At 40.2% G+C, this 49,122-nt stretch carries 46 protein-coding genes; 4 read left to right on the forward strand and 42 right to left on the reverse strand.

The genetic code is table 11. The annotated features are described in order from the left end of the window. Positions 1-167 precede the first annotated feature (167 nt). Together FC24_RS03745 and FC24_RS03750 are read right to left on the reverse strand one after the other, a co-directional pair. A complete protein-coding gene (locus tag FC24_RS03745) occupies positions 168-356 on the reverse strand; it encodes a leucocin A/sakacin P family class II bacteriocin (protein WP_057873540.1) in 189 nt (62 codons plus the stop codon). Positions 357-785: 429 nt separating this feature from the next. Continuing rightward, on the reverse strand, positions 786-1,043 hold the full coding sequence (locus FC24_RS03750; RefSeq protein WP_057873541.1) for a transposase: 258 nt from the start codon (positions 1,041-1,043) through the stop codon (positions 786-788). A gap of 117 nt (positions 1,044-1,160) precedes the next feature. Here FC24_RS03750 and FC24_RS03755 point away from each other — a divergent pair, with 117 nt between their 5' ends. Further along, the gene (locus FC24_RS03755; protein WP_057873542.1) at positions 1,161-1,493 is read left to right on the forward strand and encodes an HTH domain-containing protein; all 333 of its coding nucleotides are present in this window, start codon (positions 1,161-1,163) and stop codon (positions 1,491-1,493) included. Between the two features lie 75 nt (positions 1,494-1,568). Here the strand turns inward: FC24_RS03755 and FC24_RS03760 are convergent, their stop codons facing one another. Next, positions 1,569-2,417 carry an SDR family oxidoreductase gene (locus tag FC24_RS03760; protein WP_083485620.1) on the reverse strand — a complete coding sequence of 283 codons (849 nt, stop codon included), beginning with the start codon at positions 2,415-2,417 and terminating at the stop codon, positions 1,569-1,571. A 262-nt stretch (positions 2,418-2,679) separates the two neighbouring features. Between FC24_RS03760 and clpP the strand changes: the two genes are divergently transcribed. Together clpP and FC24_RS03770 are read left to right on the forward strand one after the other, a co-directional pair. Then, positions 2,680-3,264, forward strand: a complete 585-nt coding sequence (gene clpP / locus FC24_RS03765; RefSeq protein WP_057873544.1) for an ATP-dependent Clp endopeptidase proteolytic subunit ClpP — start codon at positions 2,680-2,682, stop codon at positions 3,262-3,264. Between the two features lie 106 nt (positions 3,265-3,370). Further along, positions 3,371-3,892: a thioredoxin domain-containing protein gene (locus FC24_RS03770; protein WP_057873545.1), complete on the forward strand. Its 522-nt coding sequence runs from the start codon at positions 3,371-3,373 to the stop codon at positions 3,890-3,892. Between the two features lie 53 nt (positions 3,893-3,945). Here FC24_RS03770 and whiA read toward each other — a convergent pair whose 3' ends face one another. The 31 genes from whiA to FC24_RS03925 all read right to left on the reverse strand — a co-directional run bounded on the left by whiA (position 3,946) and on the right by FC24_RS03925 (position 38,510). Then, complete coding sequence (gene whiA / locus FC24_RS03775; protein WP_057873546.1) at positions 3,946-4,893, reverse strand: DNA-binding protein WhiA; 948 nt, start codon at positions 4,891-4,893, stop codon at positions 3,946-3,948. Positions 4,894-4,933: 40 nt separating this feature from the next. Beyond that, a complete protein-coding gene (locus tag FC24_RS03780) occupies positions 4,934-5,938 on the reverse strand; it encodes a gluconeogenesis factor YvcK family protein (RefSeq protein WP_057873547.1) in 1,005 nt (334 codons plus the stop codon). After that, positions 5,935-6,819, reverse strand: coding sequence for an RNase adapter RapZ (gene rapZ, locus FC24_RS03785; protein WP_057873548.1), 885 nt, complete (start codon positions 6,817-6,819; stop codon positions 5,935-5,937). The genes FC24_RS03780 and rapZ overlap by 4 nt, the downstream gene beginning before the upstream one ends. 199 nt (positions 6,820-7,018) lie before the next feature. Continuing rightward, complete coding sequence (locus FC24_RS03790) at positions 7,019-7,405, reverse strand: hypothetical protein (protein WP_057873549.1); 387 nt, start codon at positions 7,403-7,405, stop codon at positions 7,019-7,021. 162 nt (positions 7,406-7,567) lie between these two features. Further along, positions 7,568-10,432: an excinuclease ABC subunit UvrA gene (gene uvrA, locus FC24_RS03795; RefSeq protein ID WP_057873550.1), complete on the reverse strand. Its 2,865-nt coding sequence runs from the start codon at positions 10,430-10,432 to the stop codon at positions 7,568-7,570. A 153-nt stretch (positions 10,433-10,585) separates the two neighbouring features. Then, positions 10,586-12,592, reverse strand: coding sequence for an excinuclease ABC subunit UvrB (gene uvrB / locus FC24_RS03800; protein WP_057873551.1), 2,007 nt, complete (start codon positions 12,590-12,592; stop codon positions 10,586-10,588). A gap of 214 nt (positions 12,593-12,806) precedes the next feature. Then, positions 12,807-13,442 carry a YfbR-like 5'-deoxynucleotidase gene (locus tag FC24_RS03805; protein ID WP_057873552.1) on the reverse strand — a complete coding sequence of 212 codons (636 nt, stop codon included), beginning with the start codon at positions 13,440-13,442 and terminating at the stop codon, positions 12,807-12,809. Between the two features lie 141 nt (positions 13,443-13,583). Then, positions 13,584-15,308 carry a phospho-sugar mutase gene (locus tag FC24_RS03810; protein ID WP_057873553.1) on the reverse strand — a complete coding sequence of 575 codons (1,725 nt, stop codon included), beginning with the start codon at positions 15,306-15,308 and terminating at the stop codon, positions 13,584-13,586. A gap of 218 nt (positions 15,309-15,526) precedes the next feature. Then, positions 15,527-16,477: a thioredoxin-disulfide reductase gene (gene trxB / locus FC24_RS03815; RefSeq protein WP_057873554.1), complete on the reverse strand. Its 951-nt coding sequence runs from the start codon at positions 16,475-16,477 to the stop codon at positions 15,527-15,529. 90 nt (positions 16,478-16,567) lie between these two features. Then, positions 16,568-16,963, reverse strand: a complete 396-nt coding sequence (locus FC24_RS03820; RefSeq protein ID WP_057873555.1) for a tetratricopeptide repeat protein — start codon at positions 16,961-16,963, stop codon at positions 16,568-16,570. A 93-nt stretch (positions 16,964-17,056) separates the two neighbouring features. Continuing rightward, on the reverse strand, positions 17,057-18,070 hold the full coding sequence (locus FC24_RS03825) for an NAD(P)H-dependent glycerol-3-phosphate dehydrogenase (RefSeq protein WP_057873556.1): 1,014 nt from the start codon (positions 18,068-18,070) through the stop codon (positions 17,057-17,059). A gap of 31 nt (positions 18,071-18,101) precedes the next feature. Further along, a complete protein-coding gene (gene lgt, locus FC24_RS03830) occupies positions 18,102-18,914 on the reverse strand; it encodes a prolipoprotein diacylglyceryl transferase (protein WP_057873557.1) in 813 nt (270 codons plus the stop codon). Then, positions 18,914-19,912, reverse strand: coding sequence for an HPr(Ser) kinase/phosphatase (gene hprK / locus FC24_RS03835; protein WP_057873558.1), 999 nt, complete (start codon positions 19,910-19,912; stop codon positions 18,914-18,916). The genes lgt and hprK overlap by 1 nt, the downstream gene beginning before the upstream one ends. 224 nt (positions 19,913-20,136) lie before the next feature. Then, entirely contained in the window at positions 20,137-20,484 is a 348-nt protein-coding gene (locus FC24_RS03840; protein WP_057873559.1) for a phage holin family protein, read from the reverse strand. Continuing rightward, positions 20,484-20,759 (reverse strand): hypothetical protein, encoded by a 276-nt coding sequence (locus tag FC24_RS03845; protein WP_057873560.1) that lies wholly within the window; start codon positions 20,757-20,759, stop codon positions 20,484-20,486. The genes FC24_RS03840 and FC24_RS03845 overlap by 1 nt, the downstream gene beginning before the upstream one ends. Next, positions 20,759-21,016 (reverse strand): PspC domain-containing protein, encoded by a 258-nt coding sequence (locus FC24_RS03850; RefSeq protein WP_057873561.1) that lies wholly within the window; start codon positions 21,014-21,016, stop codon positions 20,759-20,761. Before FC24_RS03850 ends, FC24_RS03845 begins: the two co-directional genes overlap by 1 nt. Before the next feature lie 57 nt (positions 21,017-21,073). After that, positions 21,074-22,531 (reverse strand): daptomycin-sensing surface protein LiaX, encoded by a 1,458-nt coding sequence (liaX, locus tag FC24_RS03855; RefSeq protein ID WP_057873562.1) that lies wholly within the window; start codon positions 22,529-22,531, stop codon positions 21,074-21,076. Positions 22,532-22,934: 403 nt separating this feature from the next. Beyond that, positions 22,935-23,609 carry a phosphate signaling complex protein PhoU gene (gene phoU / locus FC24_RS03860; RefSeq protein WP_057873563.1) on the reverse strand — a complete coding sequence of 225 codons (675 nt, stop codon included), beginning with the start codon at positions 23,607-23,609 and terminating at the stop codon, positions 22,935-22,937. 39 nt (positions 23,610-23,648) lie between these two features. Continuing rightward, positions 23,649-24,410, reverse strand: coding sequence for a phosphate ABC transporter ATP-binding protein PstB (pstB, locus tag FC24_RS03865; RefSeq protein ID WP_057873564.1), 762 nt, complete (start codon positions 24,408-24,410; stop codon positions 23,649-23,651). Positions 24,411-24,423: 13 nt separating this feature from the next. Continuing rightward, a complete protein-coding gene (gene pstB, locus FC24_RS03870) occupies positions 24,424-25,233 on the reverse strand; it encodes a phosphate ABC transporter ATP-binding protein PstB (RefSeq protein WP_057873565.1) in 810 nt (269 codons plus the stop codon). Between the two features lie 12 nt (positions 25,234-25,245). Next, positions 25,246-26,130 (reverse strand): phosphate ABC transporter permease PstA, encoded by an 885-nt coding sequence (gene pstA / locus FC24_RS03875; RefSeq protein WP_057873566.1) that lies wholly within the window; start codon positions 26,128-26,130, stop codon positions 25,246-25,248. Beyond that, positions 26,127-27,050 (reverse strand): phosphate ABC transporter permease subunit PstC, encoded by a 924-nt coding sequence (pstC, locus tag FC24_RS03880; protein ID WP_057873567.1) that lies wholly within the window; start codon positions 27,048-27,050, stop codon positions 26,127-26,129. Before pstC ends, pstA begins: the two co-directional genes overlap by 4 nt. Positions 27,051-27,085: 35 nt before the next feature. Then, complete coding sequence (locus FC24_RS03885) at positions 27,086-27,952, reverse strand: phosphate ABC transporter substrate-binding protein PstS family protein (RefSeq protein WP_057873568.1); 867 nt, start codon at positions 27,950-27,952, stop codon at positions 27,086-27,088. A 156-nt stretch (positions 27,953-28,108) separates the two neighbouring features. Further along, positions 28,109-29,830 carry a two-component system histidine kinase PnpS gene (gene pnpS / locus FC24_RS03890; protein ID WP_057873569.1) on the reverse strand — a complete coding sequence of 574 codons (1,722 nt, stop codon included), beginning with the start codon at positions 29,828-29,830 and terminating at the stop codon, positions 28,109-28,111. Beyond that, entirely contained in the window at positions 29,817-30,521 is a 705-nt protein-coding gene (locus FC24_RS03895) for a response regulator transcription factor (protein ID WP_057873570.1), read from the reverse strand. Before FC24_RS03895 ends, pnpS begins: the two co-directional genes overlap by 14 nt. Positions 30,522-30,536: 15 nt before the next feature. Beyond that, positions 30,537-31,700, reverse strand: a complete 1,164-nt coding sequence (locus tag FC24_RS03900; RefSeq protein WP_057873571.1) for a PDZ domain-containing protein — start codon at positions 31,698-31,700, stop codon at positions 30,537-30,539. A 217-nt stretch (positions 31,701-31,917) separates the two neighbouring features. Next, a protein-coding gene (prfB, locus tag FC24_RS03905; protein ID WP_157059077.1) for a peptide chain release factor 2 occupies positions 31,918-33,037 on the reverse strand; the annotation gives its coding sequence in 2 pieces (ribosomal slippage) (positions 31,918-32,964 and positions 32,966-33,037; 1,119 coding nt in all). Between the two features lie 59 nt (positions 33,038-33,096). After that, positions 33,097-35,463 carry a preprotein translocase subunit SecA gene (secA, locus tag FC24_RS03910; RefSeq protein ID WP_057873573.1) on the reverse strand — a complete coding sequence of 789 codons (2,367 nt, stop codon included), beginning with the start codon at positions 35,461-35,463 and terminating at the stop codon, positions 33,097-33,099. 342 nt (positions 35,464-35,805) lie between these two features. Beyond that, a complete protein-coding gene (gene hpf, locus FC24_RS03915) occupies positions 35,806-36,363 on the reverse strand; it encodes a ribosome hibernation-promoting factor, HPF/YfiA family (RefSeq protein WP_057873574.1) in 558 nt (185 codons plus the stop codon). A gap of 198 nt (positions 36,364-36,561) precedes the next feature. Continuing rightward, positions 36,562-37,239, reverse strand: coding sequence for a ComF family protein (locus FC24_RS03920; protein WP_057873575.1), 678 nt, complete (start codon positions 37,237-37,239; stop codon positions 36,562-36,564). Continuing rightward, positions 37,239-38,510, reverse strand: coding sequence for an ATP-dependent helicase ComFA (locus FC24_RS03925; protein ID WP_057873585.1), 1,272 nt, complete (start codon positions 38,508-38,510; stop codon positions 37,239-37,241). The genes FC24_RS03920 and FC24_RS03925 overlap by 1 nt, the downstream gene beginning before the upstream one ends. Positions 38,511-38,624: 114 nt before the next feature. Between FC24_RS03925 and FC24_RS03930 the strand changes: the two genes are divergently transcribed. Continuing rightward, entirely contained in the window at positions 38,625-39,269 is a 645-nt protein-coding gene (locus FC24_RS03930; protein WP_057873576.1) for a YigZ family protein, read from the forward strand. Between the two features lie 4 nt (positions 39,270-39,273). Here FC24_RS03930 and FC24_RS03935 read toward each other — a convergent pair whose 3' ends face one another. The 8 genes from FC24_RS03935 to yfmH form a co-directional block, all read right to left on the reverse strand. Then, the gene (locus tag FC24_RS03935) at positions 39,274-40,344 is read right to left on the reverse strand and encodes a glycosyltransferase family 4 protein (RefSeq protein ID WP_057873577.1); all 1,071 of its coding nucleotides are present in this window, start codon (positions 40,342-40,344) and stop codon (positions 39,274-39,276) included. A gap of 155 nt (positions 40,345-40,499) precedes the next feature. Beyond that, a complete protein-coding gene (gene rny / locus FC24_RS03940) occupies positions 40,500-42,062 on the reverse strand; it encodes a ribonuclease Y (RefSeq protein ID WP_057873578.1) in 1,563 nt (520 codons plus the stop codon). A gap of 546 nt (positions 42,063-42,608) precedes the next feature. Further along, entirely contained in the window at positions 42,609-43,688 is a 1,080-nt protein-coding gene (recA, locus tag FC24_RS03945; RefSeq protein WP_057873579.1) for a recombinase RecA, read from the reverse strand. Between the two features lie 132 nt (positions 43,689-43,820). After that, complete coding sequence (locus FC24_RS03950) at positions 43,821-45,071, reverse strand: competence/damage-inducible protein A (RefSeq protein ID WP_057873580.1); 1,251 nt, start codon at positions 45,069-45,071, stop codon at positions 43,821-43,823. A gap of 178 nt (positions 45,072-45,249) precedes the next feature. Then, positions 45,250-45,837 carry a CDP-diacylglycerol--glycerol-3-phosphate 3-phosphatidyltransferase gene (gene pgsA, locus FC24_RS03955; protein WP_057873581.1) on the reverse strand — a complete coding sequence of 196 codons (588 nt, stop codon included), beginning with the start codon at positions 45,835-45,837 and terminating at the stop codon, positions 45,250-45,252. 95 nt (positions 45,838-45,932) lie between these two features. Continuing rightward, positions 45,933-46,859 carry a helix-turn-helix domain-containing protein gene (locus FC24_RS03960; RefSeq protein WP_057873582.1) on the reverse strand — a complete coding sequence of 309 codons (927 nt, stop codon included), beginning with the start codon at positions 46,857-46,859 and terminating at the stop codon, positions 45,933-45,935. A 114-nt stretch (positions 46,860-46,973) separates the two neighbouring features. Next, complete coding sequence (gene ymfI, locus FC24_RS03965) at positions 46,974-47,702, reverse strand: elongation factor P 5-aminopentanone reductase (RefSeq protein ID WP_057873583.1); 729 nt, start codon at positions 47,700-47,702, stop codon at positions 46,974-46,976. 1 nt (position 47,703) lies between these two features. Then, positions 47,704-49,011 carry an EF-P 5-aminopentanol modification-associated protein YfmH gene (gene yfmH / locus FC24_RS03970; protein WP_057873584.1) on the reverse strand — a complete coding sequence of 436 codons (1,308 nt, stop codon included), beginning with the start codon at positions 49,009-49,011 and terminating at the stop codon, positions 47,704-47,706. Between the last annotated feature and the right edge of the window lie 111 nt (positions 49,012-49,122).

The raw sequence follows: 49,122 nt of genomic DNA on the forward strand, positions 1-49,122 counted from the left end.
CTATACAATTCAGAAATCTTTTATGCATTTACACAAAATATTTTACGCTCTCAAATTAAGTGCTTGTTTTTTAATCTGTTGTTGACCAGGTTTACTCATCATCACACTCCCTTCTTTTTTGTATTTGTTGAAAATAAGAAAAGGGCCTTGATGCCCTTTTCTTAAATTTAGCATTTATGATTTCCTTGGTGACCACTTGTGGCCCAAGCCATTGCACTATTATTAATGGTACAAGTTGTAGCTTTACCCCAGTCAACTGAACAAGAATGTTTACCACATGAAACACCATTGCCATAATATTTCCCACCATTCACCTGGGTCAGTTCCTCTTTACTTAACATCTTGAATTCTTTCATAATTCAACATTCCTTCCTAAAATTTCTCATTATTACGCTGGGAATATAAAAAGTGAGCTCAACTTTCACTCCTCACTGACAAGTATAGTTAGGTTAACCTTGCTCAACATGTTTTATATATTAACGTCTACGAATCAAATATAAACGTTAAAATTATTACTTATCATCTTTAATAAAGCACCATTATCCTGAATTATTCATACCGTAAAAACTGAATGCTTTTTAAAGCTAAAAAGGTCTTTTTAACTAGTTCCCTGGTAAAATGACCGGCCAAGAAATTCAACTGGCGCTTTAGCCGGTTTTTGGGCGCACGTAGCCCCTGAGATCCAATTTAAACCTTAAATTTTACGAGCCCCCACCTAGTGGGGCCATTTGATGGCTTAAATCTTGGCCAACATTTGATAAAACAGCACTTGTTTGACCTGATAACTACTTAGTTTCAGACGCAGACTGGTGGCCGCTGATCAGTTGGAAGATAGTTTGTTCTAGCAAGGTCACATTACTGTGCTGAAAGTAGTGGCGGTCTTCTTGAAAATGGACCAATTTTTTTGCTAAGACGGTAAAATCAAACCCCGCCATTAATTCTTTAACCAAGACTAGCCCAGCATCAGTAGTTAATTCACCACCAATGTGATCGACCCATAATTGGGCGTTGAAATTAAACCGCTTTTCTAGTAAAGTTGCCATAGGAAGAACCCCTCTCTGTGGTTATGTTTAGCAATTTAACTATAACAGAAATGGGGTTCTTTTAATGCATTTAAAAGATTTGCCAATAGTATTGCAACTTTTAAGAAGAATCAACAGTTGTTTCAAACGACCCAATTGCAACAAACTAAAATCGATCATGTCTTTCATTCAACACCAGAAAGCACTGATCTAAAGGTGAATTTAACCAAGGGATTAAGTCAAATTACACTAAAACTAATTTGTACCAAAATTAAAGAACAGAAAAAGCCGTTTACAGCAGAATCACTTGCTAAACAACTTAATTTATCCCATGTCATTGTTCGTAAATACATTGCATTTTTGGAAAAGCATCACGTGTTAACCAGTAAAACTGTTTACCTAAAAGTTGGCCGCCCGTATCAAATTTACCAACTCAACCCAGACTCCCCCTTTACTGTTGGCCAGCTCTGAATTAAATAAGTGCCCTAGCAGCTTGCTATTGAATAGCGATAACTGCTAAGGCACATTTATTTCATTTATTGATGTTTAACTCGTATAATCGCCACCATTAACGTGAATGGTTTGGCCAGTGATAAAACTGCTATCGACAGCTGCCAAGAAAACATAGCTCGGTGCCACTTCATAGGCTTTACCAGCTCTGCCTAAAGGTGTCTCGCCCCAACTTTCTAATTTTTCTTTGGGAAACGTTGCTGGAATTAGCGGTGTCCAGATAGGACCGGGGGCAACTGCATTCACCCGAATATGCCGTTCTAAAATTTCCGTGTTTTGTGATAAGGCACGGGTCCAAGCAATAATTGCCCCTTTAGTTGCTGAATAATCCATTAAAAGTGGATTTCCTTGGAAAGCAGTAATCGAGGCCGTGTTAATGATCGTGCCATACTCGCTTAAATGCGGTACAACCGCTTTGGTTAGATAAAACTGGCCAAATAAATTAGTTTGAAAGGTACGCCCAAATTGTTGGTCACTGATGTCGCCAATTTTTTCTTGCACGTGCTGTTCACCGGCATTATTGACTAAAATATCAATTTGACCAAACTGCTGCAATGTTTTTTGCACAACATCTGCTGCAAATTCAGGATTGCCGACATCGCCTTGGCAGACTAATGCTTGTTGGCCAAGTGCCGTAATTTTTTGTTGAACCGTTTGTGCGTCTTGTGCTGATTCATAGTGAACAATCACGACATCAGCGCCTTCACGCGCATACAATAATGCAACAGCAGCACCAATACCACTATCGCCACCGGTAATAATCGCAACTTTCCCTTTAAGCTTACCGGCTGCATGGTAAGTTGGGTGTTCAATTTCTGGTTTAGGTGAAACATTAGCCCGCTGATCAGCCATTAAATAATCTTCTTTTGGTCGTCGTTGTGTCATCTTAAAACCACCTTTCATTGAAGCAAATTAAGTGTGACCTTTAAGATAGCAAGTTCCCCAAGCAGACACAATAAATATGCGTCTTTGAGCGACAAACTTTAAATGATGACTTCTTCAGTGGTAAACTAATAATAAAGCTTATTTGGGTTAAAAAATTCAAGTGTTCAAATATTTGACCTTTTTTGACCAATGAGCTAAACTAGCATTACACTTAATTGAGTGCTAAAATTATTTTAAACTTGAAACTTTAGGAGGTCACATTATGTTAGTTCCTACAGTCATTGAACAATCTTCTCGCGGTGAACGTGCCTATGATATTTATTCACGGCTATTAAAAGACCGTATCATCATGTTATCGGGTGAAGTCAATGATCAAATGGCCAACACGATCATTGCACAATTACTATTTTTAGATGCACAAGATTCAGAAAAAGACATTTCACTTTACATTAATTCACCAGGTGGCTCTGTAACGGCTGGCTTAGCAATTTATGACACCATGAATTTTGTTAAAGCTGACGTTCAAACCATTGCGATGGGCATGGCAGCATCCATGGCTAGTGTCCTTTTAACCGCTGGTACTAAAGGCAAACGTTTTGCATTGCCAAACTCTACTGTTTTAATTCACCAACCTTTAGGTGGTGCTCAAGGACAGCAAACTGAAATTGAAATTGCTGCCCGTGAAATTTTGAAGACTCGGCAACGCCTAAATAAAATTTTGGCGGACTGCTCAGGCCAAGACTTAGATACCATTCAAAAAGATACTGATCGTGATCATTACATGACAGCACAAGAAGCCAAAGATTATGGTTTGATTGATGGTATTATGACTAATAAAAACAAATAAGCATTAATTGAGCAGTGACAAAATATTTTGCCACTGCTTTTTATTTAATGAATTCTTGTTAATCAATTTAGCGCCAGTAATGATGTATCATTTAGGAGGAAAAATCATGAAAACTGATTCAATCGATCTGACTGCTGTCACTACTCAAGGATTAGTTGTTGGCCAACCAACTGCACTAAATACCATTACTGAATTTGTTAATCTTCGCTGCCCTTTTTGCCGGACTTGGTTTGAAAAAGCAACTCCTGTATTAGAACCATTAATTAAAGCTGGTAAACTAAAACGCATTTTTAAATTCTGGGATAAGCCAAAAGAAAAATTACGCATCGGCAATGTTGCCCAGCACTATTTACCTTATGAAGAACCAACACAAGCTTACCACGCTATTAAATTTCTTTTTGCCCATCAAACTGACTGGCAAAATTTGACACCGAACCAATTAGCAGATTATATGAATCAGCAATTGCAATTAACCGAACAACCTAATGCAACCGTAATTCAGCAAATTAAAAATGAAGTAGTTGCTGCACAGATCGAAACCGTCCCAACTATTATTCTAGGCCAACATATCTTTGATGAGCATATTTCTAGCGCTGAATTAAAACAATTATTAACTCAATTTGTTTAACTATTAAAAATAAGCAGTTAATGCCCGACTAATCAGGCATTAACTGCTTATTTTTATAATGTCACCTTGCCAGCTTTTAAATCTTCTGCGACTTGCATTAATTTTCGCAAGCGATGGTTGATACCCGATTTAGAAATTGCGCCACTAGGTACCCGTTGTCCTAACTCTTTTAAAGTAATGTCAGGATGCGTCAACCGTAATTCCGCAATTTCTTGTAATTTATGCGGTAAACTATCCAATCCGGCAACACGTTGAATCAATTTGATGTTTTCAATTTGTTTGGTTGCGGCATCGATTGTTTTATTTAAATTAGCTGTTTCACAGTTGACTAGCCGGTTAACTGAATTACGCATATCGCGGACGATACGAATATCTTCAAATTTAAGCATGGCACTGGTTGCACCAATCAGCTGCAAGAAATCGGCAATTTTTTCGCCTTCCTTAAGGTAAACAATATAGCCGCCGCGCCGTTCAGTAATCCGTGCATTTAACCCAAATTGATTAATCATCTTGGCAACTTCTTGATTATGTGCCTCGTATAATGAATAAATTTCTAAATGATAACGACTAGTTTTAGGATTGTTCACTGAACCACCAGCTAAAAAAGCACCACGTAAATATGAGCGGATTTTTTGCGTTGAATTAATGACTTCCGTAGACGGTAATGTCGACAATGTGGCCGTTCCGGCTAAAATATGCAAATCTTTAAGTACTTGATTACTACCGTGCTTTAACCGAACAATGTATAAATTATTTTTCTTTAATTTCATTTTACGTCGCACTAATAACTCTGCTTCAATCGCATAATTATTGCGCAATAACGCGTAAATACGCCGTGCTATTGCCGGATTTTCAGTTTGAATGTTCAAAATGAATTGGTGTTGCATAATGCTCAGACTACCATTCATCCGAATCAAGGCCTCGAGCTCTGCACGTGCATGCTCACGATGAACTTCTAAAGTCGTCAATTCCTTTTTGACTTCGCTAGCATAAGATCCCATTGACAGCGCTCCTTTTCTAAAATCTTTGATCCGTTAACACTTAGATATCGTGCGGTTGAAAAGCCAGGTTAAGTAATTCGTGTGCTACCTTATCACCGTTATGAAAAACACCTCGGTCATGTAAAGACAAAAAATTATCGGAAATCACACGACAACCTAATTGACGTAATCCTTTAAAATCATGTTCAACTTGCACCAAATATTCATCATATTTTTGATGATCCAAATAATCAGGCGGAACAGGTTCAGTATTAACTAAAACGGTATCGACAAACTGCGCACCTAAGTGCCGAGCTAATACTCGAACATGGTCAGCATCAGTGAAATGCTCTGTTTCCCCTTTTTGCGTCATGATATTGCAAACATAAGTAACATCAGCTTTAGTTTCACAAACTGCTTTTCCGACATTACTAATCATTAAATTAGGCAAAATACTAGTAAATAAACTACCCGGACCCAAAACAACGGTGTCGGCGTCCATAATTGCTTCAATTACTTGATGGACCGCCTGTGGCTTACTATGAGTGGGATCAGCCGGCGTAACCCAAACATGATCAATATTTTTATCAGCTGCAGTAATTTCTGCTTCCCCGGATAATTCTGTGCCGTCGCTAAAATGTGCGTTTAAGATCAACGGATCGTCACTTGCCGGATAAACATGACCGTCAATTTTCATCATCCGCGACAATTCTTGGACAGCGGCAAAAATATTTGAACGCATTTCCGATAGTGCAGCAATAATTAAATTACCAATGGCATGTCCAGCTAAAAAGGAATCATCGTTATTAAACCGATATTGAAAAATATCCAAATAAATCTGTGGTAAATTGGATAACGCTACTAAAACATTACGAATATCCCCTGGTGGTACAACATTAACATAATCTCGGATAACACCAGAAGAACCACCATCGTCAGCGACAGTGACGATGGCGGTAATTTCTGCATTTTGTTGGTGTAAACTTTTTAAAATGACCGGCAAACCGGTACCACCACCAATCACCACCATTTTAGGCCGGCGGTAATTTGTTGAAAACTTGGTCATGAGCGATTCACTGTTTCCTTTCGTTTATTCATATCACGGTGCGTAATTTCAACTGGATATTGTTGTCCCAGATCTTTTCCTAACCGTTGTGCAAGTGCAACCGAACGATGCTGGCCACCAGTACAGCCAATCGCAATGGTTAAACTGGTTTTACCCTCTTTTTCATAACCCGGCATAATCAAATGCAACATACTGCTAAAGCGCTCATAAAAATCTTCTGTTGCATGCTGTTTCATCACATAATCGTAAACAGCTCGATTCAACCCACTTAATTGTTTGAATTCAGGTACATAGTAAGGGTTGGGCAAAAAGCGAACGTCCATCACAATATCCGCATCAATGGGCAACCCATACTTAAAGCCAAATGACATCACTTCAATGTGGAACGCAGCTGTTTCTTTCAATTTAAAATTCTCAAAAATCTTTTCCCGTAATTGTCTAGGTGTTAACTCAGTCGTGTTGATGATGAGTTGAGAACGATTTTTGATTTCAGCTAATAAGTCGCGTTCTCTAAGAATCCCATCGAGTAAACGTCCTTCCATCGCTAAAGGATGAGAGCGTCGTGTTTCTTTATAGCGTGAAACTAATTCTTCATTTGATGCATCGAGGAAGATAATTTTAGTTGTCACAAAATTTGTATTATCTAAATTTGCCAGCATTTCGTCAATTTGATCGTAAAAAGCACGTGAACGTAAATCAATCACCAGTGCAATTTTAGTTACTTTGCCAGACTGTTTTACTAATTCCCAAAATTTAGGCAGCAAGCTTGGTGGCATATTGTCCACACAAAAATATCCTAAATCTTCAAAACTTTGCATGGCAACCGTTTTACCGGCACCACTCATTCCTGTAATGACAACTAAATTTAAAGTATCTACCATTAATGAACATCCTTTCATGAGTGGTTGCTAATGGCAACGCGTCCTAGTGTCTCGTTAGACGCACTTTTGTAAGTGTAACATACCGGGCGTTTCATTGCTAGTATTACGCAATTGGCACCATCGGCTTGCTGACAAAAAATAAAATAGAGTAGATGGAAGTTAATGCTTCACACCTACCCTTGAGCATACAAACTAATCATTAACTATTTTGCAATGGCTTTTTTGGTACTAGTGCTAACGGTAACCACAAAATAATGTCTATCACACCTAAAATCGTGATCAATCCCAACAGTAATCGTAAACCTAACGCACTGCCGCTAAATAAAACAGGAACTCCTGCCATTACAAACAGCAACATACTGATTGCTAGCCAACCTGTTAGTAGATGGTAACCATAATCAACTTTGATTGCTGCGCCTAACAATGGTAGTAGATATAATCCAGTTAAAATCCCTAGTGCTAGCCACATTCCGGTACCATTAAATACGCTGAGATGGGGCGTGATCGGGTTTGCAGTCAATAACATAATGGTTAGACAGCCAAACAGCCACGAACCCACGCTCAAAAATTTAGCCCGATGTTTCATGCCCAACGCCTCCTAAAGTTAAACTTAACCGTCGTACTTAAAAACTGATAGGCGGAATATCTGCTCCAACTTCATTATACGACATTTTACTAAATAAAGCGCTTAATTCAGCTATAAAATAAAAAAGTGTGCACTTCATTTTTTGAAGCCACACTTTTCAAATTATTTTGCCGTGCTTTCTTTAACAAATTTAGCTCGTTTTCGATCTCGCTTTAATACTGGTTGCAGATATTGGCCAGTATAACTATTTGGTGTTGCCGCAATTTTTTCAGGTGTTCCAGTTGCAATCACTTCACCGCCACCAGCACCACCTTCTGGGCCTAAGTCAATTAAATAATCTGCGGTTTTAATAACATCCAAATTGTGTTCAATAATTAATACAGTATTCCCAGCATCCACTAACCGGTGCAAAACTGCTAGTAGCCGTTTAATATCATCCGCATGAAGTCCAGTTGTCGGTTCATCCAAAATATAAAAGGTTTTGCCAGTTTGCCGCCGATGCAATTCAGACGCCAATTTCATCCGCTGTGCTTCACCGCCAGATAATGTGGTTGCTGATTGTCCTAGCGTGATGTAGCCTAATCCAACGTCCATAATCGTCTGTAGTTTGCGCCGAATTTTAGGAATTGGCCCAAATAATTTTAATGCTTGGGCCACTGTCATATTTAGCACATCCGAAATGTTGTAACCTTTGTAACGCACCTTTAGCGTTTCAGAATTATAACGTGTGCCATGGCAAACTTCACAAGGGACATAAACATCTGGTAAGAAATTCATTTCAATTTTGATAATCCCGTCGCCTTTACATGCTTCACAGCGACCACCTTTAACGTTAAAACTAAAGCGATTTTTCTTATAGCCATGCACCTTAGCTTCATTTGTTTGTGCAAATAGCGTCCGAATATCATCAAACACACTGGTATAGGTTGCCGGATTGCTACGCGGTGTTCGACCAATCGGGCTTTGATCGATATTGACAATTTTATCAATGTTTTTGACACCCGCAACTGATTTATATTTCCCAGGCTTTTGTTTATTATGGTTTAATTTTTGAGCCAACACTCGCTTCAAAATATTGTTGACTAACGTCGACTTGCCGGAACCAGAAACACCAGTAACCACAATGAATTTGCCTAAAGGAAAATCAACCGTAATGTTCTTTAAATTGTGTTCACTAGCACCGCTGATACGGATCTTTTTTCCACTGCCTTGACGTCTTTTTTCTGGTAGCGGAATGTATTTTTTACCTGATAAATAATCACCAGTTAAGGAATGTGGATTTGCGGCTACTTCTGAAGGAGTTCCTGCTGCCATTACACGACCACCATTTTCACCTGCGCCAGGGCCAATATCAATTAAATAATCAGCCGAGCGCATAGTATCTTCATCATGTTCCACCACAATTAAAGTATTACCAATATCTCGCATCGATTTCAATGAGTTTATTAAGCGACCGTTATCCCGTTGGTGTAAACCAATTGACGGCTCGTCTAAAATATATAACACACCCGACAAATTAGAACCGATTTGCGTCGCTAAGCGGATTCGTTGCGCTTCACCACCAGATAACGTGCCTGCTGAACGACTTAAATTAAGATAGTCTAACCCCACATTCTTCAAGAAAGTTAATCGGTCAATAACTTCTTTTAAAATTGGCTTGGCAATCGTCAATTCCTTTTCTGACAACTTTAACTGTTTGAAAAAAGCTAGTGAATCATTGATCGCATAATCAGAAACTTCGCCAATGTGTTGGCCATTTACTTTGACTGCTAATGCTTGGGGATTTAACCGGTAGCCATGACAAACCGGGCAAGTCAGTTCCGTCATGTATTGACGCATCTGTGTCCGGGTGAAATCACTATTCGTACGCTGATAACGCCGCGCCACATTATTGACAACCCCTTCAAAAGTCACATCAACGTCGCGAATACCACCAAAATCATTTTCATAATGAAAATGAAAAGTCTGCTCACCAGCGCCATAAAGCATTAATTTCTGTTGCTTAGCCGGTAATTTTTTAAAGGGTGTATCTAAGTCAACACCAAAAGCGGTGGCAGCTTGTTTTAATAGCTCAGGATAGTATTGGGATGAAATTGGATTCCAAGGCGCTAAGGCACCATCTCGCAAAGTTAAACTCGGATCAGGAACTACTAAATCCTCGTCAACCTCTAACTTGACACCTAAGCCGTCACACTCAGGGCAAGCGCCAAATGGTGCATTAAATGAGAATAGCCGCGGTTCTAGTTCACCGATAGTAAACCCACAATATGGACAAGCATAATGTTCAGAAAATAAAATTGGTTTTCCACCAATGATATCAGCTGTTGCATACCCATCTGATAGTCTTAAAGCCGCTTCAAAAGAATCAAATAACCGTGAACGTGCTTTCCCTTTAACAATAATCCGGTCAATGACGATGTCAATATCATGCTTCTTATTTTTAGCTAATTCAATTTTTTCACTGATATCATGAATTTCGCCATCTACTCTAACACGGACATAGCCTTCTTTTTGAATCCGCTGCAATATTTTTTTATGTTGCCCTTTTTTACCCCGAACAATGGGAGACATAATCTGTAGCCGAGTACCTTCCGGTAAAGCTAAAATTCGGTTAACCATTTGTTCAACTGTTTGGCTGCCAATTTCCGTCCCATCATTTGGACAAATTGGGTGGCCCACACGTGCCCACAGCAAACGTAAATAATCATTAATTTCAGTCACCGTGCCTACTGTCGAACGTGGATTTTTGGAAGTTGTTTTTTGATCAATTGAAATTGCCGGACTTAAACCGTCAATTGAATCAACGTCGGGTTTATCCATTTGCCCTAGAAATTGGCGGGCATAAGCAGATAAACTTTCAACATAACGTCGCTGCCCTTCTGCATACAACGTATCAAAAGCCAGCGAGCTTTTTCCCGAGCCAGATAAACCGGTGACTACCACTAATTTGTCTCGTGGAATTGTGACATCGATGTCTTTTAAATTATGTGCACGTGCACCGTGAATTACAATCTTATCGTTTGCCAAAATGATGCCTCCTATTGACAGAATAAGGACTGAAACAAAAGTAATTTCGTCCCAGCCCTTATTAGCTAACCAACTTTTGTCAAACTGGCATTGATAACTGAACCTGTTGCCAGCTAGCCATTTTACAGTTCAACTTTCATCTTAACGCAGTGTTTACTCAATTTCAGCCTTTAGTTCCAAAATCGTATCCCGTAACGTCGCCGCCTGTTCAAACTCTAGTCCTTTAGCGGCTGTTCGCATTTGTTCTTCTAGGTTGTTGATCATGGTCTTCTGTTGTTTTTTAGTCATATTTGCAAAATCAGGTTCCGTGATCGCACCGTCTTGAGATTCTTTAACTGGTACTGATTTAACAGGTGAAATCAAATCACGAATTTCCTTTTTGATGGTCCGCGGTTTAATGTGGTGCTTTTCATTATAGGCTTTTTGAATCGTACGCCGCCGTTTAGTCTCATCAATGGCGCCCCGCATGGATTCCGTAACCTCATCTGCATACATAATAACCGTTCCATCTACATTACGTGAAGCCCTGCCGATGGTCTGAATTAAAGACCGTTCGCTCCGTAAAAATCCTTCTTTATCAGCATCTAAAATACCAATTAGTGAAACTTCTGGAACATCAATTCCTTCACGCAATAAATTAATGCCAACTAACACATCGAACTTTCCTAAACGTAAATCACGAATGATTTGTGTTCGCTCTAAAGTTTTAATGTCACTGTGTAAATACCGAACCTTAATGCCTAATTCTTTTAAATAATCCGTCAAATCTTCAGCCATTTTTTTAGTTAGCGTGGTAACAAAAACACGTTCATTACGTTCAACCCGTAAATTAATTTCGCCTACCAAATCATCGATTTGCCCCATAATCGGCCGTACTTCAATTTTAGGGTCTAATAAACCAGTTGGCCGAATGATCTGTTCAGCTAACTCATGTGTTTGGCTGTATTCGTAAGGACCAGGCGTTGCTGAAACATAAACAATTTGATGCACATGCTTTTCAAATTCTTTCAGTTTTAACGGGCGATTATCCAGTGCGCTAGGTAAGCGGAAACCATAATCCACTAACATCTGTTTCCGCGCACGGTCACCATTGTACATCCCGCGAATCTGCGGCATAGTAACATGAGATTCATCAATCATAATCAAAAAATCCTTCGGGAAGAAATCTAGCAGCGTATAAGGTGGTTCACCAGGTTTACGCCCGTCCATGTGGCGAGAATAGTTTTCAATACCAGACGTGTAGCCCATTTCCCGCATCATCTCAACATCGTACTTTGTCCGCTGAGCGAGGCGTTGTGCTTCTAATAGTTTATGCTGATCCACTAATTCCTGGTGGCGAACCTTTAATTCCGCTTCAATCCCATTAATCGCGCGGTCCATCTGTTCATCGTTTGTCATAAAGTGGGTTGCCGGGAAAATCGCAACATGATCTCGATCACCGATCACTTCACCTGTAAGTGCATCAACTTCCCGGATCCGGTCAATCTCATCACCAAAAAATTCGATCCGCAAAGCCCGTTCATCACGTGATGCAGGAAAAATTTCCACCACATCGCCTCGTACCCGGAAACGACCACGTTGAAAATCAATATCGTTACGTTCAAATTGAATGCTGACTAATTGGCGCAACAACTCATTACGATCCATTTGCTGACCGGCCCGAATGGACAAAACATGGTCCGCATATTCATGTGGATCCCCTAGACCAAAGATGCTGGAAACTGAAGCAACCACAATCACATCGTCCCGCTCCAACAACGAACTGGTAGCCGAATGACGCAATTTATCAATTTCATCATTAATGCTTGAGTCTTTTTCAATGTAAGTGTCACTGGAAGGCACATAAGCTTCTGGCTGATAGTAATCATAATAGCTAACAAAATATTCCACTGCATTGTGCGGGAAGAATTCTTTAAATTCACCATAAAGCTGGCCAGCTAATGTTTTATTGTGGGCAATCACTAAAGTTGGCTTATTAACTTTGCTGATCACTTCGCTCATGGTAAATGTTTTTCCGGTCCCAGTAGCACCCAACAAAATCTGGGCTTTTTCCCCTTGTTGAATACCTTTAGTTAACTTCGCTATCGCAGTCGGCTGATCGCCAGCTGGTTGATATGGTGATACAAGATCAAAATCACGATGTGGTTCACGCTGAATCAAAAGATAACCCCCTCGGATGCCAAACGAAAAAGAGGTTGTAACAAAAGAATACTTTGTGGCAACCTCTAATTGATGAAATATTTGAAACGCACCAAGCATCTCAACTAATTTCCGAAACAAATCGCTAACTGGCATAGTTGCGACAATAGCCCTTTAACGATTAACTGGTTTAATTTTAGCATAGGGAACATATTTTCGCCACTAGTTTGGTTGATTAATTTTTAGCTGTGATTTTCTGGGTAATTTGACGTAATTTTTCTTGATTGGTGAAATCTTCTGCTAACAAATCCGGTAAAATTTGAGTTAAAAAGTATTGAACACTCGCCATATCAGAAAATTCGACAATCGTATGCAAACTTTCCCGGTAAATTTGCGTAAAGACGGGTTCTGGATTTCCTTTTTGAATTTCGCCAAACGACTCATAAAGCAAATCCACTTTATCAGCAACTGCCAAAATTCGACCTTCCAAGGTGGCATCTTTACCTTCACTTAACCGGCGTCGATATGCTGCTTGGAATTCAGCAGGAATTTCACTTTTGATAAACGATGCAGTTAAATTAGCATCCACATCGGCTAGCATTTGACGTAAAGCAGGAGTCGCATATTTAACCGGCGTTTTAATATCCCCAATAAACCGTTCAGTATAATCATGATTGAGTGCTTTTTCATATAAGGCGCGCCAATTAATTTTTTGACCGGCATTTTCTTCAATATCGCCTAACATCTGCGCAACCTGTGTCACTTTAAAAGAATGGGCGGCAACTGAGTGCTCCTCATATTTAAAATAGCCTGGTGCACGGTGAATCGTCTCCAAATTACTTAAACTTTGTAAATATTGATGCATTCCCATTTTTAGTCACCTACTTTTGAAATTTAAATTGTCCCTATTTTACAGATTTTCAACCTTACTGGCAAGTTAAAACAAGTTGTCCAGATAAATAAGCAGTGAACCATTCAAATTGAACGTGTCCACTGCTTATTTTCACACTGATTAAGCTTTAGCAAAATCTTGTAACGCTTGTTCAAAGGCCGTTAGTTTAGCCGCTGCATCAGTTTCGCTTTTACCAATCGTGCCAACATAGAATTTAATTTTAGGTTCCGTTCCTGAAGGACGAACGGCAATCCAAGTTTTATCAGCTAACAAATATTTCAAAACATTTGCAGTCGGTAACGTCATTTTTTCTTGATGACCGTCCGCAAACTTTTTAGTTTGTTGTGTAAAGTCCTCCACCGCTGTAATTTTAACGCCATTGAAGGCGGTCGGCTGATTTTCACGGAATTTTGTCATCAATTGTGCCATTTTATCATGACCACTGACACCTTCAAAAGTTTGTGAGACTGTTTTTTCTGCATAATAGCCATACTGCTTAAACAAATCTTGCAAGCCATCATACAGCGTCTTACCTTGTTTTTGATAAAAAGCAGCAATTTCTGCTAATAACAGTAACCCTTGGATGGCATCTTTATCCCGGACAAATGGCCGGATCAATGAACCATAACTTTCTTCAAAGCCAAACATATAAGTCTGACTGTGGTCCGCTTCATATTGTTTGATTTTTTCGCCGATAAATTTGAAACCAGTTAACACATCTAACATTTTAACGTGGTAATGATGTGCAATTTGCGTGGCTAACTCAGTTGAAACAATTGATTTAATGACTACCGCATTGTCGGGTAAAGTGCCAGCTGCTTGATTAGCCCGCAGGATGTAATCTAACATCAACGCAGCAATTTGATTCCCATTTAATAAGCGATAGTTGCCATCTGGCTGTCTAACAGCTGTCCCTAAACGATCTGCATCTGGATCAGTTGCAATTAAGACATCCGCATTTTCTTGTTTGCCTAACTTAATCGCCATATCAAAAGCTTCTGGAAACTCTGGGTTTGGATAAGGAACCGTCGCAAATTCCGGATCTGCAATTGCTTGCGGTGTCACAAACTTAAACTGTGTAAAGCCAGCATTGGTTAGTGCCTTTTCTCCTAGCATTTTGCCTGTACCATGTAATGGTGAATAAACTAATTTTAATTTAGGTCCCACTTCATCCACTAAGTTTTGGTTAATGGTGATTTTTTTAACGTTAGCTAAATAAGCTTCATCCACGTCTTCACCAATTAATGTCATTAACTTAGCAGCCCTTAAGTCTTGTATAGCAACTGTTTTAATGTGAAAAAGGTCAGTTACTTGACGGACATAACGGGTGATCAAATCAGCTTCCTTAGGCGGCATTTGCCCGCCATCAGGGCCATAAATTTTATAGCCATTATATTGTTTTGGATTATGGCTAGCTGTAATCATAATACCGGCATAAGTGTGCAAATGCCGAACAGCAAACGATAGCTCTGGTGTTGGCCGTAAACCATCAAACACAAAACTTGGTATCTGATGCGCACCTAAAACTTGTGCAGCTTCATGCGCAAATAATTCAGAATGATACCTTGAATCAAAACTGATTGCAACACCACGTTTTTTGGTTGCTGGATCTAAAGTATCCATAAACCGCGCAAGCCCTTCTGTTGCTTGGCGAACCGTATAAATGTTCATACGATTAATGCCAGGTCCCATGATGCCCCGCATTCCTGCAGTGCCAAACGTCATCGGTTGATAAAAAGCATCCTCTAATTGTTCTTGATCAGAGATTGCTGTCAATTGTTTTTTTAAATTAGCATTTAATTCTGGATAAGCTACCCAAGCTTGGTAAGTTTCTTGCCATGCCAATTGCTCCGCCTCCTTATCATCATTCAATAACAGTATACTACAAAAGTTAGCACTGCACTAAATATGCTCGACAAGATGATCAACGTGTTGTACTTGGCACAGTGCTGCATTAAAAATTACCCTGCTGCAAAGTTTTTTCCGCTTAACTTAAAAATGGTGCACAACTCAGTTTATGAGTTGTGCACCATTGATAATTAAGCGTTATTAACTAACATGAGTTAATCTGCTACTTTTTGTTTCATTTTATCGTCTAATTCTTGAATATAGTTAAAGGCTTCCTGTCCAGCTAAACCACCATCACCTACGGCCGTGGTAATCTGACGTAAAGTCTTTTTCCGAACATCACCTAAGGCTAAAATGCCAGGAACAGCTGTCCGCATGTGGTCATCAGTTTTAACCCAACCTTTTTCATCTAAAATGCCTAAGTTTTTAAACGGCTCAGTCAATGCATCAATGCCGACATAAATAAATGTCCCACTAGCTGGTAGCGTATGGCTTTCACCACTAACTTTATCGACATAACGCACACCAGTAACCTTTTGATCGTCCCCTAAAATTTCTTTAGTATCAGCATTCCAAACAAAATCAATTTTTGGATTATCAAAAGCGCGTTGCTGTAAAATCTTTTGTGCACGTAACTGATCCCGCCGGTGGATAATTGTTACTTTAGATGCCAATTGAGCTAAATAAATGCCCTCTTCAACAGCAGAATCACCACCACCAATGACAGCAACTTCCCGATCTTTAAAGAAAGCCCCATCGCAGACAGCACAGTAAGAAACACCGCGACCGCTGTATTGATCTTCACCTGGAACACCTAATTTACGGTGGTCAGAACCAGTCGCAACGATGACTGCTTTAGCTTGATAATCACCATCGTCAGTATGAACTAATTTATATTGGCCTTGGTCTTCAACTTGAGTAACATTACCATAAACGTATTCTGCCCCAAATTGTGTTGCCCCTTCGTACATTTGCTTAGCTAAATCTGGGCCTAAAACTGATTTAAAGCCCGGATAATTTTCAATTTCAGCCGTATTATTCATCTGGCCACCATAAATGCCGCGATCAATAATAATAACGGAAAGGTTCGAACGTGATGCATACAATGCAGCGGTTAAGCCACCTGGCCCTGCACCAATTACGACAACATCTGCCTGCTTCGTCATGGTCATTCCTCCATCTTTTAAGTTTCTATTATCAGCATACGCTGAGGGTCAAATAAAGTCCAACATATTGCTTACTTTTAGTTAGAAGATCTAAGCCCGTACTAATTGAGATAATAATGTTTTAGCTTCTGCTTTAAAATCTGTCTGGCCACTGGCTAGATAAGTTTTTACTGCAGTGAGACTTTGCTCAAAATCGTTATTAAAGGCGTAACAAGTCGCTAAAAAGTAATCAATTTCTGGATGTTGCTTTTCATAAGCTGGTTGAATTTTTTCTAAACATTGAATTGCTTCATAATACTGTTCAGCATATTGTAAACAAATTGCTAATTGACAATTAGCAAAAACAAAATCGTCATCTGTTTTTGCCAACGACTGCGCACGTTTTAAATAAATCACTGCTTGCCGATAACGGTGCTTAGAAAATGCTGTCATTCCTAAATTAAAATAAAACTCACAGGATGGTAAAAAAGAAATAACTTCCCCCATGGCACTTGGTTTCCTCCCTTAAATTGAACCAATTTGACCGCTTACATTCATCATAGCATATCTAGGCACATTTACTTTAAAAAATTTCTTATTTTAAGCCAATTCCATTTTACCTTCACGTCTCATCAGATTAGCAATCTCAGTCCGGATATCTTTTTGCTGGTATAATACATGATAAATTGCGGTGGTAATCGGCATCTCCACTTCTTTTTGCTGCGCCAATTCATAAGCAGCTTTCGTGGTAGCAACACCTTCAACCACCATTCCCATATTTTGCAAAACTGTTTTAAGTGTTTGTCCTTGGCCTAATTGATTGCCAGCCCGCCAATTTCGTGAATGAACACTAGTACAAGTGACAATTAAGTCCCCAACACCAGATAAACCAATAAAAGTTAATGGATTTGCGCCAAAAGCAGCCCCGAGCCTGCTAATTTCGGCTAAGCCCCGAGTCATTAACGCCGCTTTAGTGTTATCACCATAACCTAAACCATGCAAAGCCCCTGCACCGATGGCGATAACATTTTTTAATGCTGCGCCCATTTCAACACCGACCACATCGGGATTGGTATAAACACGGAAATAGTCGTTCATAAATAATTGCTGAATCACTTCAGCGGTCTTTAAATCCGCCGAAGCAGCCGTTAATGATGTAATATCACCTGCAGCAACATCTTCAGCATGACTAGGACCAGACAATACCACGATTGCTTGTCGTAACTGCACGGGGATTTCTTCCGCTAAAACACGGGATAAGCGTTTATGCGTCTGCTGTTCCAATCCCTTACTTGCATGAACAATTAACGGTTTAATGTGTAAATCTGCCAAGGCTTTAACCGTCTGTTTTGCAACAGAGCGCGTCGCATTAGTTGGCACAACAAATAAAACAACTTCAGCCGCAGTCAATGCTTTTGTTAAATCTGACGTTGCTGGTAATTTAGCATTAAGTTGAAACTTAGGCAGGTAATGTTGATTGGTGTGTTGCTGATTAATTTCTGCTACTTGCTTAGGGTTACGCGTCCACAATGTTACCGCGTTCCCATTTTCAAATAACAAATTTGCTAAAACTGTGCCCCAAGAACCGGCACCTAAAACTGCAATTTTTTTCATAAAAACTTTCCTTTCACCCTGAGCGATCAGGCTATGGTTTAGCCAGATAATCTGGTAGCAATGGTTGGTAGTACCGGCGCGCCCACCATAAAATTAACGCACCAAAGAAAAAGACTAAGGATAATACTTGTGAAATCCGCAGCGTATTAAACAACATTAAACTATCGGTACGCATGCCTTCGATAAAAAAACGGCCAAAAGCATACCAACCGACATAAGTTAAAAAGACTTCACCACGTTTAAATAAATGCTTGCGGTGCCGCAGTGCCAATAAAACAATAACACCTAATAAATCCCAAATTGATTCATATAAAAAAGTAGGCTGACGAAACGCACCATTGATATACATTTGCTGAATAATAAAATCGGGTAAATGTAATCCTTGCAAAAAACTCAACGTTGTTTGAGCGCCAAAAGCCTCTTGATTCATAAAATTCCCCCACCGACCGATCGCTTGGCCTAATAAAACAGTGGGAGCAGCAATATCCAACACTAACCAAACGGGTAAATGACGTTTGCGGCAAAACACGAAAACGACAATGGCAGCGGCGATCAAGCTACCATAAATTGCCATTCCACCATGCCAAATGGCGATAATTTCGCTGGGATGCGCGGCATAATACGGCCATTGGAAAATAACGTAATATAATCGGGCCCCGATAAGTGCGAAAGGTAAAGCCCACAAAATCATATCAAATAACGCATCAGTTGATACCTGCCGCCGCTGTGCTTCCCTCATTGCCAAAATGACGGCTAAAACAACACCAGTGGCAATGATGATGCCGTACCAATGGATTTCTAAAGGACCTAACCGCAAAGCAATCGGGTCTAAAGCTGCTAACATCAAGCTTTGCCACCATCCTTCTTAGGATCCGCTGGTGAGTTCGGCAAAGCATCACTAGCTTCATCTTCTAAACTATTTTTTTCGATTAATTGCTGTAAATTTGATTCAAAGGTTTTGGCTGCGTCATACCCCATTGCCTTTGCGCGGTAGTTCATCGCCGCCACTTCGATAATAATCGCTAAGTTACGGCCAATTTTAACAGGAATGGTAATTTCGGGTAACTTCACATTAAAAATCTGCATGGTCTTTTCACCATTACCCAAACGGTCAAATTTTTTGTCATCCGTCCAAGTTTCAAGGTGCATCACCACTTGAATTGGCGTCGCACTCCGAACGGCCCCAGCACCAAAAAGATTCATCACGTCAATGATGCCAATACCGCGGATTTCCAATAGATGGCGTAAAATAGCAGGTGCTTCACCGATTAATGTCTGCTCATCCTGCTCATAAACTTCCACCCGGTCATCAGCAATTAAGCGGTGACCCCGCTTGACTAATTCTAAAGCCGTTTCACTTTTACCAACACCTGAAGCTCCTGTAATTAAAACACCGATCCCATAAATATCCACTAAAACGCCATGAATCGAACGTCTTTCTGCCAACCGACCTTCTAAATAGTCTGTCATTAAACTAGACAACCGCGTTGTTGCTAATTTAGAACCCAAAATGGGGATCTTGGCTTCCTTAGCAGCCTGCAGCATTTCTTTAGGTGCCGGTAAAGAGCGGGAAATAATAAAAGCTGGCGTATCTGAACCACACATCCGCCGAAAAATCATTAACCGTTCTTCTGGTGTCATTTTTTTAGTAAACGAAATTTCCGTTCGACCAAATAATTGCACCCGTTCATGGGGGTAATAATTAAAGTAACCGGTTAGTTCTAATCCAGGACGTGAAATATCACTAACCGTAATTAACCGGCGATTTAAAAAATCAGCTCCGGCATAAACAGTTAAATGTGCCTGTTCAACTAATTCATTGACTTTAACACTTTGTACCATAGGACAAACTCCTCACTATTGACTGATACAGTCACTTACTTTATATATTAACCGTTCATCGCTAATAATCAATTTAACACTAATAATTAGCTTACCATATTCACAACAGTTCAAAAATAGTTTTACCAGATATTCAAACTTATTTAAGGTGAAACTTGGTTAACTATAAAAAAGCGTACTGAAGAGGCAAACCACTTCAGTACGCTTAAAATACAGCCTTTTATTTAAGAACGGGCAAAACGGTCGGTAACAATAGCGTTGACCAATGATAGAATAATCGCCGCAAACATTGATGCACCAAAACTACTGAAAGCAAATCCAGTTCCAACAAACGCTGCAGTTAATTGCAACATCAAGGCATTGATCACAATACTGAATAAGCCTAAAGTTAAAATGGTAATTGGCAACGACAAAATCAATAAAATCGGCTTGATTAAAGCGTTCAAAATTCCTAACACAAGACTAGCCCCAAGTGCGACCCAAACTGTAGCAACATGAATCATTTGGGGAAAGAAACCCGCTAATGCTAAAAAAATCAGTGCATTAACCAATACGCGTTTCCAAAACCCCATTAAAAATCACTCCAATCATCCTCGTCTTGGACTCTAACATCACGCGCCTTTTTACGAGGCCGCCGTTGACTATGATGCCGTTGCTGCCGATAATTTGAACGGCCATAACGCTGCCATGGTTCTGGACCTTTATGTGCTGAACGACGTAACAGTAAGAAAATCCCTAAAATCAGTAACGGGCCTGCTAACAACCGTAGTGGCAACCATAAAAATACTAGTAAGAAAAAAAGTAACACCATAAAAGGAATACAGAAGAGTAAAAATAAAAAGGACATTAAAAATCACTCCAATCATCGTCTTCAGTATGCGTCGCTTGTTGTTCATTTATTGAATCCCCGCTTTGTGGCCGTTCGGGGATTACTAACATCAAGATAATGTACAGCGTAATCCCAGGGAATCCCATTGAAAAAAGGCTCACAACAGTATAAATAATCCGCACCAAGCCTGGTTCAAGATTAAAATATTCCGCAATCCCGCCTAACGCACCACTGATGACACGTTGATCTGATTTATATAATCGTTTGCCCTTCATTTAGTTCGCCCCTCATCACTAGATTCATTGCCGGTTACTTAGTTATCCCGTTCGTTTTTAATTTGTTTGCGTATCTTTTAATAAAATGTTACCAGAAGTTGTTGTCAATTCCAATTTAGCAGGTGGTTCATTGAGGTTACGCTCAAAATCGTAAATAGAGTTTCCCGTGTTATGCCGCTGATCTCTGATGGTGATCTCACTTAACCGCGATTTAATCGCACCAAACCGCGTTTTACTGTGTCCAGTCACTGCTAAATCTACCGGTAGTGCCACTTTGACATTACCATTAACCGAACTTGCTACTAATTTAGTCAGCGTAGTTTCAGTTAATGTTGTTTTAACATCACCATTAACCGTCGTCAACTCTGCTGATTCAATATTACTGAGCAACCGGATCTGACCATTAACTGTGTTGATTAACGTATCGATCAACCGGCCACCAGCTACTTTAATGTTGCCATTAATTCCTTCTACTTCAAGCATTGAAGCATTAACACCGGTGAAAGTTAGTTGACCATTCGTGCTTTTAATGTAGAGATCATCACCTTCAAAATCATCGATGGCAATATCACCGTTTAGTAATTTAATGGTCGTGTGGTTATAAGTCCGCTGTGGCAAATAAAAAGTTAAATCAGCCTGAATTCGTTTGTTAGGTACTTTAAACGTTAATGTGTCAGCAGTATTATTTAATTCACTACGTTGTAAAAAGTTTTCCAACGGACTTTCTGATTCCATTTTACCAAATAATTTAACTTGTGCACTGACCTTAATATCTGGTCGGTCCCAACGTTTAAAGTTCACGTCTCCATTTGCGACTTTAACATCTAAAATAGTCGCAGTGGCATTTTCATAAATAAAATCATGTTCAAATTTAGTGGTTGCAATACCAGGGACTTTAACGTTAACTTCTTTCCAGTCAACGTTATCCATAATTGAATGAGCCGTGTTTTTAATAAATTTGCCTAATTGATTGCTAACATCGCCAACCTTTTCACCCATTTGATTTAAAGTATCACTGGCGGAATCTCGCCAATCATCACCTAAATTAAGCTTTTCTGTTATTTTTTTCTTGTCTTCTTGGTGTTTCAGTTGCCGAAATTGATTCAATTTTTTACGCAAATCCGCTTTTTTATCTTTTAAAATTGCAAGTTGGCTTTCTGCTTTGCCAATTGCTTCTTTTGTTTGATCCCGATCAGCTAATTTTTCAGCTGAAAGCGTCTCAAGATCTTCCATTGTATTTAGAACTTCTAAATGTTCTTGTTGCTTTTTCAAATCTTGCTCAGCTTGTTTTAGCTGCTCTTGTACTTTTTGCAACTCGTCTTGAACAGCCGCTAGTTGTTGTTGATCAACTTGCGCGTCTTCTGTGGGTTCCTCCGCTGTCTCTGTCGTTTTATCGGCTTTAGTTTGTTCTGCCGTGCTTTTATCCTGTGCTAAATTTTCTAATAACATCAAGGCTTCTTCGGTCGAAATGACACCTTGTTTGACTAAATCAAGAATACGTTCACGTTCATTCATGGTTTTATCCTCCTTGATCGCCGGCTTGGACTTAAATCTGAGCGTCTATTTTGAGCGTCTTCATTTAAAAACTGACGTTCATCTTTTATTATTTGCCGTATATTTATTATCGCTTTGATTGTCATAAAAAGCATAGGCCCTAAGATGGATTTTGCCCTCCGCTATTTGGTGGAACTCATTTTCGGCGTCTTTAATGCCATGATGTCATTAATTTATCTTATTGGCAAATCAGACAGCTAGACTAGGCTAACCCGCAAAACTTATAGACAGTTAAAATGCGCTGCTCACTAAACGTGATGGCACAAGCAACTTCTTGCGTTTAGCTACAGAAAGACACAATTTGCTACGCAAATCATGTCTTCCTTAGGCTAGTCCGCAGAAGTTAACCGCTTGTGCCATCACGCTATAATGTTTCTTTATTATTCACATTTAATTCAATTAATTTATTGGTTTTTAAATAAACAATCCATTCGCAAATATTAGTTACATAGTCCCCAACACGTTCTAGGTAAGTGCTGACCAATAAATAGTCTGTACTGCCGATTACTGTATCTGGATTTTGCTGCATTTCAGTGATACACCGTTCATAAATGCGCTGAAAAGCTTCGTTAACTTGCTGATCATGTTGGGCAATTTTTCTTGCTCGCCGGTCATCACGCTTGACATAGGCATCAAGCACTGCTTCTACCATCTTTTTAACAATTTCAGCCATTGTTGCAATTGCAGCCTCAATTTCTGGCACTCGGCGGTTCCCTTTTACGCGAATGGTTGATTTAGCGATGCTGACAGCATGATCCCCCATCCGTTCTAAGTCACTGCTCGCCTTCATAATCGTGACGATCATCCGTAAATCACGAGTCACAGGCTGCTGCAAAGCTATAATTTCAAAACTACGCCGTTCAATATCCACCTCACATTCATTAATCACCACATCATTGCGGATTACCTTTAACGCTAATTCCCGATCATGATTGACAAATGCCTTAACAGAATTATAAACCGCTTGATTGACTAACATGCCCATCTCAGAAAAGCACACATGTAAATCATTTAATTCTTGACTGAAAATTTCTCGCATACCATATCCCTCCCCAAATTACGTCAATGCACATTCAACTCAACCAAAACGGCCAGAAATATAATCTTCGCTTTCTTTTTTAGCCGGTGCAGTAAAAAAATTAACCGTATCATTTAGCTCAACTAACTGACCATCCAGAAAAAAAGCTGTCTTATCAGAGGCACGCGCTGCTTGTTGCAAATTGTGTGTCACCATGATAATGGTGTAATCTTTTTTTAAATCGACTAGCATTTGTTCAATTTTGCTGCTTGAAATGGGATCTAAAGCACTAGTTGGCTCATCTAATAAAATCACTGCTGGTTTAACCGCTAAAACACGAGCAATGCATACACGCTGGCGCTGGCCACCAGACAGCGCTAAAGCACTCTCATGTAAAATATCTTTCGTTTCCGTCCAAACTGCCGCTGCTTTTAAACTAGTTTCAACCGCTTGATCTAAAACAGCCCGATCCTTTATCCCAGCTAAACGTAAACCGTAGACAACATTATCATAAATTGAAAAAGGGAAAGGATGGGGCTGCTGAAACACCATGCCCACTTCTTTCCGTAACTGGACAATATCCATATCTGACGCATAGATGTCTTGTTGATAAAGCCGGATGTCGCCAGTGATTTTAATGTTGGGAATCAAATCATTCATCCGGTTCAACAATCTCAAATAGGTTGATTTACCAGACCCGGATGGCCCAATCAAAGCAGTAATTTGCTGGGGGTTAAAATCTAGATCAATTCCCTTTAACGCTTCGTGCTTGCCATAATATAAATGCACATCACGACTAGTAATTATCGGTGCTGCCGCCATTAAAGCCGCCTCCTTATCCAAAATGTCCCGACACATAATCATCTGTTGCTTTTATTTCAGGATGCGTGAAAATCTGGCTAGTTGCGCCATACTCTAAAGCACGGCCATCATAAAAGAAGGCAGTGTAATCACTGACACGAGCCGCTTGTTGCATATTATGCGTGACGATGATCATCGTATAATGCGTCTTCAGTTGCGCCAATGTATCTTCCACAACACTGGTCGACAACGGATCCAATGCACTGGCTGGTTCATCCAACAATAAAATGTCTGGTTTCATGGCAATTGTCCGCGCAATGCACAAACGCTGTTGTTGACCACCGGACAGCGCCAAAGCACTTTTAGTTAAACTATCTTTAACTTCTTTCCATAAGCCTACTTGCTTTAATGTTGTTTCAACTAATTGATCCAACTTTGTCTTATCTTTCAAGCCATGTTGTTTAGGTGCAAAAGTAATATTATCATAGATTGATTTTGCAAATGGGTTAGGGCGCTGAAAAACCATCCCAATGTGCTTACGCATTTCAAAAACATCGATATTGCGTTGATTGATATCCAATTGACGGTAGCAAATTTTACCTGTCACCCGTGCATTACTAACTTCATCATTCATCCGGTTAAGTGAACGTAGGTAAGTAGATTTACCGGAACCAGATGGTCCAATAATAGCTGAAATTTTATAGCGCGGAAATTGTAAATCAATACCTTTAATTTGTTCATGCTTTCCGTAGAAAACGCGTAAATTTTGTGTACTCAACGCAATTTCCTGCTCTTCTGGCGAAAATTTTTTAAGCGCAGTCTGCGTTAAATCATAAGCTTGCATCAGCTAGCCCCCTTAACTACTAGTCATCTTTTTAAACAACCGTTGACCTAACCAACGTGCGACCAAATTGAAAATTAACACCGCGACAATTAAGACTGCAGAGGCACCTGCTGATACTGCTACAGCATCGGGCATAATCCCTTCTGAATTAATTTTCCAAATGTGTACTGCCAATGTTTCTGCTGGCCGCATCGGATTTAGTGGACTGGCAATGTAAAAAGGATTCCAATTTGTAAAATCTAAAGCAGGCGCACTTTGTCCTGCAGTGTAAATTAGTGCAGCTGCCTCACCAAAAACACGTCCAGCGCCTAAAATCATCCCGGTGACGATTCCAGGCAGTGCTTCCGGAACAATGATCTTTAACACAGTCTCCCAACGCGATAAACCTAAGGCCAACCCGGCTTCCCGTTGCGCATGCGAAATGCTGGCCAATGATTCTTCAACATTGCGGGTTAACAATGGTAAATTAAAAACAGTGAGCACTAAAGCACCAGATAAAATGGAAAAGCCAAAATTAAATTGAATCACAAAAATTAAGAAACCAAATAACCCAACAACGACTGAAGGTAAGGAACTCAAAATTTCAATAGAGGTTCGAATTAATCCTGTCAGCCAATTTTTCTTAGCGTATTCCGACAGATAGATTCCTGCACCTAAAGATAGCGGTACTGAAATCAACATGGCTAAAACCAATAAATAAAATGAATTAAACAATTGAATTCCAATGCCGCCACCTGCTTCAAAGGCGCGCGCTGGTGCCGTTAAAAAATGCCATGAAACGTGGGGTAAGCCTTGAATTAAAATAAAGGCCAACAACGCCACTAAGACTAGAATAATTGCCCCAGCGATAACATACAGAATAATCGTTGCTAGTTTATCTTGACGTTTAACGTTCACGATTTTACGGCCCCCTTCCGTCCAATCCACCGGATGACTAAGTTAAAGACTAAAGACATCAACAGCAAAATTAATGCTAATGACCATAATGCATTATTTTCTAAAGAACCCATAATTGTATTGCCAATACCTAAAGTCAGTACACTAGTTAAAGTTGCTGCTGGCGATACCAAATTATGTGGCATCAATGCTGCATTGCCGATCACCATTTGTACCGCCAAAGCTTCACCGAAAGCACGGGCCATCCCAAAAACAATTGCAGTTAATAACCCGGGCATAGCGGCTCGTAAAACAACTTTATAAATCGTCTGCCACCTTGTCGCGCCTAAAGCAGCGGAAGCATCCCGGTAATAACGGGGAACTGCCTTTAGTGCATCAACGCTCATCGAGGTTACCGTTGGTAAAATCATAACGAACAAAACACAAGTACCGGCTAGAATACCGAAACCAGTACCACCAAATAGACGCCGGATGACGGGTACAACAACAGTTAACCCGATAAAACCATAGACAACTGAAGGAATTCCCACCAACAGTTCAGTCACTGGTTTTAAAATCCGCATACCTCGTCGCGGTGAAATTTCCGTCATAAAAATAGCAGCACCAATGGCAAAAGGCGTAGCCACTAAAGCGGCAAAAATAGTCACCAAAAATGAACCGACAATCATGGGTAATGCCCCTACCGCAGGGACACCATGGCTGTCTTTTGTTCCAGGGTTCCAAACTTGCTTGGTTAAAAAGTCCCATAAATTAACCTTATCATGGTAAAACGTAGCTAAGCCGCGTGATGCAACAAAATAAAAGATAGCAACTACTACTAAGACAATTAGACTGATGCAGAGCAACCCGATTAAACGCCCCCGCTTTTCTAATTTTGCCTGCCGGGATTTTTTTAATAGTCGCTGACGAATTGGATCCATTTCACTGACCTCCCTTAATTAATACCACTACTTGTTTAAGGCGTAATTGCGCGCACATGGCCATCTAAACTACGTGTAACTTGCATTTTTGCCACGGGAATGTAGCCTAATTTTGGTAATACCTTGTCTTGTACCGCTGAACTATAAACATAGGCTAAGAATTGTTTCGTTAATCCTTTAGGCTGTCCTTTTGTATACATATGTTCATAAGACCAAATCGGCCAGCGATTAGTGGTAACGTTTTGATCCGTTGGCTTAACGCCATTAACTTTAACTGAGGCAACAGTTTTATCCACATAAGAAAAGGCCATGTAGCTGATTGCTCCTGGTGTCGTTGCAACAATTTGTCGCACCATTCCCGTTGACTCTTGCTCTTGAGCTTGTTTAGCCTGCGCACCTTTTAAAACCCATTTTTCAAAAGTGAGCCGGGACCCACTGCCTTGTGCCCGGTTGATGATGACAATCGGAAGATCAGGACCACCTAGTTCTCGCCAATTAGTGACTTCACCAGTAAAAATGGCTTTTAACTGCGCCATGGTTAAATTCCTAACGCCAATTTTTTTATTGAGCACAGGTGTAATTCCCACAACTGCAACCCGGTGATCAACTAATTCTTTGGCCTTAATACCTGACTTTTCTTCTGCATAAACATCAGAGTTACCGATCGCAACTGCACCTTCTTGAATTTGACTTAAGCCAGTTCCTGAGCCGCCTCCTTGGACATTGACAAATTTCCCCAAGTGATTGTTGCTATACTGTTCACCTGCCGCTTCAACTAATGGCTGTAAAGCTGAAGAACCGACAATTGTGATCGATTCACCTTGTTTGGATACATTCTGGCAAGCAGTTAGCCCCACTATGCTAGCGATTAACATGGCAATCAGTAAAAATGGCTTTTTCACAGCAACCCCTCCGCAACCTTTATTCGTTGTACTTTCAGAATAAAGGCCAAACGTAAATTATCAGCGGCATTTATGTAAAAAATAGGTAAATTTTACAAAACAATGCAAAAAAACTGATAAAGTGTGGCCACACTTTATCAGTTATGAGTTAACCAATCAATTTTTAGTTAGTTTTACTGCTTGCGGTTTTTCCGGAAAATATAAACTAAAAGTACTACCTACGCCTAATTGACTCGTCACTTGTATTTTACCACCTAAAATAGTGACTAAATTATGAACAATGGCTAAGCCTAAACCCGTTCCGCCTTGATGTCGGCTCCGTGCTTTGTCTACCCGGTAAAAACGTTCGAAAATTCGTTTTTGATCATCAGCCCCAATTCCCAAACCAGTATCGTTAAAATCAAGCTGCCAGCCATTTTTCTGTGGATAAGCGGTAATCGTCAACTGACCTGTTGTGCGATTATAAACTAAAGCATTGATAATCAAATTTTTAACAATTTGCTCAAACTTTTGGCGATCAGTCATTAATTTTGCTGACTGTGCCACATTTAATTGCACGTGAATTTGTTTTTGTCGAATTGTTTGTTGTAACGGCACTAGTAATTTCTCAATTGTGGGCCTTAATGCCACAGTTTCTAAACGAGCCGGCTGCTGCTGCCCACGAGACAGCGCAATAATATCTTGAATTAAAGCAGCCAAGCGCTTACTTTCAGTGTTGATAATTTCTAAAAATTCTTGGCGTGCTTTTGGATCATCTTGCGCCCCCGCCAACAATGTTTCAGCAAAGCCGCTGATCGACGTCACTGGCGTTTTTAATTCGTGACTGACATTGCTGACAAAATCTAATTGCATCTGTTGGATTTGTTTAACGGCCGTCATATCATAGAGGAGCACTGCTACTTGGTAAGTACTTGTCACAGTTTGCCGTTTCATCCAAACAACATTAACATCCAAATAACGCTCTGGCTCTGGAACCAATTTAATCGCGGCGTGCTGACTTTTTTCTGTCGCAAAAGCCTGCTTGATTAATCGACTTAAAGTAAAATCATGCACATCATTTAAATAAGAGTGCGGAACCCGACTGATTGTTTGATCCAACATTTTAGCAGCAGCCGCATTATGAGCGATAACTTGCCCTTGTATGTCCAGCAAAAGAACGCCAATAGTCAGATGATCAATGAAGCGTGTAAAATTACGCCGTTCATTTTTAGCCAGCGCAACTTGAGCTTGAAATTGTTGATTAACTTGAGCAATCGTTTGTTCCAAAGCATAATAATGGTCACTAGGCTTAAGTAAAACTGGTGCTGGCGGCTGCTGTTTACCAATTTGCCTTAACTGCTGTTGCACACGCCTTAGCGACCGGCGTTCACAATAAACGTAGCCAGCAAAAATTAAACCACTTAAACCAGCTAATCCACAGAGTGCACCCAGTAAAGCCACACCCTGCCACCAAAACGGTTGCCACAAATTTTGTTGTGGTGTGTACAAAACAAAAGTTAACGGTTTTTGCCTAAATAAATACGCAGTTTGCGAATGCCCTGCAACACGTAGCTGCTCGCTTTTTCCGGCATTAGGTTTAGCCTGAAATTCAATGACAGAATCAATTAAATCTGCATGGGGCCCACCAGCTGGAAATAACAAATGATTACGCGCGTCGAATACGGCAACTTTAACGTGAGTCTGTTCTTGTAGTTGCTTTAATTTTGTAGTAGTTACCCGTGCTGTTGCAGAAAACTCACGTTGAAAGAACTGCCCTTTATCTGCCAGCCGACTTTGTTGTTGCTGAATATAAACGCGATTAAGTTGTAAAACTAAGCCACCTGTTCCTAATAAAACAACCATCACTAATAAAAAGGCGGCCCGCCTAATTTGCTTCAAGGTCGGGCACCTCCAGTTTATAGCCAAAGCCACGTACCGTGACTAAATATTGCGGTGCTTTGGGATCAGGTTCAATTTTATCACGTAAATGACTAATCTGAATATCTACCATTCTGGTTTGTCCAGCAAAATCATAACCCCAAACACCCTTTAACAGATGTTCCCGGCTTAAAACTCGTCGCTGACGTTGTGCAAAATAAAGTAAAAGATCGTATTCACGTGGCGTCAATTGTAACTTTTGTTGGCCCCGAAAAGCTGCATATTCTGCCGGAAAGATGCGCAACTGACCGATTTGAATGGGCTGTTTGGAATCAGCTTTCGTTGTTGGCTGTAAACGTCTACTGATTGCTTTCATTCGAGCCAGCACTTCCCGCGGACTAAACGGCTTAGTTAAATAGTCATCTGCACCAATTTCTAATCCCATTACCTTATCAAATTCAGCATCCTTTGCCGTTAACATAATAATTGGTGTCATGATTTTTTCCTGCCGCAAGCGCCGCGTCACTTCTAAACCGTCAATTTCAGGCAACATCAAATCTAATAAAATGAAATCAAATTTGATTTTTAAAGCATACTTTAATGCCGTCAGCCCATCATTTGCCGTCGTTACCTGATAATGTTCTTTCTTTAAATTATAGGCTAGTAAAGTGACAATTGCCGGTTCATCGTCCACGATTAGTACTCGTTTCATCGCGCATAACCCCTTTTACTCAACAGCTTCAGGAAACGTCATAATGCCTAAATTGTGCGGTGAGTCAGAAAAAATAGCTGATTCTGTAATTTTAATATCTCCTGACAACGATTTAACCCGCAAATGACAATAAGTTGCATCTGCCATCCGTGCAGCATAAAAAGAATCTTCATCATAAACTGGCCGGTGATTACACTCTAAAATCGTATCACCAACCGTTAATGCCATTTTAGCCGCTGGTGTTTCCGGTTGGATACCTAGAATCATCACCCCATTAAAAGGCTGTGTGTAGTGCACAATTTTCCCTTGCCGACGACCTATCAACCAATTAATCACGGTAACTACTAGTGCTAGACCTAATAATGGCATAAATAATTGGGGCCAAAAATAGACTAATCCTGCGCTTAGCAAGAAAATAATACCGTTAATAACTTGCAGCTTGACTTGTCGTTTAATTACCGCTTGGGGGAGCTGATGCCGAATTGTGATTAAAAAACCGACCAACAATGGTAAAACAAGTAAATGGTAGTCTGTGCCAGCCAGGTGCAGCGTCGTCCACTGCCATAACCCAGCAGTCATTTTAGTTCCAGGAACTAGAAAAACTAACGGAATCAAAGCCAATTGCTGTGTCTTAAAGTAACCGACTCGCCGCCCACGGTGACTGCGAGAAATTCGTGGCGACAAATTTTTCAGTGCATAACGCTGCCGTAACAGTGCACTTAGCCACGCACTTAAAGTCAGCAAAAGAAAAAGGCTAGCGGCCATCACACGATTGACCGCTGAATAATCCGTAAAGATAGCGGTGGGCATGAAAGAAAATGGAACCGAACTAGTTAATTGCCATAACAGTAGCCAGGCGCCAATCGCCACTAACAAAGTTGCAGAGGGCCAGATCACTAAGCCCGCTAAAAAAAGTGCCCCGATACCGCTAATCTGATAAAGCAACCAAAAACTAGCAGGTAATTTTAAACCAATGAAGAAAAATAGCAGCGACAAAATGACACCCCAAAATGCGCTGTAAAAACAAAAAGTTTTAAACTCTTTTAATTGACTATCAATTGCAATGTGAAAAAGCCGCCGTTCACTGTGAATTCGGTAGCGACTAACGAAATAACCAGCTAATAACCCGCCCCAAATTAATGGCTGAGTCACCAAACTGATCAATAATTGACTTAACATAAACCGGAAAGCTCCTTAACTGATGGTTTAATGCTAGTATAGCATGACTGAACGCAAAAAAATATCCATCCCAAAAGTCTAATTGCGTCAAAATCAGTACTTAAGTAAAAAAGCGTGTTCGCCAAGTTAACAGTTACCCATATGACTAAATGCCAAGTAAACTGCTACAACGCTAGAACACGCTTTTCGATGTTTATACTGTCAAAACCTGAGCTTATTAAGCTGGAGACTGTTTTGCTTTTAATTGTTGTTGTAAATAAACATTGATAAAAGGATCGAGCTCACCATCTAAAACAGCTTGTCCATTACCGGTTTCATAACCTGTTCGGTGATCTTTCACCATAGTATAAGGCTGAAAGACATAGGAACGTATTTGTGACCCCCACCCATTTTCTGCTTGTTCACCTTGAATTTGTTGTCGTTCTTGTTCTTTTTTAGCTAATTCACGCTGATATAATTTAGCCCGCAACATGTTCATCGCTGTTTGCCGGTTTTGTAATTGTGAACGCTCCGCTTGACTGGCGACAACAATGCCAGTCGGTAAATGTGTAATCCGGACCGCAGAGGAAGTTTTGTTAACATGCTGTCCACCAGCCCCACTAGCGCGGTAAACATCAATGCGTAAATCATCGCTTTTAATGTCAACGTTAACTGTATCATCTAATTCCGGCATCACATCAACTGATGTAAACGATGTGTGTCGCCGTCCTGCTGCATCAAAAGGTGAAATGCGGACTAAGCGGTGTACACCACGCTCAGAACGTAAAAAGCCATAAGCATCCTGACCTTTAATCATTAAAGTGGCGCTTTTAACGCCAGCTTCTTCACCAGCTTCATAATTCAGTGTTTCAACCGTAAAATGATGTTGCTCTGCCCAACGAATGTACATCCGTAACAACATGGCACCCCAATCTTGGGATTCAGTGCCACCAGCACCAGGATGAATTTCTAGAATTGCATTATGGCTGTCATACCGGCCGTTTAATAAAAGACTCAATTCAAATTTTTGCAATTGCTGTTGTAACTTATTAATCCCCACTGCGAATTCATTTGCTAACTGCGGGTCAGCCTCTTCTGTTAACAGCTCTGCTGAAACTGTCAATTCATCATACTGTTGCTGTAATTGTTGAAATGTATCGTACTTAGTTTTCAAAGCATTAGTTTGACTAATCAATTCTTGTGCTTTGGCCTGCTGATTCCAAAATCCTGGCTGGGCCATCCGCGCTTCATTTTCAGCAATTTGCTCTTTTAAATCATCAAGGTCAAAGTGACCCCCTAAATTGCGCTAATTTATTTGCTATTTCTGCTAAAATTTGCTTTCCTTCACTTAATTCCATCGCTATAATCCTTCCCGTTAAAAAACATTAAACTTAGCGATTCACTGTAATTAACCAGCTTAACGGCGTATATTTTGCCGAATCTCTGCTTTCATAAATAACCGTGTAACATCAAAATCAATATCAGCGATCATTTCTTCAAACAGCCGATAACCTTCAGATTGGTACTCAACTAATGGATTCAGCTGGCCGTACCCGCGCAAACCAATAGATTGCCGGATTTGATCCATAGTGTCGATATGATCTGTCCAGTGAGAATCGACTACTCGTAAAATCACAACTTTTTCAAACTCTAGCATCTGTTCGGCATCATAAAGTTGCTTTTGCTTTTGTGCGTAAACTTGATTTGCCCGTTCTAACAAATAATCGATAATTTCTTGGCTGGTCTTGCCAGCAAGATCATGTTCAATAGAAATACTATCTTCTGGCACCATTGAGCCAACCGCAAAATCATAAATGGCTTGCAAATCCCAATCCTTACGCTCGCCTTGCGTATGTGAATCGACAATCCGTTTAACCGTCCGCTTAATCATTGGAATTAAGACATATTTCAATGATTTATCACTATCAATCACTTGCATTCTTTGTGAATAGATCACTTCACGCTGTTCGCGCATAACATCATCATACTGCAATGTATTTTTCCGCGTATCATAGTTGTTCCCTTCGACACGCTTTTGGGCTGATTCAACTTGCCGTGTGATCATTCGACTTTGAATAACTGCGTCATCGTCAGCAACCTTCATTCGGTCCAACAATGCTTTAATCCGATCAGAACCAAACCGTCGCATCAATGTGTCTTCCAGTGATAAATAAAACTGGGTTTCACCAGGATCACCTTGACGGCCTGCACGACCACGTAACTGATTATCAATCCGCCGCGATTCATGACGTTCAGTCCCAATTACACATAAGCCACCAACTTCTTTGACGCCAGGGCCTAATTTAATGTCGGTCCCACGGCCGGCCATGTTAGTCGCGATGGTAACACCGCCACGCTGACCTGCATTCATAATAATTTCGGCTTCTTTAAAATGATTTTTAGCGTTTAAAACCATGTGGGGAATGTGTTCGCGATCTAACATTTTTGATAACAGTTCTGAGGTTTCAACGGCAACAGTACCAATTAAAAGTGGCTGGCCTTTTTCATGCCGACGTTTAATATCGGCAACCACAGCTTTAAATTTACTTTTTAACGTTGGGTATAACAGATCAGGATGGTCAATCCGGGCAATTGGACGGTTAGTTGGAATTGTGATCACTTGCATATTGTAAATTTCACGGAATTCTTCTTGCTCCGTCTTAGCTGTCCCAGTCATCCCCGCCAATTTATTGTACATCCGGAAAAAGTTTTGGTACGTAATGTTGGCCATGGTTTTCGTTTCATCCTGGATTTCCACGCCTTCCTTAGCTTCGATCGCTTGGTGCAGCCCATCGGAATAACGTCGACCTTCCATGACACGACCGGTAAAGGAATCAACAATCATGACCTTACTATCTTGAACCACATAATCAATATCTTTCAACATAATGTAGTTAGCACGTAATGCCTGATCCAAATGGTGAGTTAACGCCATGTTATCGGCATCATATAAATTATCTAGGCCAAAATTCTTTTCGGCTTTACGAATACCTTGTTCAGTTAAACTAATGGTTTTAGTTTGCAAATCAATTTTATAGTCTTCTTCTTCTTTTAACTTCTTCACGAACCGATCTGTCCGAATATAAAGTGCCGTCGATTTTTCCGCTTGTCCAGAAATAATCAAAGGCGTCCGCGATTCATCAATTAAAATCGAGTCCACTTCGTCGACGATTGCGTAATTTAATGGCCGTTGCGTCATCTGTTCCTTATAAACCACCATATTATCCCGTAAATAATCGAAACCTAATTCACTATTAGTAGAATAAGTGATATCGGCTTGGTAAGCCGCCCGTTTTTCTTCTGGACTCAGTGAATTTAAATTCAAGCCCACTGACAGACCTAACCAATTATAAAGCTCACCCATTTCCGTTGCGTCACGGCTAGAAAGGTATTCGTTCACCGTCACAACATGCACGCCCTTACCTTCTAATGCGTTTAAATAAACCGGCATGGTCGCCGTTAATGTTTTCCCTTCACCAGTGCGCATTTCGGCAATGTTACCTTCATGTAAGGTAATAGCACCGATAATTTGAACGTAAAACGGGTACAAACCTAACACTCGCTTGGCACCTTCACGTGCAACGGCAAAGGCCTCAGGCAAAATATCATCTAATGTTTCGCCTTGCTTAAGCCGCTTTTTAAATTCAGGTGTTTTAGCTTGTAATTTTTCATCTGGCAAAGCCGCCATCTCATCCGCATAAGCGTCAACCTGATCGGCAATTTTACTCATTCGCTTAACTTCACGGTTGTCGCTTTCGACCCATTTCTTTAAAATATTTGCCATACATAGTTCCCTTCTTGTTAAAACATCTTAATCAATATTTTTTTCTTTGTTAAGTCAACTTATTAAAAGCAAACTAGCGAATTTCTTTACGTTTGCTAACGATTAATTCATAACGTTACCCAAAAACATTACTTCAAGTTTAGCATTAATTCAAGGCACTGCAAACATCTTTTAAATCATGCGTTCGCCACTTTAAACAATAACAACAAGCAGCGGACAAACCCACCAAGTGGATTATCCGCTGCTTTATACCACAATTATCAAATGATTAGGGGAGCTGCTCAGAAAAAACCTGTGGCAAAAATCACTTCACCACAGGCTTTTTCACTAATTTGCTTTTAATTATTGCACATCAGTTTCAATCAAACCATACCGGCCATCCCGGCGCTTGTAAACGATACTGGTACCATTAGTTTCAGCATCTTCGAAGATAAAGAAGTTATGGCCTAACATGTCCATCTGGAGAACAGCCTCTTCGCTATCCATTGGCTTCAAGCTAACTTGTTTTGTCCGCACGATATCCAGTTTTTCTTCCTTTTTATCGTCTTTTTCGTCAGCCTGTGGAACAGTTAAATTAAAATTGCGGAAGCCCTTTTCACGGGACTTACGGTTAATTTTAGTTTTAAACTTACGAATCTGACGTTCTAGCTTGTCCGTTACGAGATCGACACTGGCATATAAGTCAGGTGAAGTTTCCTCGGCACGTAACGTTAAGTACGGCAATGGAATGGTTACTTCAACCTTAGCCGTTTTGTCAGAATAAACCTTTAAGTTGACATGCGCAATTGATTCAGCAGTATTGGTGAAATATTTTTCTAGCTTATTCAACCGTTTTTCAACGTAACTGCGAATCGCGGCGGTCACCTCGATATTTTCTCCACGGACGTTATAATTAAGCATAGAACTTCTCCCCTTTCACTTGCAAGTTTGTCATATTGGCAAACACGAGCAAAGCAAAATCAATCATGCTATTTAGTTAGTCATCAAGCGCTAAGTGAGCCAACAACATGTCAATCAGATTCTGCTGCTCTCCCTTGCTTACACATTAATTATAATAGAAAGCGATCTAATTGACAAACAAAAGTACGTGCAGTCAATCTAACGCGCTAAACTAAACGAACGGATAGTACAATTTGGAACTGCCTTTAATAAGCAATTCTGTGCATGGCGTAGGGTGCGACCAGTGGTATAGACATCATCTAACAACAAAATCTTTTTCCCCGTTAATTGAGCGGCATCGCCACTAAAGTAAAATGGCTGCGTCATTTGCAAACGTTGCTGTCGGTTTTTTTGTGCTTGTTTCTTGATTTGTGGCCGCTTTTTTAAACAAAAAGTTAAGGGCACACAACGCTGATATAACCCTACCACCGGATTAAAGCCGCGTTGCTGATAACGCGTAGTATCAGTAGGGATGGGAACATAGATGTCTGCTTGATGCTGCCTTAACCAACGCTGACAATCACCACTAAAGGCAGTTCGTAAACGGTAATCACCTAAAGTCTTGTATCGCTTAAAGTAATCATGCATTGCCTGATTATAAATAAAAAGTGCTTGGTGATAAAGCAAAGGTTGTTTTTGTCGCTGCCAGCGCTGACAATCCTGACACCGTGTTGCTGTTTGCTGTTGGCGACCACATTCTAGACAAGCTTGATCAATACGCTTCACTGTAAGGTAACAGTGAGAACAAATCCGTTGTGTTAACAGTGGCCGCCAATAAAGCAAATCGGCTAACTTTAATTTTTGACTAAATTTTTGTCCACAAAGTAAACACCGCATTAAAACCCCGCCTTTCGGTTCAGTTTTTTAATTTGGCAGCAGGCTTGTTGTAATGAACGGGTCACCCCAGCACAAATAAAGTCAACTTGACCAGTTGGGTGGGCTGCTTTTCTACCTACCCGACCAGCCATTTGCACCAATGCTGCAACGGAAAAAACAGGATCCTCACTACCCAAGACGATCACATCTATCCCAGCAAATGTCACACCACGTTCTAAAATCGTGGTGGTGACTAAACAGTCTAATCGCTGTTGTCGCATCTGTTCTACTTTTTCTAAACGTGCTGGGTCGCTAGCGTGGACCGTTGCAAATTTGAGTTCAGGAAAAGTCTGGTGCAGTAATTTAGCTATGCTCGGTAATAGTGCAATCCGGGGCACAAATAACAAAAAATGTTGTTGCTGTTTCAATTTAACCGCTAACAGCTGCTTTAATAAAGGCGGCAAACTATTATGCAACAATTGCTTTTGCCAAGAAAAACATAGCCGAATTTTTGGTTGTGGTAAGGGATAGCCATGATAGCGTTTAGGTAAGTAACTCAAAGTTAGTTTGCCCAAACGCACTTGATATAATAACTGTTTACTGGGCGTTGCTGTTAGAAATAATCGCGCGCCATCAGTTTTTAAAGCCTGCTGGGTTGCAAAAGCTAATTGTGGATCTTGAGCGTAAGGAAATGCATCCACTTCATCGATCACTAAAATATCAAAGGCATGATAAAAACGTAACAATTGGTGCGTTGTACACAAGACAAATTGCGAATAATGATATGGCTCAGTTTGTCGGCCGTGCAATAGCATAATGGTATGTTGTGAAAAAGCAGCTTGAAACCGAGGAAATAACTCTAAACAAACATCAACACGCGGGGAAGCCACCCCGATGCGTAAACCTTGTGCCAATGCCCAAGCCAGACCGGGGAAAAGCATTTCTGTTTTCCCAGCACCAGTGACTGCCCATAATAAATGATCTTGCCGTTTACGAAAATTTGCTTTAATTTGCTGAGCAGCTGCTTGCTGATCATGAGTTAATTGTCCTTTCCAAGTCAGCGGTTGTTCAGAATGCGAAAAAACATTAGGTTCTGGTAAACTCACTAAATAATCATCAGAACAAATCCGGCCTAATAACAAACAAGCCGGGCAATAATAGCGGCCATCAGCTAATTGAACCTGTTGTTTTAGATGACGGGCCCGACAACGATTACAGTACACCCACCTTCCCTTAATCATCATTGCAGGTCGCCGCTTTAGATGTGGTATATTATTAGCAGTGGCAAGCATAGCTGGTGTGAACGTCTGTTGCCTGCCATACAAGTTTGTCTGATTGATATAACTCACCTCCACTACCAATAAAATACGTTAATTTAATCATTATTTTTTAAGGAGGTTTCATTTTTGTTAACCCATTATTTAACTATCAAAACTAACGGTGAGCACGAATTGGAAATTAAAAAATCGCGTTTCATCTGTCAATTAGCACGAGTAGCTGATGAAACAAGTGCACAAAAATTTATTGCAGCGTGCAAAAAAAAGCACTACAAAGCAACACACAATTGTAGTGCTTATCTAATTGGTGAACATGATGAATACCAACGGGCCCACGATGATGGCGAGCCTGTAGGTACCGCTGGTGTGCCAATGTTAGAAGTACTGCGCCGCGAACATCTGAAAAATGTGGTCGCTGTCACAACACGTTATTTTGGTGGCATTAAATTAGGTGCTGGCGGTTTGATTCGAGCTTACAGTAATTCCGTTAGCCAAGCACTGGCACAAATTGGCTTGGTGGAAGGTAAGCTACAACAAACCTTGCTTGCCACAATCGACTATGCACAATTAGGTAAAGTCAATCATTATTTAGAAACCGAAAATATTGCTATTATTGATACCACTTATTTAACTCAAGTCACATTAACCTTATCTATCGACCAAAATCGCTTAAAATCAGTGCAAACACAATTGACCGATTTGCTGGCAGGACAAGTGGCATTTAAACTAGGCGACAAAAGTTACCACGAAATAGCCTATCACCGGCCTAAGTAATTAGTTAGTGTTTCACTAATCGGCGGATTATTTTTAATAAAGGTTGCCAGTGGGGTCCGACCAAACCGATCACCTCAATGAAAATTTCTAGACCAAACGCCGCCGCAATAATTAATAAAATAATTCCCCATTTAGAAGAAAGTGGAAACAACAACGCAATTAAAGAAAAAATCAGCGCAATTCCATAAATCGTCAACACTGTTTGTCGCTGAGTCAGTCCCATGGCTAACAAACGATGGTGTAAATGGTGCTCATCTGCTTGTGCAATTGGTTTGTGGTTCAATAAACGCCGGATAATTGCAAAAAGTGTATCCGTTATTGGAACGCCTAAAATCATAACAGGAATGACTAGCGAAATGAATGTCACATTTTTTAAGCCTTCTAATGACAATACAGCAATCATAAAACCAATAAATAACGAACCTGTATCGCCTAAAAATAGACTTGCGGGATGAAAATTATGGGGCAAAAAGCCTAATAATGTTGCGACTAGTGTAAAAATCATGATGGGTACATCCACTTCAGGAACGATCAAAAAGAACCAAGCGATCACTCCCATGGTAAACAGTGCGATAATGGATACGCCAGTTGCTAAACCATCTAACCCGTCGATCAAATTAACCGCATTAGTAATCGCTAAAATCCAGATTAAGGTTACCGGCAAGCTCCAATGACCAAAATCAAATTGTCCCACAAAAGGAATCGAAATATTGGTCATTCGGATACCTGCCACATAATAAATGACTAATGCTGCTAACAAAATGCCGAGTAACTTTTGTTTAGGACTTAATTCTAAAATATCGTCTAAGATGCCAGTGATCACGATGATACACTCGCCTAGAAAAATACTATATAACATCATCGTGGGAAATTGGTCACGGAGTAGAACAAAGGTCGCAAATGTAAAGACAATAAAAATACCTAAACCGCCCATTGACGGTACTGGTTTTTTATTGACCCGCCGTGCATTAGGTTTATCCACCGCCCCCATTTTAATGGCAAGTCGACGGATAAAGGGTGTAATGACAGCAGAAAGCACCATGGTCAAACTAAACATGACAATTATTCTAAACATTGCGTTAAACCCACTTTCAACTGTTTTCCTTATGCCCCGTATTATACAAAGTCACCATTAGAAACACAACTCACCTTTAACTCAAGAAAATAAAACAAGCGTTCTGCACGCTAGTCACTAAAAGCTTTTAGTAGACGTGCAAAACGCTTATTTTTTTATTTAGCATATTCAATCGTACGGGTTTCGCGAATAACCGTTACCTTAATGTGACCTGGATATTCTAACTCATCTTCAATTCGCTTACGAATATCATGGGCCAAAGTAACAGCTTGTAAATCATTAATCTCTTCAGGTTTAACCATAACACGAACTTCACGACCTGCCTGAATGGCGTAACTTTTTTTAACACCTTTGAAATCATTTGTAATGGCTTCAAGTTTTTCAAGCCGGTGAATGTAATTTTCTAACGATTCCGAACGTGCACCTGGTCGAGCAGCCGAAATCGCATCCCCGGCTGCAACTAACACTGCAATAATTGAAGTTGGTTCTACGTCGCCGTGATGGGACGCAATTGCATTAATGACAACTTCGTTTTCATGATATTTCCGGGCAATTTCAACACCAATTTCAACGTGCGAACCAGAAACCTCATGATCTAAGGCTTTACCAATATCGTGTAATAATCCTGCGCGTTTCGCTAATGTAACATCCTCACCTAATTCTGCTGCCAAAGCACCTACTAATTTAGCGACTTCAAGCGAGTGGTTTAAAACATTTTGACCATAACTTGTTCTAAAGTGCAACCGACCTAAAATTTTAATTAAATCAGGGTGCATGTTGTGAATTCCAACATCAAAAATGGCCTGTTCACCAATTTGCCGAATACGTTCATCCATTTCTTTACGTGATTTTTCAACCATTTCTTCAATTCGAGCAGGATGAATCCGGCCATCTTGGATTAATTTTTCTAACGCCATTCGCGCAATTTCACGCCGCACTGGGTCAAAGCCGCTTAAAATAACGGCTTCTGGCGTATCATCAATGATCAAATCAATCCCAGTCAACGTCTCTAGCGTCCGAATATTACGGCCTTCACGACCGATAATTCGACCTTTCATATCATCATTAGGTAGGTTAACTACCGAAACTGTCGTTTCCGCAACTGCGTCAGCAGCGCTACGCTGGATAGCGTAGGCAATCAGGCTTTTTGCAGTTCGGTCAGCTGTTTCTTTAGCGTCTGCTTCACTTTCTTTAATTAACACGGCGCGTTCTTCAGCCAAATCTGACTTAGTCTGCGAAATAATAATTTTCCGTGCTTCATCTTGAGATAAAGCAGCAACACGTTCTAATTCAGTTTGCTGCTTTTCAATTAGTGAGGATACTTTTTTCTGCTTTTCATCAATGAGTTGTTGTCTGCTAGTCAGTGTATTTTCGTGTTTTTCTAAGAGTCGTTCTTTTTTGTCCAACGTATTATCCTTGCGGTCAAGTGTTTCTTCACGTTGTAAAACGCGATGCTCTTGTCGTTGCACTTCACTGCGTCGCTCTTTTAACTCATTTTCAATCTCAGTCCGATAACGATGATTTTCATCTTTTGCTTCTAAAAGTGCTTCTTTTTTCTGCGTTTCAGCTTCTTTTTTTGCATCAGCGATGATGCTATCGGCGGTACTATGTGCTAAAGCCAATTGCTTTTCATGTACAGCTTTACGCACAACGTAGCCTAAGATTAAACCGACAACTAACATGATGACTGCGAGGATTATTGCGATAGATAGACTCATATCTTCACCTCCGCATCATCAAACGATTATATTGTTCAATCGTATAAATTAAGATGTTATTATTTGATTATTTACACACTGTTTATTTTATAGTTGCAAACTGTGACTGTCAACAGCAATTCGGCTCTGTGCTTTAGCAACACAGTCAGTAATAACGGTTTAAATGCTTTAATCAGTGAATTAGCCACCAAATAATTATTTAAATAAAAAATAATCAACGCTTAAAATAATGCAACTTCGCATCACAAGAAACGGTAATGTAAGCCACATAGTAGCACAACAACTAACAAAGTGGTGTCATCAAGCAGTTAGCTATTGCAGCGCCCAAATCAACGAATGAGTCACATGGCATGTTTGGTGAACTAAAACTAAGCATAAACAATTGTCTGATAGCACCTATTTTAGAATCATAGGTATAATTAAAATGGGGCTGTGGCAAAAAGATTACTTTTGTCACAGCCCCGTATATTAATGACTGATGAACAATCAGCCCATTAAGACACACTTTTCAGCTAATCAATTCATTAAAAACGATTAGCTTTAAAATTATTTACTACCGGTTTTCTTTTTAGCATCCGTCTTTGTTGACTTCTTAGTATCAGCTTTTTCTTTGTCCTTTTCTTCTTCTAGCGCAGGTTCTGCAATGCCATAAGCTTTCCGAACTTTTTGCTTAATTTCTACCATTGTATCAGGGTGGTCAGCTAAATACTTCTTAGCATTTTCACGTCCCTGACCAATCCGTTCTTCACCATAAGCATACCAAGAACCACTTTTATCAATAATGTCCTTATCAACGGCCATATCAACCAGTTCACCAGTTTGTGAAATGCCCTTGCCGTACATAATGTCGACTAGTGCAAGTTTAAATGGCGGTGCAACCTTATTCTTAACCACTTTAATTTTAACCCGGTTACCAATAATGTTTGTTCCATCTTTGATTTGTTCAGCCCGCCGAACTTCTAGCCGAACAGTTGCATAGAACTTAAGCGCCCGGCCACCAGGAGTCGTTTCCGGATTACCAAACATAATCCCAACTTTCTCCCGAATTTGATTAATAAAAATCGCAATGGTTTTGGTTTTATTAATTGTACCAGAAAGCTTACGCAGTGCTTGTGACATCAACCGTGCTTGCAAACCAACGTGAGCATCACCCATTTCCCCTTCGATTTCAGCACGTGGAACCAAAGCGGCAACTGAGTCAACAACAACCAAGTCAATTGCACCACTAGAAACCAAGGCATCAGCAATTTCTAATCCTTGTTCACCAGTATCAGGCTGCGATAAAAGCAAATCTTCGATGTTAACGCCAAGATTGGCCGCATATTGCGGATCCATAGCGTTTTCAGCATCAATATAAGCAGCTGTCCCACCTTCTTTTTGGACTTCAGCCACAGCGTGTAGCGCAACCGTTGTTTTACCAGAGCTTTCTGGTCCATAGACTTCAACAATCCGGCCCCGTGGATAGCCGCCAACGCCTAGCGCTTCGTCAAGGGCTAATGAACCTGAAGAAATCGTTGAAATTTTTGTATCCGCCTTTTCACCAAGACGCATCACCGCGCCTTTGCCAAAATTCTTTTCAATTCTCTTTAATGCATTATCTAATGCAGCTTTACGTTCATCAGCCAAGTGAGAACCTCCTTAAATTATCACGTTATCTCATCAATAGTTAGCGTGAACAACTTGCCTCTTGCAATTGTTCCACCGTCAATCATACCGAATCGCCCTCTAAAAAGCAAGCAAAAAGTGAACAAACGTTCCCTATTTTTGATCAGCTTGCAATTGATGGTAGACCAAATCGAAACCAGTTAATGCACTTTGTTGCCGAATTAGATTCCGCGAGCGTGAGAAATTAAATTGGCGGGCAAAAGGCTTTTGATCACGGTAAGCAATCCCAATATAGACTGTCCCAGCTGGCTGGCCTTCTAGTGTGTCTGGTCCAGCAACACCAGTAAACGCTACGCCAATATCAGTTTTTTGCAATTTCTTTGCTTGTTGCGCCATTGCAATGGCGGTTGCTTCACTAACCACACCGTGCTGCTGCAAGTATGCCGGATCAATTTCTAATAAATGTGCTTTTTCAGCTAATGAATAAGTCACATAACCGCCTGAAAAAACAGCTGAAGCACCACTAACATTACCTATCATACTTTGAAACATACCGGCAGTTAAACTCTCTGCTGCAGTAATCGTTAAGCCACGTTTTGCCAAGAGTCCAACCACTACTTTTTCTAGTGAATTATGTTCGCCGTAACCATAAAAATAAGCGCCCACACGTTGTTGTACCTGATTTTCCAAGTGATCTAACATCTGCTTGGCCTGTGTTTGTTCATTTGCTTCAGCGGTTAATCTAATTGTCACTTCATTGGCCTTAGCATAAGGAGCAATAGTAGGGTTGGTTTGCTGATCAATTAAATCTGCTAATTTGGTGACTAAAGCTGACTCACCAATACCATGAAAACGCAAGACGCGTGACGTCAAAACGTTGGCCTGGTGATATTTTTTTGCTAAAAGCGGCCGTGCTGAATCAATGAACATCGCCTCCAATTCACTTGGTGGCCCCGGTAAAAGCATATAAGTGCGCGTATCTGCTTGATATAACGCACCTACTGCCATTCCCACTGGATTATTCAACGGTGTGCTATTAGCTGGCAACATTGCCTGTAATCGATTATTTTGCGTCATTGGCCGTTGTGTACGCTTGTAATAAGCTTCAATGTGTGCCATTGCTGGTTGATCAACTACCAATGGTTCCTTTAAATATGCCGCTAAAGTTTGCTTGGTTAAATCATCTTTAGTCGGTCCTAGGCCTCCTGTCAGGATAATTAAATCACTGCGACTATCTGCCAGCTTAATCGCTGCCGTTAAGCGTTTTGCATTATCCCCCACTACTGATTGATAATAAACATCAATTCCTAAATCTGCCAATTCATGTGCAACAAACGGCGTTGTGGTATTGGTAATTTCACCCAACAAAATTTCAGTTCCAACTGCAATAATCTCTGCTCGCATTTTTTTGCCTCCAATATTAAATTACGCAAAGTCTTCATCATAACTTCAGCTAATGTTTTTTTAACAAAAAAAGGGCTGCAACATAAATAATTATGTGACAACCCATTTTCACCACCTAGCACACTGCCAAACAATTTGATCTTAAATCAATTGCTACAACTCACACTTTTCATTACAATTATTTGAATGAATCAGCGAAAACGTGCCGGCTGTGAACAAAATAATCAATTCCTGAATAAACTGTGAAAAATAAACAAATGTACAACAAAGTTAACCCCATTGGAAAATGAATGTTGTTGAAGAAAACATTATTTAAAAACAAAAAGATAATGGCTAACATTTGCGTTGTTGTTTTAATCTTACCTGGCATTGCCGCTGCCATCACCACATGTTCGTCGCTTTCTGCCAGTAATAACCGTAAACCAGTAATAGCTAATTCACGGCAGACAATGATTGCGATAACCCAAGATGGTGCCTTGTTCATCCCCACTAAAATAATAAACGCGGTCATCACTAACATCTTATCTGCTAAAGGATCTGCAAACTTACCAAAATTAGTGACTAAATGTTGGCCACGAGCAATTTTACCATCAATTAAGTCCGTAATCGATGCCGCTGCAAAAATAATGGTGCCAATAATTTGGGTCCAAGGAATAATCGTACCAGCAACATTAGCACTTCCCCAATTCCATGGTACTAAAACAACCAACATAAATAATGGAATCATAAAAATACGGATTAACGTTAAGCGATTAGGTACATTCATTAAACATTCTCCTCTGCATCAGAACAGCCAGCTGTGAACCTCACATTCACATCATTGATGAACGTTAAAAGCCATCCAGCTGAACTCATTCTATTTTATTCGCTAGCTTGACTGCTGCTTTCACTACTACTATCTTCTGCAGATGCTGCTGTGCTAATATTTACCGTAATTTGTTTAACAAAACCGCCTTTATTATCTGGATCGAGGTTGAAATCTTTACCATTTAATTTAGCTTTGGTATTTTGTGCATTACCAGTTTTGACAATAAACGACGTGGTCCCAGTTGGCATGGTAATCGTCTGTTCAGCACTCTTTAATGTCCCTTGCCAGATTTGGGTACCGCCAGCAGTGACTGAAACCCATGCTGTTTTTGCATCATCAGCGTGCAAGACTAACGTATTCTTTTCTGGTGCATTAGTGTAGTTAAATGATGCTGCTGTACTGCTGCTAGATTCTAACTTAAGCGTTGGCTTTTTAGTTTCTTCTTTTTTACTAGAAGTTTCTTTAGCAGATGAAGAAGCAGCTTGGGAATGCTTTGCCTTATTACTAGAAGATTCTGAAGAAACTGTTACTGACGAACTTTCTTGAATGACACTTTTGTTTCGGTCCCGATTACCGATGGCAAAAGCATAGATGACACCGACAATAATCACCACTACTGCCACAATAATAATTGTCGGCAAGTACCGGTTAAAACGAGACCACCCGGAATTATGATTATGTGTCCGGGTCCGCGAAGTTGGTTTGTCTGCTTCTTTATCCGGTGCGATATGTTCCGGTGGCTGCGGTTGCGGGATCGCATCGTTAAACTCAGCCAGTAGTTTTTCACTATCTAAACCTACAGTTTCTGCATACTGCTTAACAAATGCCCGAACATAGAAATCACCAGGCAACGCGTCAAAGTTGCCTTCTTCAATTGCAATCAAATAACGTTTTTGAATTTTGGTAATCTGCTGCAGATCGTCTAATGTATACCCCTTATCAATCCGCGCATCACGTAGTTTTTGTCCTATTTCACTCATTGATTCTTTTCCACCTATAATCTTTTATCGAATTTAGTTTTAGTATAGCATAGAAAAATAAATCTTTTCACTATGATTTTCTTGCCATGATCGAATTTAAGCAATTCTTAGGCATTAACGTCGCCAACCACCGGTTACATAAAGCGTTTGTCCGGTTAAATAACTTGCCCCTGACTTTAACAAAGCGCCAACCCAATAAGCAATTTCTGCTGGTTGAGCTAACCGACTGACGGGAATTTCTTGACGCAATGCCGTCTTTGCTTGTTGATCAAACATTTGGTTCATTTTTGTATCCACTGCTCCTGGTGCAACTACGTTAACTGTAATCCCTAAAGAAGCTACTTCACGCGCATATGCATTAACAAAAGCGGACTGAGCACCTTTAACAGTACTATAAGCAACCTCCAACGGACTGCCACTACCACCATAGACCGACCCAATAAATACAATGCGTCCTGCGCCACTACGAGCTAGTTTAGCACTTAATCGCTGACAAAGCAGTAATGGCGCTTTAACGTGCATTATCCATAATTGCTCTAATTGCGACGCAGATAACTTTTGAAAAAGTCCGTAATAAGTAATGCCAGCAGCAAATACCACGGCATCAACTTGAAATAATTGACTTGTTAGTTGTTGCAGCTGCCCTGTTTTAGTCAAATCTGCTTGCAATGCAAAAAAATCCTGTTTAGGATACTGTTTGATCAATTGCGTCTGCAATTTTCTTACTGGCCTCGCGTGCTGAAAATAATGTAAATATAATGACCACCCGTTTGCTGCTAAATGTTGGGTAATGGCCTGCCCAATATCACCAGAAGCCCCGATAATCAGTGCTGCTTTTGCCATTTTAATCATCTCCTGCACTTTGTGCTTCAATGTGGAAAACACTAAAGGCCTCATGGCGGACAAAGCGGTGCAGGGCAGACTGGATGTCAGCCAACGTTATTTCACTGATGATAGGCACTAAATCAAATAAGCTGGCTGTTTCAAAATGATTTCCAGAATAACTATTAGCAATGTATTCTAGACTATTTAATGACTGCAATGCACTACCAATCGCTTCTTTTTTTACTAAGGCTAATCGTTTTTCATTTAAATCAGGATTATCAGCAGCATTTTCCAATAATTTAATCACAGCATCTGATAATTGCTGTGGATGATCCGTGTCACCGCTAAAAGTTGCAAAATGAAAAGTTCGTTCCATGTCCAGTTCATAACCAAAAGTATCATCCACAATTCCTTGATCATACAAGCGCAAATAATTACGTGATGAGTCGCCAAACAACATATCGAACAAAAGATTTAAAGCCGTACGATACTTTAAACCAGCACGATCTTGACTGACTGCCGTCAAGCCTTTAATTCCTACAATGCTTTTACCTCGCTGCACTGGTAACTCTGTCACACGGTAAGGAATAATATCATGTCCAGACGCATCTTCTTCTGGAAATTGACGGTGAATTATAGTCGGTTCAGAGAACGTTTTACGTTGTTGATTAGCACTAACCGCCGTCATAATGGTTTCGGGGTCAAAATGGCCAATCACAAATAGGTTCATGTTACTAGGCTGGTAAAATGTTTGATAAGCCGAATATAACTGTGCAGGCGTGATCTGCGCAATAGACTCTACTGTGCCAGCAATATCATGATGTATGGGATGTTTAGGGTATAAGTTACCAATAATGCCAAAGAATAAGCGCCAATTAGGATCATCCTCATACATTTCAATTTCTTGACCAATAATCCCCTTTTCCTTTGCAACCGAAGCGGCTGTGAAATAAGGTTGCTGAACAAAATCTAATAATGTTAATAAATTAGTTTTTATTTGATTTGTTGCTGAAAACAGGTAGCTCGTTCGCGTAAAACTAGTAAATGCATTGGCGCTAGCACCTTGGCGACTAAAAGCCTCAAAAATATCACCATCTTTTTTATCGAACATTTTATGTTCCAAAAAGTGGGCAATACCAGCTGGCATTTGGACATAGTCCGACTGCCCCAGCGGGATAAACAAATCATCGATCGAACCATAATTAGTTGTCAATACGGCATAGGTTTTATGGTAATCAGCTTTAGGCAATAAAGAGACCGTCAGCCCATTAGGCAATGTTTGCTGATAAAGCGTCTCTCCCAGTAATTGATAATCTATTTTTTGCATACTTGTTCACCCCTTTGCTGACTCAAAAAATAAACAGCTTGTAAATTAATTTTTTGGAGAGCGTAAAATATTTTGTGTAAATGCATAAAAGATTTCTGAATTGTATAGAAA

This window comes from Loigolactobacillus rennini DSM 20253 (genome assembly GCF_001436505.1).
In the GTDB taxonomy this organism is placed as follows: Bacteria; Bacillota; Bacilli; order Lactobacillales; family Lactobacillaceae; genus Loigolactobacillus; species Loigolactobacillus rennini.

Coding starts and splice junctions, on each gene's coding strand:
- pstB (WP_057873564.1), bottom strand. CDS start 24,410: ATGGCGGCAGCACCGATAATTACTAGTCGTGATGTGCATTTATATTAT.
- rny (WP_057873578.1), bottom strand. CDS start 42,062: ATGAGTCTATCTATCGCAATAATCCTCGCAGTCATCATGTTAGTTGTC.
- FC24_RS03805 (WP_057873552.1), bottom strand. CDS start 13,442: ATGGGAATGCATCAATATTTACAAAGTTTAAGTAATTTGGAGACGATT.
- FC24_RS03960 (WP_057873582.1), bottom strand. CDS start 46,859: ATGAGTGAAATAGGACAAAAACTACGTGATGCGCGGATTGATAAGGGG.
- lgt (WP_057873557.1), bottom strand. CDS start 18,914: ATGTTAGCAGCTTTAGACCCGATTGCTTTGCGGTTAGGTCCTTTAGAA.
- rapZ (WP_057873548.1), bottom strand. CDS start 6,819: ATGGTAGATACTTTAAATTTAGTTGTCATTACAGGAATGAGTGGTGCC.
- hprK (WP_057873558.1), bottom strand. CDS start 19,912: ATGGTACAAAGTGTTAAAGTCAATGAATTAGTTGAACAGGCACATTTA.
- FC24_RS03770 (WP_057873545.1), top strand. CDS start 3,371: ATGAAAACTGATTCAATCGATCTGACTGCTGTCACTACTCAAGGATTA.
- FC24_RS03825 (WP_057873556.1), bottom strand. CDS start 18,070: ATGAAAAAAATTGCAGTTTTAGGTGCCGGTTCTTGGGGCACAGTTTTA.
- FC24_RS03895 (WP_057873570.1), bottom strand. CDS start 30,521: ATGAAACGAGTACTAATCGTGGACGATGAACCGGCAATTGTCACTTTA.
- FC24_RS03760 (WP_083485620.1), bottom strand. CDS start 2,417: ATGACACAACGACGACCAAAAGAAGATTATTTAATGGCTGATCAGCGG.
- pstB (WP_057873565.1), bottom strand. CDS start 25,233: ATGCAAGCTTATGATTTAACGCAGACTGCGCTTAAAAAATTTTCGCCA.
- clpP (WP_057873544.1), top strand. CDS start 2,680: ATGTTAGTTCCTACAGTCATTGAACAATCTTCTCGCGGTGAACGTGCC.
- FC24_RS03920 (WP_057873575.1), bottom strand. CDS start 37,239: ATGCGGTGTTTACTTTGTGGACAAAAATTTAGTCAAAAATTAAAGTTA.
- FC24_RS03750 (WP_057873541.1), bottom strand. CDS start 1,043: ATGGCAACTTTACTAGAAAAGCGGTTTAATTTCAACGCCCAATTATGG.
- hpf (WP_057873574.1), bottom strand. CDS start 36,363: ATGCTTAATTATAACGTCCGTGGAGAAAATATCGAGGTGACCGCCGCG.
- trxB (WP_057873554.1), bottom strand. CDS start 16,477: ATGACGAAGCAGGCAGATGTTGTCGTAATTGGTGCAGGGCCAGGTGGC.
- yfmH (WP_057873584.1), bottom strand. CDS start 49,011: ATGCAAAAAATAGATTATCAATTACTGGGAGAGACGCTTTATCAGCAA.
- liaX (WP_057873562.1), bottom strand. CDS start 22,531: ATGAATGAACGTGAACGTATTCTTGATTTAGTCAAACAAGGTGTCATT.
- FC24_RS03850 (WP_057873561.1), bottom strand. CDS start 21,016: ATGAAGGGCAAACGATTATATAAATCAGATCAACGTGTCATCAGTGGT.
- FC24_RS03900 (WP_057873571.1), bottom strand. CDS start 31,700: ATGTTAAGTCAATTATTGATCAGTTTGGTGACTCAGCCATTAATTTGG.
- FC24_RS03780 (WP_057873547.1), bottom strand. CDS start 5,938: ATGACCAAGTTTTCAACAAATTACCGCCGGCCTAAAATGGTGGTGATT.
- secA (WP_057873573.1), bottom strand. CDS start 35,463: ATGGCAAATATTTTAAAGAAATGGGTCGAAAGCGACAACCGTGAAGTT.
- FC24_RS03925 (WP_057873585.1), bottom strand. CDS start 38,510: ATGCTTGCCACTGCTAATAATATACCACATCTAAAGCGGCGACCTGCA.
- FC24_RS03935 (WP_057873577.1), bottom strand. CDS start 40,344: ATGTTTAGAATAATTGTCATGTTTAGTTTGACCATGGTGCTTTCTGCT.
- ymfI (WP_057873583.1), bottom strand. CDS start 47,702: ATGGCAAAAGCAGCACTGATTATCGGGGCTTCTGGTGATATTGGGCAG.
- whiA (WP_057873546.1), bottom strand. CDS start 4,893: ATGGGATCTTATGCTAGCGAAGTCAAAAAGGAATTGACGACTTTAGAA.
- pstC (WP_057873567.1), bottom strand. CDS start 27,050: ATGGATCCAATTCGTCAGCGACTATTAAAAAAATCCCGGCAGGCAAAA.
- FC24_RS03845 (WP_057873560.1), bottom strand. CDS start 20,759: ATGTCCTTTTTATTTTTACTCTTCTGTATTCCTTTTATGGTGTTACTT.
- FC24_RS03840 (WP_057873559.1), bottom strand. CDS start 20,484: ATGGGGTTTTGGAAACGCGTATTGGTTAATGCACTGATTTTTTTAGCA.
- FC24_RS03820 (WP_057873555.1), bottom strand. CDS start 16,963: ATGGGGGAAGTTATTTCTTTTTTACCATCCTGTGAGTTTTATTTTAAT.
- FC24_RS03790 (WP_057873549.1), bottom strand. CDS start 7,405: ATGAAACATCGGGCTAAATTTTTGAGCGTGGGTTCGTGGCTGTTTGGC.
- phoU (WP_057873563.1), bottom strand. CDS start 23,609: ATGCGAGAAATTTTCAGTCAAGAATTAAATGATTTACATGTGTGCTTT.
- pgsA (WP_057873581.1), bottom strand. CDS start 45,837: ATGAATGTACCTAATCGCTTAACGTTAATCCGTATTTTTATGATTCCA.
- FC24_RS03745 (WP_057873540.1), bottom strand. CDS start 356: ATGAAAGAATTCAAGATGTTAAGTAAAGAGGAACTGACCCAGGTGAAT.
- FC24_RS03950 (WP_057873580.1), bottom strand. CDS start 45,071: ATGCGAGCAGAGATTATTGCAGTTGGAACTGAAATTTTGTTGGGTGAA.